Consider the following 56,529-nt stretch of genomic DNA (forward strand, 5'->3'; position numbering starts at 1 on the left):
AGGTGTATATCAATGGAACGCTGGCCGTAGAGCATACGGGCGGCTTTACACCGTTCGAAGTGGAACTGAACGGTCATCTGCTGCCGCATAAAAATAGGCTGACAGTTGCCGTCAATAATATTTTGGACGAATCGACGCTGCCCGTGGGACATTTCGTGGAGCGCGATATTGAAGGAGTGGGCAAAGTCGCTCGGAATAATCCCAATTTCGATTTCTTTAACTATGCGGGGCTGCATCGTCCTGTGAAAATTTACACGACACCTCAAAGCTATATACAAGATGTACAGATTATATCAAGCGTCAAGGATGACGGTTCCGCGGAAGTGAGCTGCAAGATTGACAGCACCGGAGAGTCCGACGTGCGTATCTATATCCTAGATGAAGCGGGAAGCATCGTTGCCCAAGGAGAAGGGGAGCAAGGGAGCTTCTTGCTGGCGGATGCTAAGCTTTGGGAGCCTATGAATGCTTATTTGTACACGTTAAAGGTGGAGCTAGTTCAAGGAGGAGAAATCATCGATGAGTATGATCAACCCTTTGGCATCCGGACTGTGGAAGTGGCGGGCGGCAAATTCCTAATCAATGGCAAACCGTTCTACTTCAAGGGCTTCGGCAAACACGAGGATTCGCCGATTCATGGACGTGGCATTAACGAGGCGGCCAATGTCATGGATTTTCGATTGATGAAGTGGATGGGTGCCAATTCGTTCCGTACATCCCATTATCCATATTCGGAAGAAATCATGAGACTGGCTGACAGGGAAGGATTCGTCGTTATCGACGAGGTGGCTGCCGTCGGTCTGCATTTGAATTTCATTCCAACGCTGACGGGTGGGAAGCGACGGGACACGTGGAAAGAGCTGAGAACCTATGAAGCGCATCGGGAAGCCATTCGCGAGCTGATTGCGAGAGACAAGAACCATGCATGCGTTGTGTTGTGGTCCATCGCCAATGAGCCTGCGACTTCCGAGGAAGGGGCGCGTGAGTACTTCGAGCCGCTGCTCCGATATGCGAAGGAATGCGACCCGCAAGGACGCCCCGTCACAGTGGTGACGCTTCAGGAAGGGAGCCCGGAGCATTGCAAGGTATCGGATCTGGTAGACGTTCTCTGCTTGAATCGGTATTACGGCTGGTACGTTGAAGGCGGGGAATGGGAGATTGCTAAATCGAGACTCCGCCAGGAGCTCCAAGGCTGGAAGAAGCGCTGCCCAGAGAAGCCAATCATCATGACGGAATATGGCGCGGATACGATCGCAGGCTTCCATGATGTTGATCCCGTCATGTTTACCGAGGAATTTCAGACCGAATTTTTACGGGCAAATCATGAGATTTTCGACGAGTGCAGCAATTTTGTCGGCGAGCATGTATGGAACTTTGCCGATTTCAGCACCAGTCAGGGCATCTTCCGCGTTCAAGGGAACAAGAAAGGGGTTTTTACGCGTGACCGCAAGCCGAAATTAGCGGCGCACGAGCTGAAGAAACGGTGGGAAGCGATTCCAGACTATTATTATAAGAGCTAAATTGCTTATGTACGACGACGACGATGAGTAGTGTCATTAATGAACCCTACACCTGAAGCAATCAGGCCAGCCCGGTTTTGGCATCAGCAACCAAGACCGGGCTGGCCTGATTGCTTTTCTTGTTATGCATTTATGACAGGAAATTCCGTGTTCAAATTTGAGATTTTTGTGATAGACTTCACCTTAAAGTTGCTCCTCTCTCTGGGCGATGTTGTTTTAGCCAAACACCATTTCTCAAAGATAGGGGCGCTTTCTCTTTTTCACATAGCTGCTTGCATCATTCGTTTCATTCTATTCCGGTAGGAAGTCCGGTTCTAGTCCGATTTTCATAATGTTTAGGTCGTCATAACAAAAGCGTTATGAAGGATTTGGGGGTACAATTAGGATAGGCGACTGCTGCAGCTTTGAAAGAGACTGAATATTTCGCTACGAAAACTACGAGTTAATCAGCTTGAAGGGACAGATGCCTGATGCGTGCATATCTAAATTCGCTGCGGTTTAAAATGTTTGCCAGTATCCTCTTTATGATCGTTCCGCTTGTAATCGTCATTATTGTGAATAGCATTTATTCAGTGGGGGTTGTCCGTAATCAGGTCGCCCAATCGAACAAAAATCTGCTCAGTCTGTATATGAATGAAATCGACCGCAATTTGAATGAAGTGGATGAGTATTTGTTCGATTTTACGGAAAATGATACCGATCTGATCGGATTTCAATTGCCGAGACAAAATAACGAAACGACCTATATGATGAGCAAATTGCGACTGTTCAATACGATTATGACAGATATTAGCGTACATCGTTCAATCGATCTCTTTTTTGTTTATTCGATAACAAACGGTGAGCTTATTATGACCCAGCAGTTCGGCTCATCGTTTGAAGAACGGGACGCAACCAAACAGGAAATTATGCAGATGCTGCAGGGGGAGCCGGGGGCCTACAGCGGTCCTGACTGGCATGTGTGGGAAGGACGTAACCATAATTATGCGCTGCTGCGTCTTATACGCAGCGGGGGGGTGTATGTCGGGGCGTGGGTTAACAGCAATAAGCTGATGGTGCCTTTAAATCTGATCGATCTCGGCGAAGCGGGAGCCGCACTGCTGACGACGGGCGAACTCAAGCCAATGAGCCAAAGCGAGATGATCGAGAGGGAAGGCATTGAACTGGCAAGCTCCTCAGAAGCGTATACGATAACGGGCAAGGAGAGATCATTTTTAATGATGGATGAATCGTCGGACAAAGGCGATTTTAAACTTATGGCGCTTGTGCCGGATGATGTTATTCAGCAAAAGCTTCCTTTTCTACAGAGGGTATCCTCATTCATAACGGCGGGTGCTGTCGTTTTTTTTGTCGTATTTTTATTTTTTATACGCTATGTGTTTCTTAAGCCGATGAAGCAGTTGGTCGTGGCGATGAGGAAGACGAGAGACGGTCATTGGGGTACAAGACTACATCAGAGCAGTACGTCCACCGAATTTGAAATCGTTAATGAAACTTTCAATCGTATGATTGCGGAAATTCGCGAACTGAAGATCGATGTATATGAAGAAAAATTAAACCATCAGAAGTCGGAGCTTCAATTGCTTCAATTGCAAATTAATCCGCACTTTTTTTTGAACTCGTTAAACATTGTTTACAATTTGGCAACGGTCAAGGATTACAAGCTGATTCAGGAAATGTCGAAGTGTCTGGTCGTCTACTTCCGTTACATGTTTCGAACGAACCGATATGTCGTACCGTTAAAAGAAGAGCTGCTGCATACTGCCAATTATTTGCGTATCCAGCAGCTTCGGTTTCCTGACTCGCTGAGCAGCAGCATCGAAATGAAGGACGAAGTGAAGGAGGTTGAAATTCCGCCTCTTGTCATTCAGACAATCGTTGAAAATACCATTAAACATGCGGTTGATATCGATCAGCCAATTACAATTGAGGTTGTTGCAGCGCTGCTGGAGTCGGATAACGGGAACCGTATTGTAATCACGATAAAAGACAACGGCTCCGGTTTTCCCGAAGAAGTGCTGAGTAGTCTGCATGCCGATGAGGAAAAAATAAGCGAAGAGGGCGAGCATGTAGGGATTTGGAATATTAAGCGCAGGCTGAGGCTGCTCTATCAATCGGACGCAGCGATAACCTTCGAGAACAATCAGAGCGGCGGCGGGGCTATCGTAACGATGTCGCTGCCAATGCCCGCTGCTGGACATTCATGATCATACTACATCCAGAAGGTGGGGGCTTATATGTTTACCGTATTAATTGTAGATGATGAGGTTCATGCGATCCGAGGGCTGGAGGTAGGCGTCCGCTGGAAATCCTTGAAGGTTCAACATGTGCATACCGCGCTAAGCCTGAAGCAGGCTCAGCAAATTTATTTGAATGAGCCGATTCATTTAATGGTGTGCGATATCGAAATGCCTAAAGGGACAGGCATCGAATTGCTGGAATGGGTAAGGGAGCATGATCCAAAGGTAGAGACGATTTTTTTGACATCGCATTCCGATTTCTCTTATGCGCAGAAAGCGATCAAGCTGGGCAGCTTCGAGTATTTGCTTAAACCGGTTGATTATGAAGAACTGGAGCAAGTAATCCGTAAAGCGTTAGCTAAAATCGAAAAAACACAGGAGCTTCTAATGTATGAAAGCGATTACAAGCATTATGCTCAGCTTTGGGAATCACAAAAGCCGTTGATGAAAGAGCGTTTTTGGCAGGAGCTCATCAAGCAAAGCATAGGCTCTTCCCCGGAAAGAATCTCCGAATATGCTGCGAGCAGCAAGCTGCCTAATCTGGTGAGGTCTAAATATTTGCCGATCTTAATTCGCGTCCAAAAATGGTATAAACCGCTCAGTCAGCGGGATGAGCAGATTATGGAGTATGCGCTGCGAAATGCAGCGAATGAGCAAATTTTGAAAAATGAAGCCGGGTCCGCCGTCATATCCGTTCCTAATGGTGGGCTGCTTGTGCTGCTTGAAGCATCAACAGATAGGATGGATACAGCGATGCTGGACGATTGCATCAGCTATGTGCGCGGCTGCAGCCAATACTTTAGCTGTGATTTAAACTGTTACATCGGTCAGCCTGTGTATGCTACTGAAATGGTGACAAGCTATTACAATCTTATTCAAATGGACCGTGACAATGTGACGCATTTCAATCAAACCTTTTTGTTTCGCCATTACAAGAAGTCTAAAGTGGGAACCCTGCAGCCGCCTTCCATGAGTTCGTGGGAAGAGTGGATGAAAATGGGAGCCAGGGATAAGTTGACGGAGGCTGTCGCTTGTTATTTGGATGATTTGAGGGACAGGAAGTACGGCGTCGACGCTCAGGCCTTGCAGCTGTTTTATCAAAATTTTCTGCAGATGATGTTTTTTGTGCTGCAAGTGAAGGGATTACAGGCCAATGATGTGTTCGCGAAAAGTCTGCTTACAGACAAGCCGCAAGAGGTGCTCCGCTCCGTGTCGTCACTCAAGGAATGGATCCTTTATCTCATTGACGTGTCGATGAGCCAAATTCACGCCACTCAAAAAAGCCTTTCAGTGGTCGACCGCGTGAAGGCCTATATTCAAGAGCATATAGGCGAGCAAAATCTGACCCGGGAAGAGGTAGCGGGCTGCGTATATTTGAACCCTGATTATTTGAATCGGGTATTCAAGAAGGAAACGGGCATGTCCATTTCGGATTATGTACAATTACAACGCATTGCATATGCAAAAGTACTGTTAGCATTGCCAGATTACACCGTTAGTGATATTGCCCTGCAGTCAGGCTATTCCAATCTATCTTATTTTTCCACTCTGTTTAAAAAAATGACAGGTATGAATCCAGGCGATTACCGCAAGCAAGCCCAGTCGAAAGAGGTCGAGATTTCGAAACTGTAAAGTCCGGATAGTGGTTATTGCCTATGTTCCGTACACCCTACAATAGAGCTACAAGATAGAATACAACAACGAAATGAGGGAAGGCGATGGAAACACCGCAAATCGCACAGGCTGTTCGTGCAGGAGAGCGGAAAGAAAGCGGGCGGCTGAATTTTATTTTGAGAAAATTAAAGCGTTACCGCGCACTGTTCCTGATGATCATTCCGGGCATGATTTATTTGATTATCAATAACTATCTGCCCATGTTTGGAGTTGTCATAGCGTTTAAGGACATTAATTATGCCAAAGGAATTCTTGGGAGCGATTGGATCGGGTTTAAGAACTTTGAATATTTGTTTGAAACGAAGGACGCCTGGATTATTACGCGCAACACGATTTTGTACAATGGCGCATTTATCGTCATTAATACGGTGTTGGCTATCGCGGTAGCGATTTTATTAAATGAAGTAAAGAAGAAGCTTGCGTCGCGCTTCTATCAAAGTGCCATTTTGCTGCCGTATTTAATCTCAATGGTCGTTGTCGGCTATCTCGGATTGTCGCTGCTCAATGTAGAGAGCGGTTTCATCAATAAACAACTGCTGCCGCTGCTCGGTATGGATCCGATAGCTTGGTATACAGAGGCTAAATATTGGCCGTATATTCTCGCAATTGTTAATATTTGGAAAAATGTAGGGTATTTATGCATCATTTATTTAGCTTCTATTATTGGCATTGATCACGAATATTATGAAGCAGCGACGATTGACGGCGCAAACAAATGGCATCAAATCCGCAGCATTACCGTTCCGCTCATCATGCCTACCATTACCATTATGACACTGCTTGCGATCGGACGTATTTTTTACTCTGACTTCGGGCTGTTCTATCAGGTTCCGCTTAATTCAGGTCCTCTTCAGCCAACGACAGATGTTATAGACACATACGTATACCGAGGACTCATGACTTTGGGAGATATCGGAATGTCGTCGGCTGCGGGCTTGTACCAATCGCTTGTCGGTTTTGTGCTCGTATTGGCCGCTAATTACGCTGTGAGCCGCAAGAACAGAGATCAGGCGCTGTTTTAGAATAAGAAAAAGGTTCTTGTTAGGAGAGGTAACTTCATGAAGACGAACCATATGAATCAATATGCTGTACATGCCATCCTTATTTTGCTGACAGCTGCTTGCGTATTTCCGTTTCTGCTGTTAATCACATCATCACTGACACAGGAGCAGGCGATTGTGAGGGATGGATACAGCCTGCTGCCTAAGGCATGGAGCATCGAGGCTTACGAGTATTTGTGGAATAAATCCACGTCGCTGGTTAAGGCTTACGGCATAACGGTAACGATTACAATTATCGGGACAACCGTGGGGCTGCTCATTTCAGCGCTGCTGGCGTATCCGCTGTCGCGGGGAGATATGCCGCTGAGGGGGACGCTGTCCTTTATCGTATTTTTCACGCTGCTGTTCAACGGGGGGCTGGTGCCGACATATCTCGTGTTTACCGAGGTATTCGACATGAAAAATACACTGCTTGCGCTGATCATACCTGGCCTGCTTACAAACGGCTTCTTCATTCTGCTGATCCGCTCGTTTTTCAGCACCTCAATCCCGGTTCCCATTATCGAATCGGCCTATATTGACGGGGCAACGGAGTTTAAAATTTTTTACCAGATCGTGATACCGCTTTCTTTACCGATTTTGGCCACTATCGGTCTCATGCTGACGATTGGCTATTGGAACGACTGGTTCAACGGCTTGATCTATGTGACGGAGCCTGAATTATACAGTATCCAAAATTTATTGAACCGGATGCTGAGTAATATCCAATTTCTACAGCAAACCAACATTGGGGGCAACAACAGCACGGCTGCGGCGGGACTTCCTATGAATTCCGTGCGGATGGCGATGGCAGTTGCAGGAATATTGCCCATTTTGTGTGTGTATCCTTTTTTCCAAAAGTATTTCGTTAAAGGCCTTACCATTGGAGCTGTTAAAGGTTAGTTAGAGGCAGCCAAGCTCGGATCTCGCAGGTCCGATTGGTATAGATTTATGATCATCAGCACACAGGGGGAAATCGAAGATGAAGAAGAAAACAACGACACTGCTTTTATCGATTATGCTTGTACTAAGCCTGCTTCTTGCAGCCTGCGGCAGTTCGGAAAATGGAGGCAACGCTTCGCCTGGCGGATCTGGAAGTGAAGCTGGAGCCGGCGATAGCGAAGCCGTGGAACTGACGATGGCCTTTATTAATCTCGGCACGATGTCGGATGTTGCGGCGGTGCAGGAGGAGATAAACAAAATTACCAAGTCCAAAATTAATGCGACTGTGAAGCTGATGCCTATTGATATTGCAGCATGGAACCAGCAGGTCAATCTTCTTCTGGCAGGCAACGAGCCTCTGGACCTGCTTGTTACTTCCTCTTTTTTTAATTACAGCTCTCAGGTTGCCAAAGGACAGCTGCTGCCGCTTGAAGAGCTTCTTGAGAAGTATGCGCCGGAAATTAAAAATACGATGCCTTCGGAAATTTACAATGGTACGAAAATCGGCGGAAGTATTTATGGCGTGTCGAGCATACGCGACGTGGGCGCAGATTATGGCATGGTAATGCGTAAGGATTTGATTGACAAGCACGGCATTGATCTTTCGGGAGTCAAGACTTTTGAGGATCTTGGTACAGTATTCCAGACGATTAAGGATAAGGAACCGGGCATTGTGCCTCTCGTTCAAAGCACGCAAACAGGCACGGTTGCTTATCAAATGTATACACCGCAGATCGATCCGCTTGGAGACAGCCTTGGCGTGATTTTGCTGGACAGTAATGATCTGAAAGTCGTAAATCTGCTGGAAACAGACATTTTCAAAAATAAGGTCACTCTTGCACGCAAGTGGTATGAAGCCGGCTATATTATGCAGGACGTAGCAACGACGCAGGAGCAGGGCTCAAGTCTCGTAAAAGCAGGCAAAGCGCTTGGTTATTTTAATAATATGAAGCCAGGCTTTGAGGCACAGGAATCCAAGACTACCGGTTATGAAATGACCAGTGTCCATCTGTCTGAGCCTGTGATCCAATCGAATGGAGCAAGCGGCTTTATGATGTCGGTTCCCCGCAACAGCGAAAACCCGGAACGCGCTATGCAGCTTCTTAACCTGCTTTATTCGGATGCCGAAGTGATGAACTTGCTGGCGAACGGCATTGAAGGCAAGCACTATGTGAAGAATGAGGACGGAACGATCAAGCTTCCAGAAGGCGTGAAGGAAACGACATATCAGTTCAACCAATGGGAAGTGGGCAACAATTTTTTAACATATGTGTGGGAAGGTACGGATAAGGATATTTGGGAGCAGACGAAAAAATTCAACGAATCCGCGAAGGTATCTCCGGCACTCGGTTTCTCCTTCGATGCGACGCCGGTAAAAACGGAGGTGGCCGCGGCGACTAACGTGGTCAATCAATACAAGGTCGGGCTGGAATCCGGCTCGCTGGATCCTGCACTCATTGAGGAGTATAACGAGAAGCTGAAGGCGGCTGGGCTGGATAAGATTATTGCTGAGAAACAAAAGCAGCTTGATGAATGGGCGGCTGCTAACGGCAAATAAAAAGTTGAAAAACGGAGGTGGCGGAGTATGAAATTGCCGTTTGATGTACCGGAGTCCAAGAAAATCAGGCTAATCATTAATACCGACGCGAAAAATGAAGCTGATGATCAATTTGCCATTGTCCATGCCTTGCTGACTCCTCGTTTCAGGATAAAAGGTATTATAGCTGCCCAATTTGAAAAAACGGCTTCGATGATGAACCGGAAGGACACGATGCAGCAAAGCTATGACGAGATCGAGAAGGTGCTCTCGATTATGGGATTGCAAGAGGAGGTCCCTTACTATAAGGGGGCGGTCAGCGCATTGGAGAACGAAGAAACGCCCGTCCCTTCCGAGGGGGCTGCTGCGATTGTGCATGAAGCCATGAAGGAGGATTCCTCTCCGCTGTATGTCGTATTCCTTGGACCGCTTACAGATATGGCGTCAGCATTGCTTATGGAACCGCGGATCTCGGATAGGCTGACAGTTGTCTGGATTGGCGGCGGGCACTGGCCGCTCGGTGGCTGGGAGTATAACTTGTTTAACGATATTGCTGCCGCTAATGTGGTGTTCCAATCATCAGTGGAGCTGTGGCAGGTGCCGCACACCGTTTATACGACGATGAGGGTAAGTATTGCGGAGCTGATGTACAAGGTTAAGCCGTACGGTGAAATCGGGCAATATTTGTTCCAGCAGCTGATCGACTTCAACAATTGGGCAGCAGAAGCGTTCAAGGACTCCCCGTGGCCCAAAGGTGAAATGTGGTCGCTCGGCGACTCACCTGCCATAAGCCTGCTTCTGGATGAGCACGAATACGGGTATGAAATGAAGCCTGCTCCGAGAATAACCGAGGATATGTACTATGTGCATGATCAGAAGGAAAGAATGATCCGTGTCTATCATTTTGTGGATGTCCGCTTTACTCTGGAAGATATGTTCGCTAAGCTCGCATTGACGTATGGCAGCTAGAAGCTAGATTAAGGGTCCGTAGCTTGTTTGTTTTTGAGCCCCCGCGCACCGATTGGATCGCTGCGCGGGGGTTCTTTGTCATGAAGCTGCGAGGGAAGCGGCTTTTCCGCGTTTTAATCTATCACAGAATCTGGTAAATTTATGGTATATTAGCTATGAACCTGCAAAAAAGCTGTTTTTGACCATAGAGAGAATCATAGTGGAGATCGAAGCTTTTATACCGGAAATCCAAGAGGATGGTGTGTATTGGTGGAAAAGAGTACGAGGGATCAGCAGCGATTGAACACGGTCATAACATTTGCAGACAATGTGCTTAAGGAGGGAAGGGGCCGCAGCGGATGGGAGGCTAGCCCGTTGTTCGCTGACGGAATCGATGTTAGGACAAAGGAGCCCGTCACATGGCGATTTCCCGGAGGGCGCGAGGTGGTCATGTCCAATTTGGCGAGCCAGCAAAACCTGTTTCGTACCTTTGTGGGGCTTTCGAGGCTTACAGGCGATGAGCAGTATGAAAATGCCGCGAAAGCTGCGATCAAATTTCACTTTGACCATCTTCAAAGCCAGTGCGGCCTGCTGCAATGGGGCGGGCATCGGCTGATTGATCTGAAAACGCTGCAGGTTGCCGGGGCAGAGGAAAAAAACGGCATGGTGCATGAGCTGAAAAACCATTTTCCGTATTATGAACTTATGTACGAGGTTGACCCTGCAGCTACCGTCAAATACATTAGAGCGTTATGGAATGCACATGTTTTCAACTGGAGCACCCTTGAGATTAGCAGACACGGCAGCTTCGGCTTGAAAAGCAGCAGGCTGTGGGCACACGAATTCCGGGATGCGGAGCCGTTCTCAGAGGTTAGCGGGCTGTCCTTTCTGAACGCGGGAAATGATCTGATATATGCGGCAGGAATGCTGTACAAGCTGGCGGGCGAGAAAGGCGCTCTGTTATGGCTGAAAAGGCTTGCCCGCCAGTATAACAAGGCTAGAAATGCGGATACAGGCTTAGGTGCGTATCAGTTCAACCAAGCGAGAAAAGTGTATCATACGAATGACGACAGCAATACACATTCCCGTTTCGGGGACAGGGCTGGGCGGCAATTCGGTCCCGAGTTTGGAGACGCAGCGCTGGAAGGCAAAATGCTTTTGGAAGCGCAAGCCTCTACCGTCTATTATGAAAATACAATGATGCAGCTTCAGCTTGCAAGTGGGCTGGGGGAAGTAGTGAAGGAGCTGGCACAATGGTCAAGGCAAGGGCTCGGCGCTTTTTTGAAATACGGCTACGTTCCTGAAAAGAATGCGTTTAAGCCGATGCTCACCGACGGTACGGATTTATCGGGATATGCCCTTAAACGGGACGGCTATTATGGAGATAAAGGCGCCATCATCGGCCAGTTTCCCGCTACTAGCAAATTTTTGCTTTCCTGCGTGAGGACATTTATCCAAACGGGCGACGAAAGCCTATGGGAAGCGGCAAGAAGCATCGCCAAAGGGAATGGACTTGGAGATATGGGCAGTGAACCTGAAGTGGATGCCGCTCTGGATTTTTCGACAGAGTGCGACGATCCAAGAGCTCTTTATGCGATGCTTGATGTTTATTCAACATTCGGACATTCGCAATACTTGGAGATGGCTAGAAAAATAGGAGACAATATCATAGAGAAACAATTTCATTTCGGCTATTTTGTCCCTGCCAGACACAGCAAGTATGCGAATTTTGATACAGCCGAACCGCTCGCCCTTCTAGCGCTGCAGGCTGCAATTGAGGGAAAGCAGCACGGTGTCCCAGCATTCATAGACGGTAAAGGATTTTTTCATGCCAATATGGAAGCTGACGATGGCTCCGTAAAAACGTGGAAGTCCCCTCAGCTGTACAAGGAAACGATCTGAGCCTATTCCTCGACCAATTCTATAATGCCTATATTATTTTTGAACAGGAATACGACTCTCTTATTGCCGATAGCCGGAGCTGCCAAAGCCTCGGCTATGACGAGATAGCCCAGCTTCTTCAGTTGCTCGGTCTTCTCCAAGAGGTTCGCCGTTTCATAACAGAAATGGTAGGGTGTGCTGCCAACCTTTTTCAAAATATTTTTAACCGGAGAATTGTCATTCAGCGGACAGACCAGCTCTACCAAATAGCTGCCATTTTTAATAAATTGAATTAAAATATTCCGTTGATCGTCATGGCATTTTTCGCCGTCCACCTCGTACCCTAGCGCGATAAACTCCTGTAAAGCTTTATCTAAATCCTCTACGACATACCCTATATGATGTACTTTCATATAACTCAACTCCTATTAAAGTTTAGCTGCTCTATTCCACACATTTAATCACATACAACGGCTTTAAGGTCATCGCCCACTTCACAAATATAATATAATCCTCTGCTGTCAAATAAACAAGATAATTGACATCCTCGACAAAAAAAGGGAATTCGTTGACAATGATTCGACGATAGACTACGATAAAATTGACTTTGTTGTAAAAATTTATAAACTCCCAGATGTAGCGGCTTAAAGCTAGAGAAGGCTGTAAAAATGCTATCCTAAATCTAAGCAAGGGGAGAAGTTTCGTGAATATGATCAGTCGTGATTTAAATCTCGTATTTTCGGCAACGTTTACCGCAGAACCAGTCAGAAGGTCACTCGTTTTTTGGTTGGACAAGCTCGGAATAAACGCTGCAATTCAATATGAGAATCAGGTTTTCAAGCAACTGCTCGATCCTTATAGCGCTATGCGCCAAAACAACGGGATCAACGTCATTCTCATTCGTTTTGATGATTGGTTCAGGGTGGAGGACGGCTTGGAAACGGAGATCAGGAAGGATGCTTTAATACAATCCAAGCTTGACCGTAACATCGTTGATCTGTTGAATGCATTGAAAACATCAGTAGAGAGCACATCAGCCATTCATATTGTGTGTATTTGCCCTCCTTCGCCATTGATGGAATGGAGCTCCGAGACGGCTTGCGATTATAAGGAAATAGAGGACCGACTATATCAAGGGCTTCAAGGACTGAACGGCATTTTACCAGTGGCTTCTTCTGACATTTTGGATCTCTATCCCGTAGCGGATTATTATGATTTTCATTCGGATAAAATGGGACATATTCCATACAAACAAATTTTCTTTGATGCGTTAGGTACGGTCATTGCCAGAAAAATCTATTCGGCTGTGAGCCTGCCATATAAAGTGATCGTGCTGGATTGCGACCAGACGCTGTGGAAGGGCATTTGCGGTGAAGACGGCGTTGAAGGAATAGCGGTGGACCCGTATCGGAAGCAGCTGCAGGCATTTATGCTGGAGCAGCAGCGCTTAGGGATGCTTCTATGTCTTTGCAGCAAAAATAATGAAAGCGATGTCATAGAGGCGTTGAACCGGCCTGATATGCTGATCAAGCCCGAACACATCGCGGCTTCGAGAATCAACTGGGAGCGCAAATCGGATAATTTGGAAGCATTGGCTAAAGAGCTGAATTTGGGTCTCGACAGCTTCATCTTTATCGACGATAACCCTGTCGAATGTATGGAGGTTAAAGCACGTTGTCCCCAAGTTCTGACATTATGCTTGCCTGAAAAGGACGAGGACATTCCGCTTTACTTAAGCAACATTTGGGCATTTGACCGTATAAACACGACTGCGGCAGACCAAAGCCGTACGGAACAGGTTAAACAAAATACGGAGCGGAATAAGTTCCAGCAGGAAATGCTGTCCTACGAAGCTTTTATAAGCGGGTTGGAGCTGAACGTAAGTATTGCTCCTTTGGTTGATGAGGAGCTGGCAAGAGCCGCTCAATTGACTCAAAGGGTGAATCAATTTAATTTTACTACGGTCAGGCATTCGGAAGCCGAGCTCAGAAAACGATGCAGCGAAGACAATGTAAGCTGCTTCACGGTAACGGCAAGTGATAGATTTGGAGACTATGGAATGGTCGGCTTGGCCGTTTGCCGCGAGCAGGGTTCAAAGCTTAGGGTGGACAGCTTCCTTCTTAGCTGCAGAGCTCTAGGCAAAGGTATAGAATATACGATGCTTGCTAGACTTGGCGAATGGGCGGCGGACAATGGTCTGGGTGAAGTAGAGGTCGTTTTTGTTCCAACCTCCAAAAACCAGCCAGCTGGTCAGTTTTTAAGCTTAATCGGAGAACAGGACGTCACGGCTTCGACTGATCACAAAGTATATGCGTTCACGGCGGCCTTTGCCAGAACCATAAACTTTGCCTCCTACCTGGAAAAAGCCGACCACTACCGCGAGGAGGTACATGCAGCTGCGGAACAAACGGCGAGCGGGGCGGATACGGCTATTTTAGATGTGCTGGATGATATTGGGCGGCACTTGAATACTTCTAGAAGCATCCACGCCAAAGTAGAGGCGGCCTCGCAGGGCAAGACTGGCGAACGGGCAGAATACGTAGCTCCAAGAAATGAATTTGAGCAAAGAATATTAACCATTTGGGAAGATGTTTTAGTCATTGAGCAAATCGGAGTAATGGATAATTTGTTTGAGGTTGGCGGCGAATCGATCAAAGCGATTCAGATTTTGTCCCGAATTCGGGAGGAATTTGAAGTGGATTTGCCGATGACGGTGCTGTTCGAAGGTTCGCTTACGATTGCCGGACTTGCCGAGGCGGTGGAAACGAGCTTGCTCAGCAGCTTTGATGAGGACGCAATTGCTGAACAATTAGCGGCCTTGGAAAACCTGACGGAAGAAGAAATCGAGCTGCTGCTTCGGGAAGAGAGCGAGTGAGGCAAATATGAAGCTTTTACTAGCTCAAAATGCATCCTATTATCCTGCACTGGGTGGAGCCAATAAGTCCAACCGAACGCTTATGGAAGCGTTAAGCCGCTTAGGGCACGATTGCCGCGTCGTTTCTACAGCATTGGTCAATAGCGCCTCAGAACAAGACCAGCGGGGTGTTGGTGAGCTTGAGGTTATATCCTCAAGCCCCGAAGTTTCCGTTTTCAACCTTAAAGGTGTGGCTATTCATGCTGTGAAAGTACGAGCAGCGATGGACAGCGCAAGGTTGAAGAATTATTTGATCAGGCAAATGAATGAATTTGCGCCCGACAGAATTTTAATTTCGACGGAGGACGTCGGGCATTTACTGCTGGAGGCTGCCGTGAACCATGCGGCTTCCAGAGTCGTGTACCTTGCCAGGACAACCCTCTATTTGCCCTTTGGGCCGGATTGTTTTTTGGAGGCGCCTGATAAAACAGAGCTGCTGCGGAAAGCGGCTGCCATTGTTGTCGTTGGCGATTATTTGAAGGACTATATGTGGCAGTGGGCAAAGCTCAAAGCAGAGGTGCTGCCCATTTCTTTGTTTGGCGATGGTCCTTTTCCCGACTTTGGAAATTTCGATAAAGGCTATATTGCCATGGTTAATCCATGTGCCTACAAGGGGATTTCCATTTTTCTAGAGCTGGCGCGCGCGTTTCCTAACCACGCATTTGCAGCCATACCGACATGGGGTACAACCTCCGATGATATGAAAGCGCTAATGGAGCTCAAAAATGTTCGGATTTTTGATCCAGTAGACGATATGAATAAGCTTTTCTGCCAAACTCGCGTTATGCTCGTACCGTCGTTGTGGGCTGAGGCCAAATCAAGAACGATCGTAGAAGCTATGCTGCGAGGCATCCCGGTGTTGGCAAGTGACGTCGGAGGAAATCCAGAAGCCAAGCTGGGAGTGGAGTATGTGCTTCCGGTAAATCCGATTAAGGGCTACAAGCAAGCCGTTGATGAGCGCAGCCTGCCCGTATCGGACATTCCGAAGCAGCATATAAAGCCTTGGCAAGAGGCATTGGAGCGTTTATTGCGTGAGAGGGAGCACTATGAGGATATATCACGACGCTCCAGAGAGGCTGCGCTGGATTACATCGAAAATAGGGGAGGCAGCAGGCAGGTTGAAGCGTATTTGCTGAATTTGCAAGTCGGAGCGGAAAATACGCAGCAGCCAGAGCTTGTCCCTGCCTTTGAAGAGAATGCCGTTGCCAAAATGACCGACAAGCTTACTCCTGCGCAGAAGGCGCTGCTCGCCTTAAGGTTAAATAAAAAAAATCAAAGCCGGGGTAATGACCATGAGTAAAGGATTGGAGAACGAAGCGCTTGCCGATAAATGGAGCGGCCTTTCGGACAAACAGAAGGCATTGCTGGCTCTGAGGATGAAAAAACAAAGTATAGAGCAGCCGGCGCCAAGCTTGAAGATAACCCGGCTGGAGAGGAACGGCGAAGACCGTTTTATCGCCTCCTATGCGCAAAAGCGCTTCTGGTTTCTTGACCAGTGGCATACGAACAAGGCCGCCTATAATACCCATCTCGTTTCCAAGCTGATGGGCAGGGTGGACGTGAATGCGCTCCAGCAAACCTTCGATGCGATTATGAACAGGCATGAGATTTTGCAAATGGTTTACCAAAATCATGAGGATGAGGTTTATTGCTGCCGTCACCCGAAGCCGGTTATGACGATTGCTGAGAAATCCGTGAAGGCCTTCACCAGAACGAAGCTGGAGGGGGAAATCGAGGACTTTGTCCACGATGAGGTCCATAACCCTTTTGACTTGGCCAACGATTTGCCTATACGGGTGACTTTGCTGTCTGTCTCAAAAAAGGAGCATTACCTGATTATCGTCGTTCACCACATCGTGTCGGATATGTGGTCCCTCCGTGTCATGAACAAGGAAATTGAAGTGCTGTACAATGCCTATGCTGCTGGGCAGCAGCCGGAGCTTCCAGAGCTTCCCGTACAGTATATGGATTATGCCGTATGGCAAAGGAATCTATTAGAGGGAAAAGTAACAGAAAGACAGGTCCAATACTGGAAGGAGACACTCGCAGGAGCGCCTCCGTGTCTGCAATTGACGACGGATTTTCCCCGTCCAGATGTTCAAACCTATAATGGGAAAGTTCATAAATTTATTATTCCAGAGGGAATAGCGGACAAAATCCATACGCTTGCAAGTGCGGAAGCGATAACCCCCTTTGTTTTTTCATTAACGGCTTTTGCTATCCTGCTTAATCGCTATACGCAGGCTGATGATATCGTTATCGGCTCGCCGATTGCGGGGCGTACCCATAAAGAAGTGGAAGACCTAATGGGCTTGTTCATCAATACCCTTGCGATTAGAATTCAATTGTCTGGCAATCCCCGAATGAGGGAGCTGCTGCAGACCGTCAAAAAAACGGTTATGGGCGCAGTCGCAAACCAGGAGCTTCCGTTTGAAAAGCTGGTGGAGGAATTGCAGATTGAGCGTGATTTAAGCTATTCCCCGGTTTTTCAGGCGATGTTTAATTATCAAAGCATGGAGAAAACCGTTCTTCAGCTGAGTGAGCTGGAAGTCCGTCCTTTTTTGCGCAGCAACAATACGACCAAGTTTGATTTGAATCTTGCCGTCAAATACATTGAAGGCGAAATGACCTGCTTCTTGACCTACAACACCGATCTATTCCTTCCTGAAACGATACAGCGCATGGCCGGCCATTACATGGAGATCGTTTCCTCCATGGCTGACAGCTTAAGCTTGAAGGCTCATGAACTTGAGACGCTTACCCCACTAGAAAAACAAACGCTGCTCTCAGAATGGAGCTTTTCCGAATACAAAAATCATCCTGATGTTCCGTATGTTCACAAGCTCTTTGAGGAGCAGGTGCTGATAAGCCCAGATGCGATAGCGGTTGCTTGCCAGGGCAGATCCTACACCTACGAGGAGCTCAATCAAAGAGCCAACAAGCTTGCCCGCTATTTATCCGCGAAAGGAGTTGGCCCTGAAAAACGTGTAGCCTTGTTTGCGGAGCGTTCACTGGAAACCGTAGTAGGCATTCTGGGCATTTTGAAAGCAGGCGGAGCTTACGTTCCACTCGACCCGCTGTTTCCCGTTGACCGCATCAAGTACATACTGGACGATGCCTCAATTGATATTGTCGTTGCAGAGAAGCATTTAACAGTTTCTTTAGGCGATGCAGCAACTGCCGAATGGGTTTATCTGGATGCCGATTGGCCTGCAATCGCAGAGCAAAGCGGTGACAATATGGCAGTGCCGCTGCAGCCTGCCAATCTTATTTACATCATCTATACATCGGGCTCTACAGGCAAGCCAAAAGGGGTTGCGGTCGAGCATGGAAATTTTCTGAATTACTATTTTGGCGTGATGCAGCGGCTGGATGTCGAGCCGGGGCTTAAATACGCGATTGCTTCCACCTTTGCGGCTGACCTCGCCACCATTAACGTTTGGGCTGCTTTAAATACGGGCGGGCAGCTTCATATTTTGACCTATGACCAGTCCGTCGACTCGCAGCAATATGCCAAATATTTCAGGGAACACGGAATCGATGTCATCAAAATGGTGCCAAGCCATTTCAAGGCGCTGCGGGAACGGGCGAACCTCCACGATATCATTCCTAATAAACGGCTTATCCTTGCTGGCGAGCCCTCCTATTGGGACATGATTGATGACATCAAGGCAGCGAAGCCTGAGACGCAGATCCAGATCCATTACGGGCCGACTGAAACGACGGTGTCTATGCTGACCTATACCGTAACCGACAAAAGGCCTGTGCAGCATACATCGGTATTGCCGCTGGGCCGTCCGCTGCCGAATGTATCCATCTATGTGCTGGATGAACATTTGCAGCTCGCGCCTATAGGAGTTCCCGGGGAGTTATTCATTGGCGGACCTGGTGTTGCCAGAGCATATTTAGGCAGGCCAGAGTTAACCGCAGAAAAGTTTATTCCGAATCGATTTGACGCGCAGAAGGGCGGACGCCTTTACCGGACCGGAGATATTGTCCGTTATTTGGAAAACGGCCATATTGAGTTTTTGAGCAGGGCTGACGAGCAGGTGAAAATCAGGGGATTCCGAATTGAGCTGGGAGAAATTCAATCCTCGCTGCTCGAATACCCCGGCATCAAGGATGCTTTTGTGAACGTCCGTGAAGAGGCCAGCGGCGAAAAAAAGATCGTTGCCTATTATGTGCAGGACGGCTCACAGCCGGTTAACCTATCCGCACTGCGGAACGCTCTGAAGGAAAAGCTTCCAGGCTACATGATTCCTGCCGTATTTATGGAACTGGATAAAATGCCCTTGAACGCTAATGGCAAGGTGGAACGCAGCGCTCTGCCTGCTCCGAATGCCGTAGAAGCAGCTTCGGAAAGCGACTATGAAGCGCCGCGGGACGAATTGGAAGTGAGGATGGCTGCTGTATGGTCCGAGGTTTTGAACATCGAGAAAATAGGAATTAACGATGATTTCTTTAGTTTGGGAGGGGATTCCTTCAAGGCGGTCCAGGTCGTTCGGGGAATCGATCATGCGCTGAGCATTATCGACCTGTTCAAATATCCGACGATTGGGGAACTGTCTGCTATCGTTTCTCAAGGCAGTACGGACAGCGGGGATGTTCTCCACCGTCTTTCGAGAGAAAAGGACGCCTCCGAGGAGGTGGCCATCGTATGTGTTCCTTTTGCCGGGGGGAGCGCGATTTCCTATCAGCCGCTAGCGGATGCGCTGGCGGATCATTACGCCCTGTATGCGGTTCAAGTTCCTGGGCATGACTTCAGCAAAAAAGATGAAGCTCTTGAGCCCTTGGAAGAAGTTGCAAGGCGCTGTGTGCAGGAAATAAAGGACAAAGTATCCGCCCCATCCATCGTCGTCTACGGGCATTGTCTTGGAGGCGCTCTAGCAATTGAAATAGCTAGACTGCTGGAGCAAGAGAATATGAGCCTTGCTGGTGTCGTGATGGGAGGGAATTTTCCTGTATCGCAGCTGCCGGGCAAGCTGTTCAAGCTGTGGAACAAGCTATTGCCACGGGACCGCCGTATTTCAAACCGTGCCTATATGGATATGCTCCGTTCTTTGGGCGGCTTCAGCGAGACGCTCTCAGGGGAAGAGCGGGATTTTATTATCCGCAGCCTCAGGCATGACCGTCGTGAAAGCGAGCGGTATTACTCGGATCGGTACGCCGCTGCTGAGCCTGCGAAATTAAAGGCGCCACTGCTTTGCATTGTCGGCGAGCGGGACAGGACGACCGAGTTTTACGAGGAGCAGTATAAGGACTGGGAGTTTTTCAGCAGCCATGTGGATATCGACCTGATTCCGAATGCGGGACATTATTTCTTTAAGCACCAGTCCCATGCCGTAGCGGATAGCATTGGAGCCGGCCTGAAAGCGTGGCAGCAGCAGAAGGAGAAACAGGAGAACGAGGGGTACGAGGACAACCAGAACCCAAATACCCGGGAAACGGCATCATCGCCGGAAGTGCTGCCGAATTTGCGAACGCTTTTCATTTTTGTATTTGGTCAGTTTATTTCGATGATGGGCTCCAGCTTGACGGGATTTGCAATGGGCTTATGGGTTTACAGCCATTCAGGCGCGATTATGGATTTTGCCGCAACGCTGGTGTTCCATCGCCTGCCGGGTATATTAATGCTTCCTTTCGCCGGCACTTTAGCGGACAAGCAGGATCGCAGGCTGATTCTCATTTGGAGCAATGTTTGCTCCGCGCTGGTCACGATTATGATTGCCTTGTTCTTTTACAGCAACTCGCTGCAGACCTGGCATATTTATGTCGCGGTGGCGGCTATATCGATCGCCAATGCCTTTCAGCGTCCGGCCTACTTGGCGGCAGTTGCCCAAATTGCGCCAAAGCGCTATCTCGGCCAAGCCAATGGAATTGTGCAGCTGGCTACCTCTTCAAGTGAAGTGCTGGCGCCGCTGCTCGGGGGCGTTCTCGTATTGACGTTTGAGCTGCCGGGCATTCTTTTCATCGACTTCCTATCCTTTCTGTTTGCTATATCGACATTGCTCTTTATTCGATTTCCGAATTCCTTATTCCGCAAAATTGAAGAGCCCTTTTGGGCCCAAATGGCCGGAGGCTGGAATTTTATAAGGAAGCGCAAAAGCTTCGTGGCGTTGATTTTGTTTTTTATGGTTTCCAATTTGATGCTGGGCATGGCCAACGTCCTCATAACTCCGCTCGTTTTAACCTTTGGATCAACTGTTGTACTCGGAATGGTGACCTCGGCCATCGGCATAGGGGGACTGGCAGGCGGAATCGCAATGGGTTTATGGGGCGGTACCCGCAGAAGGGCGGAGGGCATGATTGGTTTTAGCTTGCTAATCGGCCTTTCCTATATCGTGATGGGGCTAACGCCGATCGTTGGGCTGGTTATGGCAGGCGTATTCGCTTACGGTGTTTCGCTGTCGATGACAAATGCCCACTGGCAGACGCTGATCCAATCCAAGGTGCGGGCCGAGCTGCTGGCGAGGGTTTTTTCGATCAATCAGCTATTCGCTTTGCCTACCATTCCGCTGGGCTACTATATTGGCGGCCTGCTGTCGGACAACATTTTCAAGCCGCTGTTTGTCGATCATCCGGAGCTTGTGAAAAGCCTGGGCTGGCTCGTAGGCACGGGACCGACACGGGGAATCGGCCTGCTGTTTATTTTAATCGGCTTGTTTATGGCGGCATGGAGCTTCCTCGGACTAAGGTATAATCCGCTCCGGTATATGGACGATATTTTACCCGATGCCATTCCGGGGCCGCTGTTTATAAGGGATAAGGATCGCATACAGCAGGAGGAAGATCGGGAACTGGAGCGGATAAATAAACAGCTGGCGAGTAAGAAAGTTTTTAGCAGGGGGAAGAGCTATGATATTTAATGTAATGACCGTATTGAACAGTGATTATTTTGACTTTGGAAAGCTGTTTGTTAATTCCTTTTATGACAATGTCGATTTAAGCCGGATTCATAAGCTGTACGTTTACGATACGGGACTATCCGAGGACGATAAAAAATATTTGTCTGTTTTTCCGCAGATGGAAATTGTATCAACCGAGCTGAACACGAAGCATGTGCTGCTTCACGATGAGGACTGGCGCAAAAATGTATACTCCAAAACCGCTTTTCTGCTGCAGGTCATTGAAAAGGATTCGCTGCCAACCGTCATGATCGATTCTGATTGCCTGTTCCTTGCCGATTTCACCTACTTAATACCGGAAGACGTTGATTTCGTCGCCTGCCGCCGCGAAGAGCAGGAAGCCTTTTGTGAATATATCGCCTCCTTCTTTGTGATCAATTCCATCGCCAAGGCTCCTGCGTTCATACGAGAATGGCGGGAGGAAATGTATTACGGGACGGAAAACCATAAGGAAAGCCCAGCATTGTCGCGCTTGATCAATAAGGGCGGCTATCAGGTCTATGCAATCAAGGAAGATTTGGTATCCTACACCGGTACTGAATTGACGGCGGATGTAACCATTGCCCATATGAAGTCGACAAGAGGGCTGCGGACGGTCGAGCAGAGAGTTAGCCAGCCCCATTTGAAAGCGTATAAGGAAAAGTATTTGACGAAAATTCCTATAGCTGCTGTTGGGGAAGCGTTCGAAGCGATGTTTCGGGAGACGGCTGCGGAGGCGGCGCCCGAGCAAGGTGCCGGGAAGGAGCGCGCCTCTGCTTTGGACAATATTTCGCCAGAGAAAAGAGCGCTGCTGCTAAAACGGTTGAAGAAGGGCTGATTGCCTATATTTACGATATACGTTGCCTTCACAAAAAGAGGGAGTGTAGGAAATGGACCATTTGGAACAACGGTTAAAGCTCAAATATCCTCATCTTAAAAATCAGGTAAAAACGATTAAATCGCCGCTTCGCTTTTGTCCCTTCGGGGCTCATGTCGATCATCAAGCCGGGCTGGTAGCCGGGATGACGCTGGATATTTCGGTGGATATGGTTTATGTTCAGAATGAAGAGGAATATATAAGAGTGCAAAGCTTGGATTTCCCCGACGAGGAATATTTTCATCTGGATCAGGTTCCGGCGATGGTGCCGGGATTTTGGGGCAATTATTTAAGGGGGGCCGTCCTGGCTTTAAGAAAGCAAAATATTTTAAAGTACGGCATTTGCGCATTAGTTAGAGGCAAGCATCCGATTGGCGGCTTGAGCTCTTCAGCAGCGGTAACTACCGCCTATTTGCTGGCCCTTTGCGACGTGAACGGGATCAAAATTCCTTCGCTTGAGCTCATTAACTACAGCCACTGGGTGGAGAATCATTTTATTGGGCTGAACAATGGCATACTGGACCAGTCGATCAATATTTTAAGCCGTGAAGGCTATTTGACCGTGATGGATACCAAAACCAAAAGCTATGAGTTAATCGAAAGGCCGCAAGCGATGCCGGAATTTGAAGTTGTTATTGTTTATTCCGGTGTGAGCAAGGCCTTAATCGGGACCGACTATAACAACCGTGTAGATGAATGCAAAGTGGCCGCATGGCTTCTGCACGAGATGGCCGGCTTGCCGATGAAAAACCTGAAAGGGACCCAGCTCCGAGATATTGAGCATGAGGTTTACCGGGAGCATAAGTCAGGCTTGCAAGGCAGATTTCAAAAGAGGGCAGAGCATTTTTTCACCGAGAATGAACGTGTGAGGCAAGGCGCCGAGGCGTGGAAACAGGGGGACCTGCAAAAATTCGGCAGCCTGATGCTTGAATCGGGAGAAAGCTCCATTCATAATTATGATTGCGGCTGTCCCGAGCTGATCAGCATTTTCCGTATCCTCAAGCATACAGAAGGCGTATATGGAGCCAGATTCAGCGGAGCGGGCTATAGAGGCTGCTGTATTGGGCTCGTAGATCCCGCTTATAAGGAGCAGATCAAAGCCGCCATTGATGCACAATATCCAAAGCAGCATCCAGCGTATAAGGATTTGTATCAGGTTAGCTTCAGCAAAACCGATGATGGCGCGCGAATTATATAACTGGGGTTAGAAGCGAGGGAAATACGAATGAAGGCCATTATTTTAGCAGCGGGTTACGCAACTCGCCTTTATCCTTTGACCAAGGACTTTCCAAAGCCTCTTCTGGAGGTTGGAGGGAAAGCAATCATGGATCATATTATGGAGAAGATTGAAAGGGTTAGCTTAATTGACGAGATTTTTATTGTGACTAACCATCGTTTTTATGGGCATTTTGTTAATTGGGCGAGCCAATCAGACTATTCTAAGCCGATTAAAGTCATCGACGATCTGACGACAAGCAATGAGGACCGCTTAGGGGCTATTGCCGACTTGCAGTTTGTTCTGGAACAGGAAAAGCTGGACGATGATGTTCTAGTCATGGCCGGCGACAATTTGTTCGACTTTGAACTAACGGAAATGGTTCATTTCTATCAAATGGCAGGTACAGATACGATTGCAGCGCATGAGATAGATGACATCGATTTTCTGAGGCGCACAGGTGTCATACAAATCGATGGCAATGGAACAGTCATTGCTTTTGAGGAAAAGCCTGAACAGCCCAAATCCAATTTGGCATGTCCGCCGTTTTATATTTACGGGCAGTCAACACTGCCTTTAATCAAGCAGTATTTGGTAGAGGGCAACAACGCTGATGCACCGGGCAATTTTGTGCCTTGGCTGATTCGGCATAAAGAGGTTCATGCCTACAAGTTTGAAGGGCAGCGCTTTGATATCGGGACATTGGAGAGCTATCAAGAGGCTAGAGCGTTATTCGCGAGGCAGAATTAGTAGATAAAATAGCTAGGGTGTGTATGCAAGCCTAAGTCGCCCTGCTACTCCTTATTTGGAGGACTGAGGTTCCGCTATTCTGGCTGTTGAGCCGATTCCAGGCTATGAGCGGACAGGAAATCCGTTATAACCCTCATTATCCCGTCAAAACAGCTATTGGTGGCACATTAGCGGCTCCTGAGTCCGCGTCCTGCGCCTTAACCCGTGATTCCGTTGGAATAGCGGCTCCTGAGTCCGCCAAGTCTATCTTTGTGGAGGTAGAAACATTAAAATCCCCAGCTCCTCCAATCCGTGAAAAAGGAGGAGCTGGGGATTTTATTAGGTTATGAGCAATAGGTTCTTAATGCAGCGTCTGCAAAGCAGCCGGCGTAAACGGAATTAATTCATCTTGCCGTCCGTCGCGGACTTTATCTGACCAGGCAGGATCGACGAGCAGGGCACGGCCGACAGCTACGAGATCAAATTCGCCTGCATCCAGGCGTGAGGCCAAATCATCCACATTGGCGTTTTCTGCGCCTTTGCCTTCGGTGAAGAGGCTCATGAAGTCGCCGTCCAAACCTACGGAGCCAACAGTAATCGTTGGTTTGCCGGTAAGCTTTTTCGTCCAGCCTGCAAAGTTTAGGTCCGAGCCTGCAAATTCCGGCTCCCAGAAGCGGCGGGTTGAGCAGTGGAAAATATCTACGCCAGCTTCAACAAGCGGAGCAAGAAATTGTCCCAATTCCTCAGGAGTGCTCGCAAGCTTCGCTGTATACTCGGACGATTTCCACTGTGACAGACGGATAATAATCGGGAAATCAGGCCCTACAGCTTGGCGGCAAGCTTCAATGATCTCAACCGCAAAACGTGTTCTGGACAGCATATCGCCACCATAACGATCCGTCCGTTTATTCGTTTTCTCCCAGAAAAATTGGTCGATCAAATAGCCATGTGCGCCATGCAGCTCAATGCCGTCAAAGCCAATCCGTTTTGCATCAGCAGCTGCTTGCGCGTAAGCTGCAACAAGGCCTTTTATTTCGGCTTCAGTCAAAGGCTCATTAACAACCTCGCCCTCGGCGGTAACACCTGAAGGACCAATCGGCAGTGCTTCCGGGTTCGGATGGGAGCCGACCTTGCGCGTTGTGCCAACATGCCAAATTTGCGGAACGATTTTGCCGCCAGCTTGGTGAACGGCTTCAACGACTTTTGCCCAGCCATTTAAAGCAGCTTCTCCATGAAAGTTAGGAATGTTTGGATTATCAGTGGCAGCCGGATGGTTAATCAGCGTACCCTCTGTCACAATTAAGCCAACGCCGTTTTCGGCGCGGCGTCTATAGTAGGCAACTACATCTTCGCCCGGAACGCCATTTGGAGAAAAACCGCGGGTCATTGGTGCCATTACAATACGGTTAGGCAGTGTAAGTGGACCTGCTGAGAAAGGCTTGAACAACGATTGAATTGAGCTCATGAATAAAATACCTCCTAATTGAATGAAAAATCTATAATTCTATAAAAATAGATATAAAAGCATGAAATGAGCAGGAGTAAGCAAGGTTATAGCTCATCCTGAATCATTTCTTTGAAAAACTGAATGTTAGCTTCATTACGCCTGTAATAGGTGTGCTGCCCGATCCGTTTCGACTCCAGTAAGCCTGCTTTATGCATTTTCACTAAATAGCTGGATATAACGGATTGCGCAAGTCCTGTTTTTTCTGCAAAAGAACCGACACATACGCCTCCAGCAAACTGACACGCATCGGTTAGATGGCATTGAGGCCCAAAATGCTCCTCAGGCGTTTTCAGCCATTTTAAAATATGGTACCGTTTCTCGTTAGACACAGCTTTAAGTATTGACAAAGTATCCATGAGGCTTAGTATATCTATTTTTATAGAAATGTCAAATTGTTATTTTATAAAATATAGGAACGGGTATCGTAACGCGATCCGTTCACTATATTTCTCGGACTGAAACGCGCCGCGCCGCCAAAGGACGGCGACAGCCGTTTCACCTTGAAATATAGGAAAGGATGTCCTAACGCAATCCCTTCTCTATATTTCTCGGACTGAAACGTGCCGCGCCGCCGAAGGACGGCGACAGCCGTTTCACCTTGTGCCTATTTGTGAGCGAATGGTTGGATTTTGCGCTTATTCCGTTATTGGGAACCAGCCTGGCGCATGCGTAATCGCTCCCCATAAGCCATTCGGGATGACGAGGCGCTCCTGATCTTGCTTGGATAGCGTAGTCACAATATCCTGCTCGTTGCCTTGCTTGATTTTCTCCGTCCAATCCGGGTCCATAATGAGCTCGCGGCCAAGGGCGATAAACGGCACGCCGGAGTTTTTCGCCTCAAGCGCTTCTTCTGCGGTTGTGATGCTGCCGACACCGATGAACGGAATGTGCTCGCTGTATTTTTCGACGAACCATGCCATGCGGCTTTGCGAATCCTGCTCGCCTCTGCGCGGCTTCGACCAGAAATCTTGAAGCGACACATGCAAATAATCCAGTTTCATCTCGATTAGAGCGTTAACCAGATGGTACGAATGCTCCATCGTTAATCCTTCTTCTTCCGGCTCCTCCGGCGAGAAGCGATAGCCTACAAGAAACGGCTGCGGCGCCATAGCGGCTGCCTTCTTAACAGCTTCAACGACGTAGAGCGGGAACGCCATACGTTTATGAACAGAGCCGCCCCAGTCGTCGGTACGCACATTGGAAGCCGGGGAGTAAAATTGCTGCAGCAGGTAGCCGTTGGCACCGTGAATTTCAACGCCGTCAAAACCAGCCTCAATCGCGCGGCGTGTCGCTTCGCCAAAGTCGGCGATAATCGACTTGATTTCCTCCTCGTTTAGCTCGCGTGGCACAATTCCGCCCTCCTGCTGGGCAATGCTGCTGGCACTCACCAAATCATCATTTGGCACTAGGCCAGGGAAGCATGATCTTCCGCCATGGAAAATTTGCAAAATCGCTTTCGCACCTTGGCTTTTAATAGCATCGGCCAGACGCTTGAGGCTTGGAATCATTGCGTCCGTATCCGCGCCAAATTCGCCGGGGAAGCCTTTGCCGTTGCGGCTCACGTAGACGCACGCTGTAACGACGATGCCGGGCCCAGCACTGCGGCGGCTGTAGTAGGCAAGCTCTTCATCAGGCACGGTGCCGTCCGGATTGGACGAGCAGGTTGTCATGGGCGCCATGACAATTCGATTATGTACGGACATGCCGCTCGCGAAAGTGAATGGTTCAAATAAAGGCTGAAATTGTGGTTTCATCAGTAGTTCCCTCCAGTTACGAAATGCTATGTGCTTTATTTTATATCAGATAATTACGAAAGGAAAGTGGAGTGGAAAGGTTGCTTAAATGAAAGGGCTGGTATATAATCAACCAGATTTGCAAACAACTGAAAAATTGTGGGAATAAGGTGCAACAGCTGCGGCTGGAGCTTAAAAGGGAAGTTCGGTGCAAAACCGACGCGGTCCCGCCACTGTTACGGATTAGCTGAAGCTACAAGGCCACTGATCTCGCTTAGCGGGATTGGGAAGGCAGCTTCCAGTACAATTTCCGGTAGCCAGGAGACCTGCCTGTTCTGACAACACTGCTGTAACCTACGGAGGATAGGGAAGTGTTAGCGCGCATGCTTATTTGCTATGATGGAAAATAACAATAACAGGCAGCTCTATCTTTCCTATGACTGGAGGTAGAGCTGTCTTTTTTTGCGGATTTTTGCAGGAAGATGATTTTGCTAGAGGGAGAGGAAATAGAGAAGATGAAACGTACACAAATGGCAAAAAACAAAAAAACAATAGGTGTTTTATTTAGCCTATGCTTGCTGCTGGCGCTAATGGGGTGCAGTGGCGCTAACGGTTCCAATGAATCAGGCAGCAATAATGAGCTGTCGCAGCAGTCTGCTGCTCCGTCCGCCTCTACAGCAGCTGCTTCTGAAGAAATCGTGCTGGCTGCGCCGCGGGATTTAGCACCGGGACCGCAGGATGCTTATTACACGAGCACCATTCTGTATGTATGGGAGCCGTTGATTTCCGCTTCCGAGGATGGAAAGCCTGCTCCAAAGCTGGCGGAAGCGTGGGAAATGTCTGCTGATGCCAAGGAATGGACCTTCATGCTGCGCAAAGGCGTCACCTTCCATGATGGCGCGCCATTCAACGCGGACGCGGTACTTGCAAATTTTGCCCGTTACAAGCAAGTGAGCCCGAAAAGCTCGCCATTCTATACGCTCGACATCAACAATTCATACCCAAGCCTTCAGGAAGTCGTGAAGGTTGATGATAGCACGATTAAGCTTGTTTTCGACAATCCGCAGCCGACGCTGCTGTATTCGATGATCAACTTCTCAAGCCCGATGTACAGCCCGAATAATTTTGACGAAGATGGCGACTTTAACGGCCTGCCGCAAGGGACAGGCCCTTTCAAGCTTTTGCAGCATGAGAAGGATCAATTTTCACTGCTAGAGGCTTACGACGGTTATTATGGCGAAAAAGCAAAAGCCCAAAAAATCCGCGTCCGCGTCATACCGGACCCTGATACAAGGCTTGCTGCCTTGAAATCTGGCGAGATTTTGGGCGTCATGGATTTGGGCGCTATTCCTCCTGCCCTTGCCGAGGAACTGCTGAAGGATGAACGCTTTGCTGTATCGACGGCAAAATCGACGATTTCCCATTACCTGCATCCGAACGGTGCCAAAGCGCCATTCAATGATGTGAAAATGCGTCAGGCGCTGAGCCTGATGATTGACCGCGAGCAGCTGGTGAAGGAGCTGTATTTGGGCTATCCGACCGCTACGGCGAACATTTTGAATGCGACATCGCCGTTTTATAAGGACATTCCTGTCGTCCATGATTCAGAAAAGGCAATCGCCCTGGCGCATGAGGTGCTTGGGGACAGCAGGCAGGCGGTTACGCTAATTGTGCCTACCTATGGACTCGATCGTTATCCGTATAAAGCGCAAGCCGAGCTGCTTCAGGCTGTGCTTCAAGAGCTGCAGCTGGACGTGACGATTCAAATATTGGATGGTGCGGCATACAAGGAAGCACAGGCACAAGGAAACTTCGATCTGGCACTGGCCATTCAGGGGCTGCCGAATGGCGATCCTTATTCGATTTTGAACAATTATATGGCGAGCGAAGGCTCAAGCAATATCAGTTATACGCTTGGTTACAGCAATGCCCATGTGGATGAGCTGTTGAAGCAGGTGAAGACGACGCTGGATATGGATGACCGCGCTGCGATTTATAACGAGCTGCAGGATATTGCAGCCGAGGAATTGCCGACGATTCCGCTGTTTAATGATGCGAGCTTAATTGCGTACAGCAAAGAAATTACCGGATACGGTGCACTTGTGTATGGTACAACGCTGCCGCAGCTGGAGCGGGTGCAATAAGATGGCCTATTTCATTCGGAGGTTGGCGGCGGCGGTTCCCGTTCTGATTGGCATTACGTTTATAGCCTTTGCCTTAAGCGTCGCTTCTCCGGGTGATCCGGCTGTCGAACTGCTGAGCATGAACGGCTTCAGCCAGCCGACCGAAGAGCAAATTGCTTTGAAAAGAGAAGAGATGGGGCTGAATGATCCGCTGCTCATTCAGTATGGCCATTGGTTATCAAAGGCGCTGCAAGGTGATCTTGGCACGTCTTATATGACGAAGGAATCGGTTAGCGGCGAGCTGCTGCGCCGCCTGCCAGCAACATTAAGCCTATCTTTGCTAGCTGTCCTGTTCGCCGTCCTGCTTGGAGTGCCATCCGGCATGCTCATGGCGATCCGGCGCAATCGGCTGTTCGATCATATCGGCAGGGCGCTTGCGCTGATTTTGGTTTCCATTCCTGGATTTTGGCTGGCGATCATGCTCATTGCCTTATGGTCGGAGAAGCTGCAGCTGCTCCCGACTAGCGGCTACGGCACCTGGAAGCATTTGCTTATGCCAGCGGCGGTGCTTGCTTCCGGTACAGGCGCCATATTGATGCGGCTGACGCGTGCGGCGCTGCTGGAGGAGCTGAATAAAGATTATATGCTGACAGCCCGAGCGAAGGGGCTGCGTGAGAGCTTTATTGTGCTTCGGCATGCGCTGCGCAATGCTTGTATTCCGTTGCTCACGGTTATCGGCAGTTATTTTGGAGCGATTGTTGGCGGCTCCGTCATCGTGGAAGTTATATTTGCGGTACCGGGCATCGGGCGCTTTGCGATGGACGGTATTTTTCGCAGAGATTATCCGGTCATTCAGGGCTATGTCGTATTTACCGGTCTCATCTACGTGCTGTTTAATTTGGCGACAGATTTATGTTACGGGCTCGCTCATCCGCAAATCAGGCTGGGAGGGAAGCTGCGATGAAGATGTCCTACGGGGTGGCCGCGGGCGTGCTTGCCTTCGTACTGCTTGCCAGCTTGCTGGCACCGCTGCTTGCTCCTTATGACCCGAATCAGATTAATATGGCGGAAAGGCTTGCGCCGTTGTCCTCCGCACATTGGCTAGGAACGGACACGCTGGGAAGGGATGTGCTGAGCCGCATTTTGTATGGCGGAAGGGTGTCGATCTTGCTCGCGGTCGCTGTTACGCTCGCTACAATGCTCGTTGGCCTGCTGCTGGGCACCATTAGCGGTTATGCTGGCGGTTGGACCGATGAAGCCATTCAAATTGTCGTTAGCATTTTTCAAGGGCTGCCGGGTCTTGCCCTTATGCTGGCCATTGCAGGTACGCTCGGTCCTGGGGTGAAAAGCCTGTTTGTCGCGCTGCTCTTCACCTCATGGGCGGATTTCTCTCGGGTTGTGCGCGGCGAGGTTATGAAAATTCGCGAAGAAAGCTACGTGGAAGGCATCCGTGCTTTAGGAGCGGGCCATGCGTATATCATCGTCAGGCATATGCTGCCAAATTTGTTAGGGCCGCTTATCGTGCTGTTCACCATTCGGATTGGGCGAGTTATTCTATCTATCGCCTCGCTTAGCTTTCTCGGTCTAGGCTTACAGCCGCCAGCGGCAGATTGGGGAGTGATGGTGAATGATGCCCGGCCGTATTTTCGCAGCTTTCCGCATCTAATGATCGCCCCCGGTCTTTGTATAGCCGCTGTATCGCTATGTATCAACTGGCTGGGTGACGGCCTTCGGGATAAGCTGGATACACGGACGGAGAAAGAGCATTCACTGCTGTAGGAGGAATGAAGTTGAGCGAAACGCTTATCGTAATCAAGCAGCTTAATGCATCCTTTCAGACAAGGGAAGGACTGGTGCAGGCGGTAGATGGGGCCTCGCTTGAGCTGAAGCGTGGCCGCATTTTTGGACTGATTGGCGAGACCGGGAGCGGCAAATCGGTGCTGGGCCTTTCGCTAGTGAGGCTGCTTCCCGCACAGGCTTCTATCAGTGGGAGCATCCTGTATAAAGGCATGGATTTGCTAAAGCTGAGCCCAAAAGAAATGAGGCAAATACGGGGGAGGGAAATCGCCCTCATCCCGCAAAATCCGGCAAGCTCGCTCAATCCGGTGATGACGCTGGGCAGTCAGCTGCGCGAGGCGATTCGCGCTTATGCAGGTAGAGCGGGGAACAAGCAGCTTAACGCGCAGGCTGCTGGTCTGCTGCATGCCATGAATATGACGGATGCCGAGCAGCAGCTGCGGCGCTATCCCTTTCAGCTGAGCGGTGGAATGAAGCAGCGTGTGCTGGCGGCAATGGGACTTGCCGGAAGCCCGTCTTTGCTTATTGCCGATGAGCCGACGAAAGGGCTTGATGCTTTAATCCGCGTTCAGGTGACGGAAATGCTGGCCAATATGGCGAGGCGCACAGGTGCGGCGCTGCTGCTCATTACGCATGATCTGGATGCAGCGCGGGTGCTTTGCGATGAAGTGGGCGTCATGTATGCCGGTCAAATCATTGAGCAGGGACCAGCGAAGGAGCTGTTTGCACAGCCGATGCACCCTTATACGCGCGGATTAATCGCATCTATGCCCAGCAGAGGAATGATACCGATAGCTGGAACAGCGCCAAGTTTGACGGATAAGCCTGTTGGCTGCAAGTTTTATGAGCGCTGCAGTTTTGCGATGCCGCGCTGCAAAGCCGAGCAGCCTGACTTGTACAAGGCAGCTCACACCGTCATAACGAATAAGGCAGTTGACCAAGTAAGCGGCATGGCTGAGGGTCAGCAAGCGGCAGCCCCGCATACAACCGCCCTGCATACAGCCGTCCCGCAAGCAGGCTCCCAGCACAAAGCGAGGTGCTTCCTTTATGCTTGAAATCATTGAGCTGCACAAACGGTATCGCAGCAGTTGGCTAACAGGCAAAGGTCATCAGGCGGTGGAGCCAACAACCTTTCATATCGCTGAAGGCGAGTCGCTTGGGCTAGTTGGGGAGAGCGGCAGCGGAAAATCAACGCTTGCGCGGCTGCTGCTAAAGCTGATTTCGGCTGATGGCGGCCGTATTATATATAGAGGAACCGATATAAGCGGGTATTCCATGAAGCAGATGAGGCCGCTGCGCCGTGAGCTGCAAATCATGTTTCAGCATCCGCACTCCGCGCTTAATCCCCGGCGGACGCTGCTGGAAAGCCTGCTTGAGCCAGTACTGCTGCATCGACTTATGAATAAGGCAGCAGCCAGGGAGAAGGCACTTGAACTAATGGAGGTTGTCGGGCTGCGGGCAGAGGTGCTGACGCGGTATCCCCATCAGGTAAGCGGCGGGCAAATTCAGCGAATCGTCATTGCCCGGGCCTTGATGCTGGAGCCGAAGTTTCTCGTGCTGGACGAGCCGACGTCGATGCTTGACGTTTCAGTGCAGGCGCAGGTTACCCAGCTGCTCCAGCGCATTCGCAAGGAATATGGGCTGACTTATTTGTTTATTTCGCATGATTTGGCGCTGGTGCGGCATATGTGCGATCGAATTGCGGTTATGAAAGAGGGACGTATCGTTGAGCTTGATGAGAGCGAGTGTATAATGCAGCGCCCGCAGCATCCTTATACGCAGCAGCTGGTGAATGCTTTTCAAGCTTTCTCGCAGTGACGACCATAGCCCTCATGCTAGTCAATCGTTCAACTTATATAGATTTTGCAAAAGGAAAGGAACGTGTGTGGGATGAAGGAATGGTACAACGAAGCTGGCTTGACGCCCGCAGCCTACTGGACGCTCGCTTGGGAGCAGGCAGCCCAAAGCGATTCCCGCGTCGGCAATGATGCCGAGGAAGAAAGCTACTGGCAGCAGCATGCGCCTGTTTATGATGAACGCAATCCGCTTGCGCCGTATACGGCGGAGCTAATGGGCACCGTTATAGCAAGCTTGCGGAGCGAGGATGAACTCCTTGAAGTAGGCCCAGGAACGGGCGGATTTACGCAGCTGCTTGCTCCATATGTGGGCAAGCTTACTGTCGTGGAGCCTTCGGCGGCGATGTATGAAATACTGGCAAGAAGCTGGGAGCAGTCTGGTTTGGCGCAAGCTGTGCCGGAGGCGATACATGCGAAGTGGGAAGAGTCGTCGGGGCTGGCTTGTGATGTGCTGTTCAGCGCCAATGCCTTTTACCGGATACGCGATATGAAGGAGAGCCTTGCCCAGATGAATCTTACTGCGAGGAGGCGCGTCTATCTCGTGCAGTCGATCGGGCTGCCTTTTGCCCATCCGCTGCGGGCTATGTATGGCGGAAAGCAGCTGGAACGCAGCCGCGCACAGGTGATTTGCGATGTTTTGCAGGAAATGGAAATCGCCCATCAAATGGACACGTTCGCTGTGCAGCGCAAAAGCGGGGCGATTCATGATGTTGCCCTGATTTCCTGGGATACGTAGCGCACCAGACATTGCATACTATACCATAGAGTACAAGTTGAAAAAGCAGTAGCATGTGAGCGAATATCGCTAGCATCTGCTGCTTTTTTTAAAATATAAGAAATTATAAGTTTCACCCTTATAATGGAATGGGCTTATATTTCACAGCGAAACGGTAGCTTTGCCGCCAGAGGACGGCGACAGCCGTTTACGCTTGAAATATAGGAAAGGATATGATTTTCTCATCCTTTCTCTATATTTCTACGCGAAACGTTAGCTTTGCCGCTAGAGGACGGCGACAGCCGTTTACGCTTGAAATATAGGAAAGGATATGATTTTCTCATCCTTTCTCTATATTTCTACGCGAAACGTAGCTTTGCCGCCAGAGGACGGCGACAGCCGTTTACGCTTGTACGAAAGCATCTATTCCGTTTTACACCCGGGTACTTGTCGATTTCTTGCAACTCAGAGTATAGTAATAACTTATAATGCATGTGCAGGCTCCTCAAGTGCTGCGCAAGGAGGGAGCCTGCTATTGAAGCTGCAACGGCTGTACGACCAATACGTCAGAAATAATCTGTTTATGAAAATGATTTTGCTGTTTGTTTTGATTACGACGGGGACGATTGTCACCTTCGCTTATTTTATGTATGATTTTATGTCGCAATCGATCGTCCGCAATGAGCTGGAAAACCAGAAAAAAGCGATGGACAGCGTAAACAGCTATATGACCCGCAAATATGATTCTGTCCAGTCCATGATGGTGGATGTATACCGCAATGAGCCGCTGTCGCTGAATTTATCTTATTTTTTGCAAAATCCCTTCGATGACTATATGAAATTCAGGCTCGACCAAAATATCGATGAGACAAGTACGAGTTTGCCGAAAGGGCTCGACTATTTTGATAATAAGCTGGAGGACGACCCGGATATTGAAAATTTGCTGCTGTACAGCTCCAATCGGCAGTTTTTATATGTGTATAAGAAAAATCATGTCACGAGGCTGATTTCGTCCAACGCCTCGCGCTCCTATATTCCCGATGCGATGGCACAGGAAGACACCCGTGTGTCCGTTCCAAATATTTGGGTGCGGCGCGCCATTGAGCAAAGTGATCCCGAGCTGTATGCCTTTCGGCTCCCGATTAATGACAAGCAGACGCTGAAGGGGCTAGGCCAATTGCTCGTCTACTATAAATCGGATCAAATTAGGCAGGCGCTGAAAAATTATGAGGGCCAGCTTAAAGGCTACATTGTTGTGCTGAACCCGGCTGGGGAAGTGCTGTTTGATTCCTCGGATACCTACTATGGAAAAATATATCCCTATATGGATAAGCTGGACACGCTCTATGGAACGGCGATGCTGGAGCAGGAGTCTTATGTCACGACGCTGACGCAAAATCAGGCGGGCTTTATCGTCGTCGGTGTAGCGCCGAAGGCAGAGGTCGCTGCAGCGGCCCACGGGCTGAAGCAGATGATTATGCTGATCAGCGCGCTTTGCATTGCCGTCGTACTGCTGGTGCCGACGCTAGCCGTCGTCAATTTTGCCAAACGGACGAATAAAATTATTCGCTTCATGCGCAAGGTGGAAAGCGGCGAGCTGACCGCGCGCATCCAGGATGACCGGGGCGATGAGCTGGGGCAAATTTCGCGCAGCTTCAATGATATGCTCGATGAGCTGAGCCGCCATATCGACACGGTGTACAAGGCGGAAATCAAGCAAAAGCATACGGAGCTTGCGGCTTTGCAGGCGCGGGTCAATCCGCATTTTCTATATAATACGCTGGAGGTTATTCGCATGCGGGCCGTCTCGCAAGGGGCGAAGGATGTAGGAGAGATGATTTACAGCTTGTCGGTGCTGTTCAAGAGCTTTGTGCAGCCGAAGGGGAGCAACACCTTAAAGGATGAGCTGGAAACGGCGCGCCTTTATTTGGAGCTGTTTCGCATTCGCTATAAGGACAGGCTTTCCTTTGCCATCAGCTGCGAGGAGGGGCTCGGCGACAGACAGGTGATGCGGATGGCGCTCCAGCCGCTTATTGAAAATTATGTCGTACATGGCCTGCGGCCGCGCAGCATGGACAATGAAGTTCAATTGGATGTGCGGCGCAAGGAGGAGCGGATTTGGGTGACGATTGCCGATAACGGCAGCGGCATCAGCAGCAAGCGCCTGGAGGAAATCAGGCAAAGGCTGGCGCTGCCAGAGGAAGCCGGAGGCGGCTCTTTCGGGCTTAGAAGCGTGCATGAGCGGCTGCAATTGCTCTACGGAAGCGAATACGGGCTCGATATCGACAGCAAAGAAGGAGAGGGGACGACGGTCACGCTGTCCTTTCCCTATGACAAGGAGGCAGAGCATGTATAGAGTATTCATTGTGGATGATGAACCGTTCATTATTGATGGACTATATGACATCATTGACTGGTCGGCCTTTGGCCTGGAAATCGTCGGCAGCGCGGAAAATGGCCAGGAGGCACTGGCGGCTTTAATGGATCTGCCCGCAGACATCTTGCTGACAGATATTTCGATGCCTACGATGGATGGCCTCGCTCTCATTCGGGAAGCGCGTAAATTTCGCCCGGATCTTAAAGTTATTATATTAAGCGGTTATAACGAATTCGATTATATAAAAGAGGGTCTCAAGCTTGGCGTTGAGAACTATTTGCTCAAGCCAATTAATCTCGACGAGCTGCAGGAAACGCTCGCGGGCACGATTGACAAGCTGAATGCAAGCAAGGCGGATCGGTTGTTCAGCGAATACGATATTCGTATATTGCGCGATAATATATTGTACCGCTGGTTGACGGGACGCATTGCGCCCAGTGAGCTGCAGGAGAGAATGGAGTTATTGCAGCTCAGTCTCGACCGGCCCTATGTGGTAACCGCTGTAGTACGGACGGAGGAGACAGGCTCGCCAGCCTATGAAGCGGCTGAGCGATTGGCTGTGCAAGACCCATCGATGCTGCCGTTTGTCGATATCGATGGCGATCTGGTCATCGTATTTATGCTCGATGAGCCAGAGGCGGGCAAGCGCGAGGCGATAGAGAAGCTGCGCGGCATGCAGCCGAAGCTGGCGCAAAGCGCCATGCGCCTCTCCATCGGCAGCGCTGAACCGATGGGGGAAGAAGCACCGCGCAGCTATGCGAATGCGAAGAAAGCGCAGGAATATTTTCTGCTATATGATGACCCTGAAATATTGGATTACGATTTGCTTGTGCAGGCAGGACCGCCAGGGACGGTGAATGAGGCCGCTGCACCGCTCGATTGGCCAACCTTTGCGAAGCTGATTAAGGCAAGGGATGTAGAGAAGCTGCATGAAGCCATTGAGGCCGAATTCGAACGCTGCCACGTTAGGGATGGCATTACCCCTGCTTTTATGCAAAGCATGGCAATTGAGCTGATGATCCGCTTCAAGATGGAGCTCAAGGAAATCAAGCAAGCTGATCAGCCGGAGCTTTATGAGGCGGGCTTTACGAAAATTATGCAGCTTCCTTCGATTGACGGACTGATGGCGGTTGTGAAGGAAGCGGCGACTTTGACGGTGGAATCGCTGCTGAAGGATGTGAAAAGCCCGGTCATTCAACTGGTGCTGAGCGAGGTGCATGAGCATTACGCCCAGCCGTTGTCGCTTAAGCTGCTGAGCCAGCAATATAATATTCATCCGGTTTACCTCGGACATCTGTTCCAGAAGGAGACGAATGAAACGTTCACCGAATATATTAATAAATACCGTATTGGCAAAGCCCAGCAGCTGCTGAAGGAGACGCAGCTCAAGGTGCAGGAAATTGCAGCAACCGTCGGTTATTGGGAGACAGGCTATTTCTACAAACAATTTAAGAAATACGTCGGAATTTCCCCGACGGAATACAAAGGACTACTCTAATCGCTGGATGGAGTAGTTTTTTTCTTTAATTTGTACATCATACCTTTAGTTTGTGGTCTATATGAAAATAGCCGCATCCGTTAATTTAAAACATAGAGTACAGAACATAGATTGGGGAGGAAACAAAATGAGTAACAAGAGAAAAAGATTTATGCCGCTGCTTGCCTTGCTGATGGTTGCATCGCTTGTGCTTGGCGCTTGCGGAAGTAAAAATGAAAGCAGCGGTGAAGAGGGAACAGCTGAAAAACCGGTTGAACTTATCTGGTACACCATTGGTACGCCGCAAAAAGATGTAGATAAAGTTATGGCCGAGGTGAGCAAATACACGGCTGAGAAAATTGGCGTTACAATTAAAATGAACATGGTGGACTGGGGCGATTACGCTCAGAAGCTGCAAGTCATGACAGCGTCCGGCGATCCGGTTGACATTATGTTCACAGCGTCATGGGCATTCGATTATGTGCAAAATGCGAGAAAAGGCGCATTCCTGCAAATCGACGATTTGCTCAAGGAAAAAGGCCAAGGCATCGTTAGCGCATTGGACCCAGCTTTCCTAGAAGGCTCAAAGGTAGATGGCCACAATTATGGCATCCCTGCCAATAAAGAATTGCCAGCACAGGAAGTATGGCGCTTCAATAAACAGCTGCTCGACAAGTACAAGCTGGACATGTCTGGCGTGTATACGCTGGAAAGCCTGGAGCCGCTGCTGAAAACGATTAAAGAAAATGAACCAGACGTATACGCGCTTGCGGTAGATAAGAACCAAATGCCGTATGTGAAATACGACTACATTATTGAGAAGCTGCCAATGGCGGTTGCCCTGGACACGACAGATTACAAAATCGTAAACGTGCTCGACACGCCAGAGATGAAGCAAATTCTCGGCACGATGCACAAATATTACAAAGCAGGCTACATCCCGACGGAAGCTGCAACGATGGATTCCATGACGGATGCGCAAACGACGGGCAAATGGTTTGCAGACCGTGCCACTTCGCAGCCGTTCGCGGACAATCTGTGGTCGGCGAGCTACGGCTACCCGGTAGTATCGACACCAGCGAGCGATGCGCTCATTTACAACTGGTCGGTTATGGGCTCGATGCAAGCTATTTCGGCTAACTCGGCTTACCCAGAAAAAGCGATGGAGTTTCTAAACCTGCTTAATACGGACCCTGTCCTGCGCAATATGATCGATTCCGGTATTGAAGGCGTGCATTACAAAAAAGTGAGCGACACCGTCATGGACAATCTGGACGAGTCGAAAAACTACGATATGCCAACCTTCTCGCTCGGCAATCTGATGATTACGTATTTGAATACGACAGATCCGACGAACAAATGGGAAGAGTTCAAGAAATTTAATGATGCGGGTACAGTAGCCCCGCTGCTTGGCTTCAACTTTGATACATCAAAGGTGACAACCGAAATTGCTTCCGTACAAAACGTAAAAGAAGAGTACTGGGCAGCTCTAATGACTGGTACGGTTGACCCTGAAGTATATTTGCCGCGTGCCAATGAGAAGTTTAAAGCGGCAGGCCTGGATAAAATTATTGAGGAAGCGCAGCGCCAGCTTGATGAGTGGAGAGCCGCGAACGGCAAGTAAAGCGGAAGGCGTGGGGCGAATGGATCGTATTCGCTTCATGCCTTCTCTCATTAATCCGACTGCGAAGAGGTGAAGAAAGTGGGAGCTATAGGACGTTTTTTCAAGGATATGAACAAAAATACCGCTATGCTGCTAATGGTGCTTCCAGCTACAGCCTGGTTTATTCTATTTTCCTACCTGCCGATGGCGGGCATGATTATTGCCTTCAAGGAATACCGCTACAGCCGTAACGGCTTTCTGTCCAGCATTATCGAGAGCAAATGGGTAGGCTTTCAAAACTTCAAGTTTTTGTTTAGTACGAATGACGCCTATATCATTACCCGCAATACGGTGCTGTACAATGTCGTGTTTATTGTACTGGGCCTTGTCATTGCGGTAGCGATGGCGATTATGCTTGCCGAAATTACGAACAAGCGGCTCGCCAAGCTTTATCAAACGGGCATGTTTTTGCCTTATTTTCTATCGTGGGTAATCGTGGGCTACTTCGTCTACAGCTTTCTGAGCTTGGACAGAGGGGTGTTCAACCAAATCGCCGAGATGCTGGGCATGGACCCGGTAAACTGGTATTCGAGCCCGGGTTATTGGCCGGTTATGATTGTCGTCGTCTTCCTATGGAAATCGGTCGGCTATAACAGCGTCATCTATTTGGCAGCCATTATGGGAATCGACAAATCGCTTTATGAAGCGGCGATGATTGACGGCGCCAACAAATGGCAGCAAATTCGCAATGTGACGCTTCCGATGCTGATGCCGCTTATGACCATTCTGACGCTGCTGGCGATCGGGAAAATTTTCTATGCCGATTTTGGCCTCTTTTTCCAAGTGCCGCGCGATTCGGGTACGCTCTACAGCGTGACGAACGTTATCGACACTTATGTTTACCGCGGGCTTAAGTCGACGGGAGAAATTGGCATGACGACGGCTGCAGGCTTGTACCAGTCGATTATCGGCTTCATTCTTGTTATTACATCCAATGGCATTGTACGCAAGTTTAATAAAGACAACGCATTGTTTTAGGATGGACGTCAGCAACCTTGCTTAACCAATTTTCTAGGAACAGAAGTCCAAAACAAAAGGGGGAAACGGCTGTGTCTGTTGGAACGATTAAGAGCCGTGATTTTCATAAGCTCTCGCCAGCGTGGAATTTTATTTTTCATGCCGTGGCTGGCATTTTTGCCTTGTTATGCGTATTTCCTTTCCTGTTCGTGACGATTATTTCCTTCACGGATGAGGCGACGCTGGCAAGCAATGGCTATCAGATTATTCCGGAGAAATGGAGTGTGGAAGCTTACCGCTATTTATTCAAGGCAGGCGACCAACTTCTCCGCTCCTATGGCGTGACGATTACGATTACAATTGTAGGCACGATTATCGGTGTCGTATGCTCCGCTTTGTTCGCTTATGCAATATCGCGGCGCAACTTTAAGTATCGCAACTTTTTCGCCTTCTTTGCTTTCTTCACAATGCTGTTTAATGGCGGCCTTGTACCTACTTATATCGTCATGACGCAGCTGCTGGGGCTGAAGGATTCGTTGTGGGCACTCATTTTACCGCTTGCGGTTAATGCCTTTTATATTATGATTTTGCGGACATTTTTCTCGACGATGGTGCCGGATGCGATTATTGAATCAGGCAAAATCGACGGCGCTGGCGAGTTCGGCATTTTCTTCCGCCTTGTTCTGCCATTATCGCTGCCAGGTCTTGCGACCATTGGCCTGTTCTGTACACTAGGCTATTGGAATGACTGGTTTAATGCGCTCCTGTACATTGATTCGCCAAATTTGGTGCCGCTACAATCGATGCTGATGCGGATTGAGAACAGCATGCAGTTTATTATGAAAAACTCACAAAACGCATCGCTAAGCGTAGGCGTTCTGCAATCGATGCCACAGGATACATCGCGGATGGCGATGGTTGTGCTGGCAACCGGACCGATCGTATTCGCTTATCCGTTTTTCCAACGTTATTTCATTCAAGGTTTGACGGTAGGCGCTGTGAAGGAATAAATAATAGTCAAAGGAGCTACACCCACCATGGAACAATTCAGATTGCCAAAAATCCCGCTGCCAGAGCTTGCTCTGCCGCAAGCGGTTCAGCAGGTATTGGAAGAAGCAGAGCAGAAGCTGGCGCACCGCCCGAAGCTGCTTCAGCTGTTCAAAAACTGCTTTCCTAACACACTGGAAACGACGACGAAAAAAATGGATGATGGCACAACCTTCATCATTACGGGAGATATTCCCGCGATGTGGCTGCGCGACTCGGTCGAGCAGGTCATTCATTATGTGCCGCTGGCGAAAAATGATGTTGAGCTGCAGCGTATCATTAGCGGCTTGATCAAGCGCCATATGGCCAATATTCAAATTGATCCCTATGCGAATGCCTTTAATGAGTCGGCCAATGACTGGCACTGGAATACGACGGATGAGACGGACATGTCGCCTTGGGTATGGGAGCGCAAGTTCGAGCTGGATTCGATCTGCTTCTCGATGCGCCTAGCTTATGCGTACTGGAAAGAGACAGAGCAGACCGATATTTTTGACTCCGGCTTTAAGGCAGCGATGCGCCGCATTGTGGAGCTTTGGAAAACCGAGCAGCGCCACTTCGAGCTTTCCCCTTACCGTTTTGTAAGGGACAATGGCATTCCTACCGATTCGCTGCGCAATAGCGGAATGGGCATGCCGGTCAATTATACCGGAATGATCTGGTCGGGCTTCCGCCCAAGCGACGACGCTTGCGACTTCCACTACAACATTCCGGCGAACATGTTCGCGGTTGTGACGCTGCGGCAGATGAGAGAGATGGCCGAGTGGGTATTCCGCGATATGGCTTTTGTGAAGGAGCTCAAGCAGCTTGAAGATGATGTCGAGCATGGCATTCAGCTGTATGGCATTTACCGTCACCCGGAGTTTGGCCCTATTTATGCTTATGAAACGGACGGCTTCGGCAACTATTGCTTGATGGATGACGCTGGAACGCCGGGCTTGCTCTCGATTACTTATTTGGGCTACACGACCGCTGATGATCCAATTTACCAAAACACGCGCAAATTCGCGCTGAGCAAAGAAAATCCTTTTTATTATGAAGGAAAAATCGCCAAAGGCATCGGAAGCCCGCATACGCCGCCAGGCTATATTTGGCATATGGCGCTTTCGATGCAGGGCATTACTGCGGATAACGACGAGGAAAAGCTGGCCATGATCGCCATGCTGGAAGCAACTGATGCCGATACCGGCTTTATGCATGAAGGCTTCCATTCGGACGATCCAGCCATCTTCACCCGGAAATGGTTCGCTTGGTCGAACAGCTTGTTCTCGCAGCTCGTTTATCGGGCGATGAAGGATGGACTGCTATGAGCAAGCACCATGCCATCATTTTTTATGATCCGACCTTTCCGATAGCCTCGGAACCTTCTGCCCAATTAGATGGTCTGCTCGCAGGAGCAGGCCGCGTTGTCCGGGCAGACGAGCTTGCGGATGCGCTTGATACTGCGAAAGAAGGCTGCTTCATTAATATGCATGCCCCTTATTTTCCAAAACAAGCATGGAGCGCGATTATCGGCTATTTGCGGCGCGGCGGCAGCTTGATCAGCTTGGGCGGCGCGCCGTTTAAGCGCCCCGTTCGCCGCAGCGAGGCAGGCGAGTGGCAGGTAGAGTCGGAGCAGACAGCCTATCACCGCGAGCTTCATATTCATGAAATGCTGCCAGTGGCCGCTGCTCCGATAGCTGCGCTTGCAGCAGCGGAGGATCTTCCGCTGCTCGCAGGCAAGGAAGCGCTGTTTAGCGTGACGCCAACTTGGAATCTGGTGCCGCATGTAACGAAAAGCAGCGATTTGCCGCATCAAATGGGCTCTGCCGGGCCAATGGACGCGCATATTTATCCGCTGCTGAAAGGCATTTCCGCCACAGGGCGCGAGGTAGCAGCGCCTGTCGTGCTGTGGGAGAACACGAAGGGAGCTTTCGCAGGCGCACGCTGGCTGTTCATTAACCAGCCGCTGACGAATGCGTTCTGGCTGGAAGGCGGAGCAGTCGAGCTTGGACGCTGGGCCGCTTTTTGCGCCGCTGGCGTAACGGAGCTGTGGCTGAAGCCGAACTATGCTTCTTTCGAGCCGGGCGAACGAGCGATGCTGACGCTGCAGGTGCAGCAGCTTCGCCGCGAGCTTGAGTGTGGTGAGGTTTCGGCATATGAGGAGACAAAGCTCCAGTCAGCTGAAAATGAGGCTGCTCTAGGGCGGCGAACGGCTAGAGTTGGCCAGAATGACTTGTACCCAGCCGCGGAGTGGGATTTTGCTATAACGGTCGAGCATGAAAACTCGCAGCAGAAATGGGCATACCGCTTGCAGCAGAAGGCGGGCAAGCAGCAGCAGATTTTAAGGCTGCCCGTGCCGCTTGAGCTGCAAAGCGGCTACTATAGGGTTGTATGCCGAGCAGAATCGACTTTGGGCGAGGTGCGGATTTTGCGCCAAGGCTTCTGGGGCTTTGACCAGAAGCTGCTCGCTCAGGGAAGCCCGGTGACGAGCGGACGGGATTATTTTCAGAAGGATGGGCGTCCGCTGCCTGTAGTCGGCATGACGTATATGACGTCGGACGTGGCGCGGAAATTTCTGTTTTTGCCGAATGCTTCAGTATGGGACCGCGACATGGCGCAAATGCGCAAAGCGGGCATCAACTGGATTCGCACGGGCATTTGGACCGCGTACCGCAATGTGATGCAGGTGGATGGCCATGCGTCAGAAGAGGCGCTGCGTTCGATTGATGCTTTTCTGCTGACGGCAAAACGTCATGACTTGCAGGTAACCTTTACCTTCTTCTCCTTTACGCCGGAAACGTGGGAAGGGTTAAACCCTTATCTCGATCCGCGCAGCGTCGAGGCGCAGAAGCGCTTCGTGCGTGCTATCGTTTCCCGCCACAAGCAGACGATGAATGTCGACTGGGATTTGATCAATGAGCCATCGATGTTTGATCCGCCGCGCATTTTCTCGAATGGACCTCGTTCAGCGCGCGACCCTTTTGAACAGAAGGCTTATACCGCTTGGCTGAAAAAGCGTCATGGATCGCTTGCACGGCTCCAAGAGCAGTGGAATATGTCCCCGGAGCAGCTGCCTAGCTATGAAGCGGCTGTGCCGCCGGAGCCGGAAGAAATCAACTTCGATGTGCAGGACATGCACCAAGGGAAAAATGGCACGCGCTGGCTCGATTATGTGCTGTTCTCGATGGACATGCACAATCGCTGGGCGAAGCAATTGTATGAGGCGATCAAAGACGAATGTCCGAACCATATGGTAACGGTCGGCCAGGATGAGGCGCTTGGCGCACAGCGTCCTTCGCCATTTTTCTACGAGGAAGCCGCTGATTATACGACAGTTCACTCCTGGTGGCTCAACGACAATCTCGTGTGGGACAGCTTGTTTGCAAAAACAGCGAACAAACCGAATGTGGTGCAGGAAACCGGCATTATGTATGTGGAGACGCCAGATGGCAGAGCGAAGCGTTCGGAAGCTGAGCTTCACAGCCTGCTGGAGCGCAAATATGCGTATGCTTTTGCGACAGGCGGCGCTGGGGCCGTACAGTGGATTTGGAATACGAACTTCTATATGGACAATGCCAATGAATCGCATATCGGCGCGCTGCGGGCGGATGGAACGGAAAAGCCGGAAGCGGATGTATCGTATGATTTTGGCAGCTTTATGGAGCAAATTCGAGATTTATTCGTGGATCGCCAGCTGGAGGATACGGCGGTATTGTTCCCGTATTCCAACGACTTCTCCAATCGGAAGCTGGCGTTTGATGCGACAACGCGCGCGACGCGGGTCCTTGCTTATGAGCTGAATACGCCATTCCGCGGCGCTTCGGAATATCATCTGCAGGAGCTGGAGGCGAATCCGCCGAAGCTGCTCATTGTGCCGAGTGCGCATAACTTGGAGGATGCCGCATTTGGTCGCCTTATTGCACTTGTAGAGCGAGCGGGCGTTACGTTATTATGGATGGGACCAATAAGCTTGGACGCTTACTGGAAAGCGAGCGATCGCTGCTCTGGGCTGCTTGGCAGGGCGGAGCTGCGCAATGTGCAGCGCGAGGAACAGCTGCGTATTGGCGAAGCCACTTTTCCTGTTTCATATGGCAATCGCCGGATAGCCGAAGTATGGAAAGAGGTTCCGATTAGCAGTGCTGCTTCGAGTGAAGCGGCTGCCGGTGATGCTTCCGCTGTTCATCGAGCAGCAAATGATGGCGACCAACTGGTTGAGCTGGCCGTAGGCAAGGGACGCTTGTTATGGAGTCCGCTGCCGCTGGAGCTGAACGAGCGAACGGAGCCGATTAAGGAGCTGTATCGCTATGCGCTTGACTCGGCAGGCTGCGAGCAGGAGCTGAATTGGCTGCAAGGCGGCCAGCTGCCTGGCGTTTATGGGCGCAAGCTTACATTTAAGAGCGGCGCGCTATTCGTATTCGTATCCGAATCTGGATTCGATGCGAGGATTGAAGTGCAAGACCCGGCGACGGAGGGGCGGTACGCTTTTTCACTGGAAAAGGAACGCTCTGTGCTGTTCGCAACGGATGCAAGCGGTAAGCTGCTCGCCGTCTATCGCCCGCATCAAGTAGAGGTAGCGGTTTCGCTGCCCGATCAACATGAAGAAAGAAGAGGTGCGCAGTAATGGCTTCTAAAAGAAAGGCCCACATTATTTCCCACACACATTGGGATCGCGAATGGTATTTGCCGTATGAGAAGCATCATGTGCTCCTCGTTAAACTGATGGATACGCTGCTTCATACGCTGGATACGGACCCCGATTTCAAAAGCTTTTATTTGGACGGCCAGACGATCATTCTCGAAGATTATTTGCAGGTACGCCCGGAAAATCGGGAACGCCTTGAAAAATATATTAAAGAAGGACGTATTCCGATCGGCCCTTGGTACATTTTGCAGGATGCCTTCCTGACGAGCAGCGAAGCGAACTTGCGCAATTTGCAGCTCGGCCATCAGGATGCGAGCCGTTACGGCATCATTGCGAAGGTCGGCTATTTCCCGGATACCTTCGGCAACATCGGCCAGGCTCCGCAAATTTTGCGTCAAGCAGGCATTGATAATGCGGTATTTGGCAGAGGCGTGAAGCCGACGGGCTTTAACAATACAGTAGCGGATACGGGCTATGAGTCCTCGTTCTCCGAGCTGCAATGGGAAGGTCCTGACGGCTCGCGCGTGCTGGGTATTCTTTTTGCCAACTGGTATTGCAACGGCATGGAGGTTCCGGTAGACGAGCAAGAGGCGAAAATCTATTGGGACAAAAAGCTGGAGGAAGCCGAGAAGTATGCGGCTACTGGCGAGCTGCTGTTCATGAACGGCTGTGATCATCAGCCTATTCAGCAGGATCTGTCCGCGGCGCTGGCGACCGCAAGAAAGCTGTACCCGGATACGGATTTTATCCACTCCAATTTTGAAGATTATTTGGCAGCGGTAAACAGCGGTCTAGATCGCGAGCTTTCGGTCGTGAAGGGCGAGCTGCGCAGCCAACGTACAGATGGCTGGTCTACGCTTGTGAACACGGCTTCGGCGCGTGTTTATTTGAAGCAAATGAATCAGCTCGGCCAGGCTATGCTCGAAAAGGTAGCGGAGCCGCTTGCGACGATTGCGCATAAGCTTGGACAGGAATACCCGCATCATCTGTTTACGTATGCTTGGAAAACGCTAATGCAAAACCATCCGCATGACAGCATTTGCGGCTGCAGTGTGGATGAGGTGCACCGCGAGATGGTCACTCGTTTTGACAAGAGCCGCCATGTTGCTGAAACGATTGTTGCGGATAGTACGCAGGCAATTGCCGAAGCGGTGGATACATCGGTATTCGCTTCTTATGGCGAAGCTGCGCTGCCGTTCGTTGTTTATAACACGACAGGCTGGGATCGCAGCGGCGTTGTTGAAATTGAGCTTGATGTTGAGCGTCTGTACTTCCGTGAAGGCTTGCCGCTTCCAGAGGTTAACCGCCGGATGAATGCCGTAGATATTTCAGGCAGAGTTCTTGTAGACCATAACGGCGCAGCAGTTGCTTGCTCTGTGCAGGATTTGGGGCTGCAATTTGGCTATGATTTGCCGGATGACAAATTCCGCCAGCCTTATATGTGCCGCCGAGTTAAGCTGACGTTTGATGCGGTGAACGTGCCGGCGCTTGGACTGTCGTCTTACGCATGGGTGCGCAATGGCGCTGGAGCTGATGCAGCGCCAGCGAGCGAAGCGACTGCGGTTGCAGCGGCTCAGAGTGCGGATTCGGCCGTGCTGGAAAATGAATGGCTGCATGTCGCCATCGGTGAAGATGGTTCGTTCGATTTGACGGACAAGCAGAGCGGTCAAGTGTATCGCGGTCTTGGCGTCTATGAGAACACAGGCGATATCGGCAATGAATATATGTACAAGCAGCCGGATGGCGAGCAGGCGATTACGACGCAAGGCGTGAAAGCAGCGATTCGTCTGGTGGAGCAAAGTGCTTACAGTACAGCTTATGAAATTGTACATGAATGGGCGGTTCCGGCTTCTGCCGATGAAACGTTTGAAATTGAGAAGCAGGAAGCTGTTTATTACCCTGAGCGCAAAGCACAGCGTGTTGCGGACATGGTACCGTTGACGATTAAGACGGTTATTGCGCTTTCCAGCAGCTCCAGAAGCCTAGACTTACAAGCTTCGTTCAATAATCAGGCGAAGGATCATCGCGTGCGCGTATTGTTCCCGACTGATGTAGAGACAGCGGTTCATCATGTGGACTCGATTTTTGAAGTAGCTGTGCGTGACAATGAGCCTTCGGCAGAATGGGAAAATCCGAGCAATACGCAGCATCAGCAAGCTTTTGTTGATGTGAGCGGCGAGCAGGGCGGACTTGTTGTAGCGAACCTTGGCTTGAACGAATACGAAGTGCTGCGCGATGGCCGCAATACGATTGCAGTTACGCTGCTTCGTTCGGTATCCGAGCTTGGCGACTGGGGCGTATTCCCTACACCAGAAGCACAGTGCCTAGGCGAGCAAAGCTTCCGTTTGTCGATCATTCCGCATAACGGCGATGGCGCTTCATCAGGTGCTTACGCGCAGGCGTACCAGTTCCAAGTGCCTTGGACGGTAAGCCAGACAGCGGTTCATGCAGGCGTACTTGCACCAGTTGGCGGATTGCTTGCTTGGGAAGGCGAAGGCGTGGCATTCTCCTCGCTGAAAGTAAGCCAGCAGTCCGGCGATGCTGTGCTGCGCTGGTTTAATATGAAGCAGCAGGCGGCAGAGCTGAGCTTGTCGGATACGGGCTTTGGCGGCGGCAATGCTGATGCGTTCAAGCAGCTTTATAAGAGCGATGTGCTGGAGCGCGTAGGGGAAGCGATTGAAGTGAGCGCAGAGCAGGGGGCAGCCTTGGCGGTTGGTCCTTGTGAGATTGTGACGGTTGGGTTTAAGCTGTAACAAATCAGACATTAGGATTCAAAAAGATTAGAAGGAAGGCCCTTATTGCCTGTAGTGTTGAGGCATAAGGGCCTTTTTGTGCTGTTTTGAGAAAACTATTAGTTTGGATGAGTTTTTTCGAAGAAGAATGAGATAGGTTGAGAAGGAGTGGAAATAGCAGATTACGTTCATAAGGAATATTTTTATGATACGACATAAAACGACAAACAATTGAAGAAATGTGACTTATAATCTAGGAATAAAGAGTAAATTTTGTCGTTAGTTGTAACATATGGGGTGTAGTTAGGCCGAATTCACTACTTTTAACTTTAACAGGTTGAGAAGGAGGAGGCAGTCGGGCTGATTACCTCCTAATAACTATAAATTATTTGGAGGTTTTGAGTTTTGAAAACATTGTTTAAGGGGTGTTTATTTGGATAACACAAAGTTTTTCAATTTTAAATTTGTAAATAGAAAATTAGAACAAGAAAAACTAAAATCTTTTTATAATCATGAATTATCCTCAAATGTAATGTGGCTTTCTGGACCTAGCGGAGTAGGAAAATCCTATTTGATTGAACATACTTTAAAGCAAGTATCGAATCAAAAAATAATTCGGCTTGATCTGTCTAGTGCAGACCAAAATATTAACTGTCTTAAACAATTATTAAGTTTACTCCAAGAGAGCACAAAGATGTCCTTTAAGGATTTTATCAAAAACAATTACACTTCCGCCCTTGATATTACAAAAAATGTTATTAGTATATTTTTTAAAACAAAAGGAATAGAAGTAGATATAGATGGTTTGTTGAATTTTGTTTTTGATAAAACTATTGCATTTGTTGAAAGCGAAAAACAAAAACATCAATCAGGATTTATAGTAATACAAAATTATATTAATCATATCCTCTCTGATGGAAACATGATTATATACATTGATAACTTTACGAATTGTGATAGTAAGTCATTAGAAATTATTTCAGAATTGCTTGGTTCATACATAGGTAATTCTAAAATTTGCTTCCTGCTCACCACAACAAACGAAAAATTCAATGAAAGAACTGATATTTCCAAAATACTTATTGAGAAAATTAAACTTGAACATTTAAAAATAAATCCGTTCACTAATCAAGAATATTTTAATGAGATACTGCTTCATATTTTTGATTTAAATCATACTGATGATGAAGATCTATCCGCTCTTTTTTCTGCATGTGAAGGTTCACCGGAAAAATTACGGTCAACACTACGCAACTTATATTATCATGACGGCATTACAGGGTCCGTAGAGAAAAATAATGCAAGAATTGTAGCTGAAAAATTCAAAGAAATTATATCAAAGAAAACTACATCTCTTGATGTAGATAAGCTATCAGAAGTAGAAAAGATGATCTTAAGAGGGATTCTTGGGTTTGGAAAAATAATTAATACTAACGTGTTAGAGGAAATTACACGCTTTCTGAACGAAAAACTGTTTAAAATGAGTGAAATAACACATATAGATTTTTTGATGTCTTTAGAAAAATTAAGCAACACTAAAATTATTAATATCTCAATTGAAAATAATGTGAAAAAAGTGCGAATAGAACATGATTTAATTTATCGAGCATTGATAATGCGATTAGAGAGTCCTATTTACCAACCTCTAGTGAATTTCCATTTATATAATTTCTTAGAAACGAATGTTGTATTTTTGACGGAAAATAATTTATCGAATGACGATATTAGCTATCTAATTGCATGGCATGCATTTAGGGGCGAAGTAAGCAATTGGGAGGAGATAAATCTTAATTATGGTTTAAGCAGGTTTCAAAATAACCAGTTTAACGATGCTATATTAATATTTGACAGACTAAAAGCCCATTTTAGAAACTTTACGAGTGAGAACTTACTTGAAATTGCTACTTGTTATTATGAAAATGGTAAATATGCTGATGCAAAAGATATATTTAATTTCATAGATGCAGAATCTCTAGAAATAAAACTTCGTTACAATTATTATTATTTTTATGGAAAGACTGAAAACATGCTGATGAATAAACAAGTAGCAATTAATTATTTTCAGCAAGCTTTAAATAATGCTGAAGGGGAACAAGAAAAGGAAATCATGTCACTAAACATGAAGCAACTAGCATTACTAGAGACGCCCGATGGTCGGGAAGGCGCCTTGAAAATATTTAATGACATAGCATTAAACTTAACAGAAGAGCGTATGCAGAGTAGAGCAACTGGTTATTTATTAAGAACATGTATAAACTTCTATAGCGGCAATAAAGCTATTGATTTTTTAGAGGCTGCTGAGAAGATTGCTGAACTTAATCAAGATAGCGTTGAGAAAGCATTTATACAAAACAATAAGGGTTTTGAATGGTTCAAACAAAACAAATCTAAGGAAGCTTGTGATGCTTTTAACAAGTCAATTGAGTTGCTTTCGCCAATCAAAATTCACGAAATATCATACCCGTTAAACAATCTTGCTATTTGCTCAATGGTAAAAGGAAAATATGCTGAAGCAATTAAGTATTTGAACAAAGCAAAATTCTGGAACAATTCAAGGTACGCCGAGTTGACTATAAAAACTCATTTAGCTGTTTGTTACAGCCAAGAGAAAGAATATGAAAAGGCTGGGACAGAGACCGATAAGCTCTATGAAATAATCAAATCAGGAAATGTTATAGATTCTACTATCATAAGAAAGATATGCATAAACTTGGCGATTATAAATAAACAGTTAGGCAAAATTGATCTGGCTAAGGAATGTATTGAAATGGGTTACGCATATGCGAAAAACACGTCTACAGCTTATAGAGCGAATCAACTCATTAAAGAATTGTCCCCCCACTTTGCTGGTATAAACACTACCAGTGAAACTGGGGGTACATATTGTGCAGAAGCTATTTTTGAACCTTGGTTTATTACATTTACACATGATTGAAGTTTTTAGAACCTGCTTAAAACTGATTCTATATAATATTGTAAGACATCTTTAAAGGAAATGTTTCTTTTACTGCAAATAAAACCAACTTCACTGCTTGTACTAATCCTTGGAACTGAATTAATTTCTAGGAAGTATATATCACCTGAATCTGTAACACGATAATCAATTCTACAAATATCTATAGCACCAATATGTGCAGCAATTTTTTCAGACGTTAATTGAATTTTTGTGACTTGTTCAGAAGAAAATACTTCCTCTCCAATTAAGCGTGTGGACAGCTTATTAGCTTTTTCATATATTCCAAATACTTCTCTATAATTAATAAGTCCCTGATGTGATTGAATGACAATAACTTCATTTAATTTGATATCATTTTTATTACCTATAACTAGATTAGTAACGTCATATCCGGCAATATATTCTTCTATAAGAACCTCTTCAAATTCTGCTAACAAATTTTCGATTTGCAAGTGCGCTTCTTCAATAGTATCGCAAACACTTTTTAAAGTGATGCCTAGAGAGGAACCTTCTGTATTAGGTTTTACTATAATTGGAAAATTCAAGCGCTTAAAAAGCTCAGCCTTCAATTGGGTATGTTTATTTATGAGAAAACCGGCTGGAATAAGGACATCAAGCTCATTTAATGCAAGCTTTGAGTAATGTTTATTGTTCATAAGGGCTGCTACAAAGGGAGGAGAACCACTATATTTTACTTTTAGGATCTCACACAACATGGGTACCTGAACTCGACTGTAGGATTGATTGAGTCCATCAGAAAGATTAATAAATATTTTATCTTCATAACGATTATTGTTTTGACTAGCTTTTAGTAGTTCAGGAACTCCACCGAAAATATTACAAGGGTACCCTATCTCATTAATGGCATCAAGTATTTCAAGTACACTGTCTTTTTTTGGATGATCATTAAAAACTTCTACACCATCAACGAATTTCGAAGGAAATGATTCTCTAAAATCACAAACTAGTTCGATTTGAAACACAACAAAACCTCCAAATAATTTATAGTTATTAGGAGGTTTTTTCTCAGATTTCAAGGCTGTTTCTTGGGTTATATTTAGTTAGCACTTGTTTTTTTCGTTCGATGGAGACTTCGGTGTAGATTTCGGTGGTGCTGACGCTGGAATGGCCGAGTATTTCTTGGACGGAGCGCAAATCGGCGCCGTTATTGAGCAAGTGAGTAGCAAACGTATGACGCAAGTAATGCGGTGTTGCTTTTTCATTGATTTTCGCTATATCCCTGTACTTATAAAAAATATCCTCAATCGCATAGATGGATAAAGCATTGCCGTATTTGTTAATGAAAAAAGCTTTTGCTTTAGGTTCCAGCTGTGACCGAAGCGATAGCCAGCGCTCCAGCTTATGAATCACCTCATGGCTTGCTATGTAGAGCAGGCGTTCTTTTCGGCCTTTGCCGTAAATCAGCAGCGTTTGCTCTTGAAGATTAAGATCCTCAAGCTGAATGCCAACTAGCTCCCCAATGCGTATTCCTGTGGCAAATAGGAGCTCTATAATGGCGGAATTGCGGCTGCTCATAATTTTGCGATAATTAGTGCGTGGATTTAGCATTTCTTTCTCTGTCGTTTGTAGTAAGGTAGTCACATCTGCTATCGTTAAAGTTTTGGGAATCCGCTTTGAAAGCTTGAAGCTGGATCTGCCAATGGCACTAGGTAATTCAAAGACAACACCTTGTGTAGTCAAATATTTGATAAAAGCTTTTATGGTAAAATGCTTACGTTTAATGCTCGTTTCTTTCATTTGCTTAGCCTGCAACGATTGGAAATACGAATTGACATGCTGGGGCTCGATATCGCCTTGGGCGGAATCGCTAATCCATTTAATGAGGTCGCTTAGATCATAATAATAGGCCTTTATCGTTTTGTCGGTTAAATTGCGTTCCATCTTAATTTGCTGCAAATAAGATTGTGCATAGGCAGATAGATCGGTGACGTTCAAAGTTGCATTCCTCCGCTAGTTGTCGATTTTGCTATTGTAACACCCCGCATAGCCTTCTGTCGTTTAGCCATAGGAATGTATCGCTCAAATCGGAAATTTAGCAGAGCAAGTAAAATAAATTCCTCCTGAAAAAAAGGTATCTCCCCAGAAGCTTTCACTAGGGAAATGCCTTTTTGTATATTCGTTTAAAGCTTGTATAGCTTGACGATCCAAGGTGGACGAAAAAGAGAATATCTCTGGCTAGAGGGCAGCATGGGTAGGAGGTGCTATCGTTTTTGGCGGACGCTAGTGGTATCTCATTAATATCATTGCACATAAGAATCGTTATCAGTAGTATATAGGGAGAAGTCGAAAAATCATCGACGTAACAGCAACGGGTGGTGACGGAATGAAATTAAACGAACATATGTTAATTTGGACGTCTGCTTCAGTTAAGCTGATGGATGTCAGACATATAAATATAACCAGTGACGGTGAGCTTAGGTCATATCTGCTGCCTGCCAACGGGTTTCTTTTTGCTATTCGCGGTTCAGCACAAATTACGCTTGATGATGTGGATTATGCCGTGAGCGGCATGTTTGTGCTGCATGGCGGCAAAGGAATGTGCCTGAACATACAGCCAAAGGAAGGGCGGTTCGAATATTATCTTATATTGTACAAAGCCTGGTTTCCGCCACAGGCAAACCCTGAAATTCGCAGTATCATGACCGCAGGAAATCCTTTGCAGATTCAATATGGTTATGCTCCTTTGTATCCATTGTCGTTGTATGAGAAGCTGGAGCGAACGGCCCAAGAGTGGCTGACGCCCGGTGATCTTGAGCTGCTGCATGCAAGGACATTGTTTTATCAATTCGTATATGAGCTTGTAAGCCAACTGCGCGAACAGGATGTTCGAATCATTCGGGCAGACCCGGCTGAGCAATTGCTAAAATATTTGCATGACCATTATACTGAGCCGTTGACGATGGAATTGCTGGCATCGATGCTGGATTGCAGTCCCAGCCATTTATCGCGAATGTTCAAGCAGCGCACGGCATGCAGCCCCATTGAATATATGATTCGCTTGCGGATTACCAGAGCCAAAAGCCTGCTTGAAAGTACAGAAGCAACGCTGCAAGAAATAGCCTTAAACATCGGCTATACGGATGTGTATTATTTTAGCCGCATCTTCAAAAAACAAACCGGACAATCTCCTGTTCACTATCGTCAAACCTATCTTGATTTGAATACTAAGCAGCATAATCCATCCCTCATGCTTAAATCATCCATTGTTCCTCATAAGCTTAAACGGTATATTAATAAGCGCAGTGATAACCATTATCAATATACAAACAAGGGAGCTTTTGAATTGATCAGAAACAGAAAACAATCAACCGCCTTAACTTTGCTGCTTAGTTTTACTCTACTTCTAAGCGCATGCTCAGGGTCAGTGAACAGTACCAACTCTGTTGCAAATTCTGGTTCAGCCTCGAGCGCAGCAGTTAGTGGTAACAATGGACAGGTGGACACAAATCAGAACTCGACAGCTTCAGCAACGGTAACGTACACAGGTGCAGATGGCGAGGTCGAGATCCCCCGAAACCCGCAAAGAATAGTTGTTTTGACCCATGCCTACGTTGGATATTTCATGGCGCTTGGCATTAATCCGGTTGGAGCACCAACAATGACGATGGGAAATCCTTATTATAAAGGACAGATCGACGATGTAGAGGATATTGGATCTCCGGCTGCTTTTGATGTTGAGAAGATTATCACCTTAAATCCAGATCTTATCATTGCTATTAAAGGTACAGATAAACTGGAAGACATGAGTAAAATCGCGCCAGTCGTAACGATAGAATACGGTAAGAAAAACTATAAAGAGCAATTGCTTGAATTCGGTAAATTAACGAATCGTATCGATAAAGCCCAACAATGGGTCGATGCTTGGGAACAAAAAATTGCCGAATATAAACCACAGGTTATAAAGGCAGTCGGTGACCAAACCGTATCTGTCCTCAGCCAGTATGATAAAAGTGTGTATGTCTATGGTGAAGGCTATGGCAGGGGAACAGAAATTTTATATGATGAATTCGGGCTGCAGGCCCCTCCAGCATTCGATCTAAAGCTTGGTTGGGCGGAAATATCGCTTGAGAAGCTGTCTGAGTTTGCTGGCGACTATATCTTTACATCACCGGATGCGACCGGAACCGCTGATACAAGCCCTATGTATGATAGTGATTTGTGGAAGGGGCTTCCTGCAATTAAAAATAATCGGGTGTTTTATCTTGACAAAGATTCTGCAGCCTTTAACGATCCTATCACACTGGAAGCCATGCTGCCGATTATTGTCGATAGCCTGACTTCTGCTGCTGGGGAAAACAACCGAACACAAGTGAACGGAGCAGCTCAAAAGTAATTAAGCGTTTCAGCTTAATCGATTGCCAATGGATGGCGGTAAAAATAATTAACAGATGATGACCCTTTCATTTCGAAAAAAAGAAGGTATCTTCCCCAAAGTAAAATGTACCCCTTGTAAAGGACAATTAAAAAAAGGTTAGGCCACTTCAAGCTGCTGTCTGTATCGTGCAGGCGGCAGCTTATTTAAGTTCCATTGACCTCGATAATGAT

At 48.1% G+C, this 56,529-nt stretch carries 36 protein-coding genes and 1 riboswitch (1 of these 37 only partly in view); of the genes, 30 read left to right on the forward strand and 6 right to left on the reverse strand.

Features of this window, described 5'->3' with window-relative positions:
* From uidA to AC6B99_RS07730, 8 genes are all read left to right on the forward strand, one after another.
* Positions 1-1,517, forward strand: the 3' portion of a protein-coding gene (gene uidA, locus AC6B99_RS07695) for a beta-glucuronidase (protein WP_496663120.1). 283 nt of this gene lie to the left of the window's left edge; only the last 1,517 of its 1,800 coding nucleotides appear in the window; its start codon lies off the left edge, out of view; the stop codon is at positions 1,515-1,517.
* Between the two features lie 470 nt (positions 1,518-1,987).
* A complete protein-coding gene (locus tag AC6B99_RS07700; RefSeq protein ID WP_494861875.1) occupies positions 1,988-3,724 on the forward strand; it encodes a histidine kinase in 1,737 nt (578 codons plus the stop codon).
* A 30-nt stretch (positions 3,725-3,754) separates the two neighbouring features.
* Positions 3,755-5,389, forward strand: coding sequence for a response regulator transcription factor (locus tag AC6B99_RS07705; RefSeq protein WP_496663121.1), 1,635 nt, complete (start codon positions 3,755-3,757; stop codon positions 5,387-5,389).
* A gap of 194 nt (positions 5,390-5,583) precedes the next feature.
* Positions 5,584-6,453 (forward strand): ABC transporter permease, encoded by an 870-nt coding sequence (locus tag AC6B99_RS07710; protein WP_143088637.1) that lies wholly within the window; start codon positions 5,584-5,586, stop codon positions 6,451-6,453.
* Positions 6,454-6,489: 36 nt separating this feature from the next.
* Positions 6,490-7,374, forward strand: coding sequence for a carbohydrate ABC transporter permease (locus tag AC6B99_RS07715; protein ID WP_155973508.1), 885 nt, complete (start codon positions 6,490-6,492; stop codon positions 7,372-7,374).
* A 79-nt stretch (positions 7,375-7,453) separates the two neighbouring features.
* On the forward strand, positions 7,454-8,971 hold the full coding sequence (locus AC6B99_RS07720) for an ABC transporter substrate-binding protein (protein ID WP_496663122.1): 1,518 nt from the start codon (positions 7,454-7,456) through the stop codon (positions 8,969-8,971).
* 27 nt (positions 8,972-8,998) lie between these two features.
* A complete protein-coding gene (locus AC6B99_RS07725; RefSeq protein ID WP_046229273.1) occupies positions 8,999-9,919 on the forward strand; it encodes a nucleoside hydrolase in 921 nt (306 codons plus the stop codon).
* 249 nt (positions 9,920-10,168) lie between these two features.
* Positions 10,169-11,800: a hypothetical protein gene (locus AC6B99_RS07730; protein ID WP_496663123.1), complete on the forward strand. Its 1,632-nt coding sequence runs from the start codon at positions 10,169-10,171 to the stop codon at positions 11,798-11,800.
* Positions 11,801-11,802: 2 nt separating this feature from the next.
* Here the strand turns inward: AC6B99_RS07730 and AC6B99_RS07735 are convergent, their stop codons facing one another.
* A complete protein-coding gene (locus AC6B99_RS07735; RefSeq protein ID WP_496663124.1) occupies positions 11,803-12,192 on the reverse strand; it encodes a VOC family protein in 390 nt (129 codons plus the stop codon).
* Positions 12,193-12,488: 296 nt separating this feature from the next.
* On the opposite strand from AC6B99_RS07735, the gene AC6B99_RS07740 reads away from it, so the two are divergent.
* The 6 genes from AC6B99_RS07740 to AC6B99_RS07765 are packed head-to-tail and all read left to right on the forward strand — an operon-like array spanning position 12,489 to position 24,420.
* Entirely contained in the window at positions 12,489-14,654 is a 2,166-nt protein-coding gene (locus tag AC6B99_RS07740; protein WP_494862313.1) for an HAD-IIIC family phosphatase, read from the forward strand.
* Positions 14,655-14,661: 7 nt separating this feature from the next.
* On the forward strand, positions 14,662-15,993 hold the full coding sequence (locus AC6B99_RS07745) for a glycosyltransferase (protein ID WP_494880645.1): 1,332 nt from the start codon (positions 14,662-14,664) through the stop codon (positions 15,991-15,993).
* Entirely contained in the window at positions 15,986-21,559 is a 5,574-nt protein-coding gene (locus AC6B99_RS07750; RefSeq protein WP_496663125.1) for a non-ribosomal peptide synthetase/MFS transporter, read from the forward strand. The genes AC6B99_RS07745 and AC6B99_RS07750 overlap by 8 nt, the downstream gene beginning before the upstream one ends.
* Positions 21,549-22,415 (forward strand): hypothetical protein, encoded by an 867-nt coding sequence (locus AC6B99_RS07755; protein ID WP_056041752.1) that lies wholly within the window; start codon positions 21,549-21,551, stop codon positions 22,413-22,415. The genes AC6B99_RS07750 and AC6B99_RS07755 overlap by 11 nt, the downstream gene beginning before the upstream one ends.
* Positions 22,416-22,467: 52 nt before the next feature.
* Positions 22,468-23,652 carry a GHMP family kinase ATP-binding protein gene (locus tag AC6B99_RS07760; RefSeq protein WP_056041750.1) on the forward strand — a complete coding sequence of 395 codons (1,185 nt, stop codon included), beginning with the start codon at positions 22,468-22,470 and terminating at the stop codon, positions 23,650-23,652.
* A gap of 27 nt (positions 23,653-23,679) precedes the next feature.
* Positions 23,680-24,420, forward strand: coding sequence for a nucleotidyltransferase family protein (locus tag AC6B99_RS07765; protein WP_496663126.1), 741 nt, complete (start codon positions 23,680-23,682; stop codon positions 24,418-24,420).
* 340 nt (positions 24,421-24,760) lie between these two features.
* Here AC6B99_RS07765 and AC6B99_RS07770 read toward each other — a convergent pair whose 3' ends face one another.
* From AC6B99_RS07770 to AC6B99_RS07780, 3 genes are all read right to left on the reverse strand, one after another.
* Positions 24,761-25,864 carry an NADH:flavin oxidoreductase gene (locus AC6B99_RS07770; RefSeq protein ID WP_056041745.1) on the reverse strand — a complete coding sequence of 368 codons (1,104 nt, stop codon included), beginning with the start codon at positions 25,862-25,864 and terminating at the stop codon, positions 24,761-24,763.
* Positions 25,865-25,950: 86 nt separating this feature from the next.
* Positions 25,951-26,262 (reverse strand): ArsR/SmtB family transcription factor, encoded by a 312-nt coding sequence (locus tag AC6B99_RS07775; RefSeq protein ID WP_056041743.1) that lies wholly within the window; start codon positions 26,260-26,262, stop codon positions 25,951-25,953.
* Positions 26,263-26,541: 279 nt separating this feature from the next.
* Positions 26,542-27,660: an NADH-dependent flavin oxidoreductase gene (locus AC6B99_RS07780; RefSeq protein ID WP_056041742.1), complete on the reverse strand. Its 1,119-nt coding sequence runs from the start codon at positions 27,658-27,660 to the stop codon at positions 26,542-26,544.
* Between the two features lie 129 nt (positions 27,661-27,789).
* Positions 27,790-27,987: riboswitch (cobalamin riboswitch) on the forward strand.
* A 167-nt stretch (positions 27,988-28,154) separates the two neighbouring features.
* Between AC6B99_RS07780 and AC6B99_RS07785 the strand changes: the two genes are divergently transcribed.
* From AC6B99_RS07785 to AC6B99_RS07855, 15 genes are all read left to right on the forward strand, one after another.
* Complete coding sequence (locus tag AC6B99_RS07785; protein WP_496663127.1) at positions 28,155-29,783, forward strand: ABC transporter substrate-binding protein; 1,629 nt, start codon at positions 28,155-28,157, stop codon at positions 29,781-29,783.
* Between the two features lies 1 nt (position 29,784).
* The gene (gene nikB / locus AC6B99_RS07790; protein ID WP_056041740.1) at positions 29,785-30,726 is read left to right on the forward strand and encodes a nickel ABC transporter permease; all 942 of its coding nucleotides are present in this window, start codon (positions 29,785-29,787) and stop codon (positions 30,724-30,726) included.
* A complete protein-coding gene (locus AC6B99_RS07795) occupies positions 30,723-31,541 on the forward strand; it encodes an ABC transporter permease (protein ID WP_496663128.1) in 819 nt (272 codons plus the stop codon). The genes nikB and AC6B99_RS07795 overlap by 4 nt, the downstream gene beginning before the upstream one ends.
* A gap of 5 nt (positions 31,542-31,546) precedes the next feature.
* Positions 31,547-32,614, forward strand: a complete 1,068-nt coding sequence (locus AC6B99_RS07800) for an oligopeptide/dipeptide ABC transporter ATP-binding protein (protein ID WP_494861844.1) — start codon at positions 31,547-31,549, stop codon at positions 32,612-32,614.
* On the forward strand, positions 32,607-33,377 hold the full coding sequence (locus tag AC6B99_RS07805; protein ID WP_494861842.1) for an ATP-binding cassette domain-containing protein: 771 nt from the start codon (positions 32,607-32,609) through the stop codon (positions 33,375-33,377). Before AC6B99_RS07800 ends, AC6B99_RS07805 begins: the two co-directional genes overlap by 8 nt.
* 72 nt (positions 33,378-33,449) lie before the next feature.
* Positions 33,450-34,151 (forward strand): class I SAM-dependent methyltransferase, encoded by a 702-nt coding sequence (locus AC6B99_RS07810; protein ID WP_056041735.1) that lies wholly within the window; start codon positions 33,450-33,452, stop codon positions 34,149-34,151.
* Positions 34,152-34,665: 514 nt separating this feature from the next.
* Positions 34,666-36,486, forward strand: coding sequence for a sensor histidine kinase (locus AC6B99_RS07815; protein WP_056041734.1), 1,821 nt, complete (start codon positions 34,666-34,668; stop codon positions 36,484-36,486).
* Positions 36,479-38,005, forward strand: coding sequence for a response regulator transcription factor (locus AC6B99_RS07820; RefSeq protein WP_056041732.1), 1,527 nt, complete (start codon positions 36,479-36,481; stop codon positions 38,003-38,005). The genes AC6B99_RS07815 and AC6B99_RS07820 overlap by 8 nt, the downstream gene beginning before the upstream one ends.
* 127 nt (positions 38,006-38,132) lie before the next feature.
* Complete coding sequence (locus tag AC6B99_RS07825; RefSeq protein ID WP_056041730.1) at positions 38,133-39,608, forward strand: ABC transporter substrate-binding protein; 1,476 nt, start codon at positions 38,133-38,135, stop codon at positions 39,606-39,608.
* A gap of 108 nt (positions 39,609-39,716) precedes the next feature.
* Entirely contained in the window at positions 39,717-40,625 is a 909-nt protein-coding gene (locus tag AC6B99_RS07830; protein ID WP_056042068.1) for an ABC transporter permease, read from the forward strand.
* A gap of 71 nt (positions 40,626-40,696) precedes the next feature.
* A complete protein-coding gene (locus AC6B99_RS07835) occupies positions 40,697-41,614 on the forward strand; it encodes a carbohydrate ABC transporter permease (RefSeq protein ID WP_056041728.1) in 918 nt (305 codons plus the stop codon).
* Between the two features lie 27 nt (positions 41,615-41,641).
* Positions 41,642-42,961, forward strand: coding sequence for a glycoside hydrolase family 125 protein (locus AC6B99_RS07840; protein ID WP_056041726.1), 1,320 nt, complete (start codon positions 41,642-41,644; stop codon positions 42,959-42,961).
* The gene (locus tag AC6B99_RS07845; protein ID WP_496663129.1) at positions 42,958-46,254 is read left to right on the forward strand and encodes a beta-galactosidase; all 3,297 of its coding nucleotides are present in this window, start codon (positions 42,958-42,960) and stop codon (positions 46,252-46,254) included. The genes AC6B99_RS07840 and AC6B99_RS07845 overlap by 4 nt, the downstream gene beginning before the upstream one ends.
* Positions 46,254-49,028 carry an alpha-mannosidase gene (locus tag AC6B99_RS07850; RefSeq protein WP_496663130.1) on the forward strand — a complete coding sequence of 925 codons (2,775 nt, stop codon included), beginning with the start codon at positions 46,254-46,256 and terminating at the stop codon, positions 49,026-49,028. The genes AC6B99_RS07845 and AC6B99_RS07850 overlap by 1 nt, the downstream gene beginning before the upstream one ends.
* Positions 49,029-49,440: 412 nt before the next feature.
* A complete protein-coding gene (locus tag AC6B99_RS07855) occupies positions 49,441-51,942 on the forward strand; it encodes a tetratricopeptide repeat protein (RefSeq protein ID WP_494861828.1) in 2,502 nt (833 codons plus the stop codon).
* Between the two features lie 5 nt (positions 51,943-51,947).
* Here AC6B99_RS07855 and AC6B99_RS07860 read toward each other — a convergent pair whose 3' ends face one another.
* Complete coding sequence (locus tag AC6B99_RS07860; protein WP_056041718.1) at positions 51,948-52,946, reverse strand: ATP-binding protein; 999 nt, start codon at positions 52,944-52,946, stop codon at positions 51,948-51,950.
* 43 nt (positions 52,947-52,989) lie between these two features.
* Positions 52,990-53,919, reverse strand: a complete 930-nt coding sequence (locus AC6B99_RS07865) for a tyrosine-type recombinase/integrase (protein ID WP_327204954.1) — start codon at positions 53,917-53,919, stop codon at positions 52,990-52,992.
* A gap of 388 nt (positions 53,920-54,307) precedes the next feature.
* Between AC6B99_RS07865 and AC6B99_RS07870 the strand changes: the two genes are divergently transcribed.
* The gene (locus tag AC6B99_RS07870) at positions 54,308-56,317 is read left to right on the forward strand and encodes an ABC transporter substrate-binding protein (protein WP_496663131.1); all 2,010 of its coding nucleotides are present in this window, start codon (positions 54,308-54,310) and stop codon (positions 56,315-56,317) included.
* Positions 56,318-56,529: the final 212 nt, after the last annotated feature.

This window comes from Paenibacillus liaoningensis (assembly GCF_059609455.1).

Excerpts from the sequence above, each read along its gene's own strand:
- AC6B99_RS07700 (WP_494861875.1), top strand. The coding sequence starts at position 1,988 with ATGCGTGCATATCTAAATTCGCTGCGGTTTAAAATGTTTGCCAGTATC.
- AC6B99_RS07705 (WP_496663121.1), top strand. The coding sequence starts at position 3,755 with ATGTTTACCGTATTAATTGTAGATGATGAGGTTCATGCGATCCGAGGG.
- AC6B99_RS07710 (WP_143088637.1), top strand. The coding sequence starts at position 5,584 with ATGATCATTCCGGGCATGATTTATTTGATTATCAATAACTATCTGCCC.
- AC6B99_RS07715 (WP_155973508.1), top strand. The coding sequence starts at position 6,490 with ATGAAGACGAACCATATGAATCAATATGCTGTACATGCCATCCTTATT.
- AC6B99_RS07720 (WP_496663122.1), top strand. The coding sequence starts at position 7,454 with ATGAAGAAGAAAACAACGACACTGCTTTTATCGATTATGCTTGTACTA.
- AC6B99_RS07725 (WP_046229273.1), top strand. The coding sequence starts at position 8,999 with ATGAAATTGCCGTTTGATGTACCGGAGTCCAAGAAAATCAGGCTAATC.
- AC6B99_RS07735 (WP_496663124.1), bottom strand. The coding sequence starts at position 12,192 with ATGAAAGTACATCATATAGGGTATGTCGTAGAGGATTTAGATAAAGCT.
- AC6B99_RS07740 (WP_494862313.1), top strand. The coding sequence starts at position 12,489 with ATGATCAGTCGTGATTTAAATCTCGTATTTTCGGCAACGTTTACCGCA.
- AC6B99_RS07745 (WP_494880645.1), top strand. The coding sequence starts at position 14,662 with ATGAAGCTTTTACTAGCTCAAAATGCATCCTATTATCCTGCACTGGGT.
- AC6B99_RS07750 (WP_496663125.1), top strand. The coding sequence starts at position 15,986 with ATGAGTAAAGGATTGGAGAACGAAGCGCTTGCCGATAAATGGAGCGGC.
- AC6B99_RS07755 (WP_056041752.1), top strand. The coding sequence starts at position 21,549 with ATGATATTTAATGTAATGACCGTATTGAACAGTGATTATTTTGACTTT.
- AC6B99_RS07760 (WP_056041750.1), top strand. The coding sequence starts at position 22,468 with ATGGACCATTTGGAACAACGGTTAAAGCTCAAATATCCTCATCTTAAA.
- AC6B99_RS07765 (WP_496663126.1), top strand. The coding sequence starts at position 23,680 with ATGAAGGCCATTATTTTAGCAGCGGGTTACGCAACTCGCCTTTATCCT.
- AC6B99_RS07770 (WP_056041745.1), bottom strand. The coding sequence starts at position 25,864 with ATGAGCTCAATTCAATCGTTGTTCAAGCCTTTCTCAGCAGGTCCACTT.
- AC6B99_RS07775 (WP_056041743.1), bottom strand. The coding sequence starts at position 26,262 with ATGGATACTTTGTCAATACTTAAAGCTGTGTCTAACGAGAAACGGTAC.
- AC6B99_RS07780 (WP_056041742.1), bottom strand. The coding sequence starts at position 27,660 with ATGAAACCACAATTTCAGCCTTTATTTGAACCATTCACTTTCGCGAGC.
- AC6B99_RS07785 (WP_496663127.1), top strand. The coding sequence starts at position 28,155 with ATGAAACGTACACAAATGGCAAAAAACAAAAAAACAATAGGTGTTTTA.
- nikB (WP_056041740.1), top strand. The coding sequence starts at position 29,785 with ATGGCCTATTTCATTCGGAGGTTGGCGGCGGCGGTTCCCGTTCTGATT.
- AC6B99_RS07795 (WP_496663128.1), top strand. The coding sequence starts at position 30,723 with ATGAAGATGTCCTACGGGGTGGCCGCGGGCGTGCTTGCCTTCGTACTG.
- AC6B99_RS07800 (WP_494861844.1), top strand. The coding sequence starts at position 31,547 with ATGAAGTTGAGCGAAACGCTTATCGTAATCAAGCAGCTTAATGCATCC.
- AC6B99_RS07805 (WP_494861842.1), top strand. The coding sequence starts at position 32,607 with ATGCTTGAAATCATTGAGCTGCACAAACGGTATCGCAGCAGTTGGCTA.
- AC6B99_RS07810 (WP_056041735.1), top strand. The coding sequence starts at position 33,450 with ATGAAGGAATGGTACAACGAAGCTGGCTTGACGCCCGCAGCCTACTGG.
- AC6B99_RS07820 (WP_056041732.1), top strand. The coding sequence starts at position 36,479 with ATGTATAGAGTATTCATTGTGGATGATGAACCGTTCATTATTGATGGA.
- AC6B99_RS07825 (WP_056041730.1), top strand. The coding sequence starts at position 38,133 with ATGAGTAACAAGAGAAAAAGATTTATGCCGCTGCTTGCCTTGCTGATG.
- AC6B99_RS07830 (WP_056042068.1), top strand. The coding sequence starts at position 39,717 with ATGAACAAAAATACCGCTATGCTGCTAATGGTGCTTCCAGCTACAGCC.
- AC6B99_RS07840 (WP_056041726.1), top strand. The coding sequence starts at position 41,642 with ATGGAACAATTCAGATTGCCAAAAATCCCGCTGCCAGAGCTTGCTCTG.
- AC6B99_RS07845 (WP_496663129.1), top strand. The coding sequence starts at position 42,958 with ATGAGCAAGCACCATGCCATCATTTTTTATGATCCGACCTTTCCGATA.
- AC6B99_RS07850 (WP_496663130.1), top strand. The coding sequence starts at position 46,254 with ATGGCTTCTAAAAGAAAGGCCCACATTATTTCCCACACACATTGGGAT.
- AC6B99_RS07870 (WP_496663131.1), top strand. The coding sequence starts at position 54,308 with ATGAAATTAAACGAACATATGTTAATTTGGACGTCTGCTTCAGTTAAG.